Raw genomic sequence first — 55,626 nt, forward strand, 5'->3', positions numbered from 1 at the left:
AAATCGGGTTGAAGGGCTTCGAGGACATCGGCTGGTCGGGCATCGCCGCCAAGGCCGGCACGCCGGCGGAGCCGATCCGGCGCATGCATGCGGCCACGCAGAAATTCCTGTCGGATCCGGTGGTGGTGGACAAGCTGCGCGCGATGCAGGTCACGCCGATGCCGGGCCCGGTCGGCAAGCTGGCCGAGCTGACCGCGCGCGACACGGTCAAGTGGAAGGACGCCATCGGCGACCTGAACCTGCGCGCCAACTGAAGCCCATCCAACACACCAGATCCCGAGGTCACAATGAAAAAAGGCATGGTCGTCTGCCCGCAACCCGAAGCGGCGGAAGCAGGCATCGAAATCCTGCGGGCCGGCGGCAATGCGGCGGACGCCGCCGTCGCCTGCGCGTTTGCCCAGACCGTGGTCGATCCGCTGATGTGCGGCATCGCCGGGTTCGGCACCGCCGCGGTGTATATGCCGTCGCACCAGGCGCACGAGTACATCGACTTCCACGCCACCGCACCGGCGCGCGCCACGCCGCACATGTGGGCCGACCAGCTGGAAGGCGAGGCGCGCGACGGCTTCGGCTTCTTCGTCAAGGACCGGCTCAACGACATCGGCTACCAGTCGATCGCCACGCCGGGCACGCTGCGCGGGCTGGAGGCGATTCACCGCAGCTACGGCAGGCTGCCCTGGCAGGAAGTCATTGCGCCGGCGATCCGCTGGGCGCGCGACGGCTACTTTGTGCGGCCGGGCATGTATGCGTTCTGGATCGACGAAGGCACGCTGGGGCGCGCCAGCAACCGGGAACGCCTCGCGTTCAGCGCGGATGGCCGGCGCCTCTATTGCCGCGAAGACGGATCGCCCAAGACCATCGGCACGCCGCTGCGCAATCCCGACTTTGCCGACACGCTCGAGCAGATTGCGCGCGAAGGCGCGGATGCGTTCTATCTGCACGATATCGCCGGGCGCATCGTCGCGGATATGGAGCCCAACGGCGGACTGCTGTCGCGCGCGGACCTGGCGGACTACCAAGTCGAGCGCACCGCGCCGCTGACCGGCACCTATCGCGACCGCACCATCACCACCAACCAGCCGCCGGGCGGCGGCGTGATGCTGATCGAGATGCTGAACATCCTCGAGCGCTTCGACCTGGCGCGGATCGGCCACAACACGCCGGAATACCTGCGCATCGTCTGCGAGGCGATGAAGGCGGCCACCCGCGACAAGGACCTGCACGTCGGCGATCCGGCCTTTGTTGACGTGCCGCTGGCACACCTGCTCGACAAGGGCTATGCCGGCGAGCTGGCCGCACGCATCGTCGCCGGCGACAAGTTCGACATTGCCCGCGTCAATCCCGGCCATGTGGTGCCGCGCGATACCACGCACCTGTCGGTGGTCGATGGCGAGGGCAACTGCATTGCACTGACGCATTCGCTGGCGATGCCGTCGGGCGTGATGACGCCGGGGCTGGGCTTCCTGCACAACGGCTGCATGGGCGTGTTCGATCCGCGCCCGGGACGCGCCGGCAGCATCGCGCCGGGCAAGCGGCGCTTCACCTCATCTTGCCCTTCGATCGTGTTCCGCGACGCCAAGCCCGAGATCGTGCTCGGCGCGCCCGGCGGCACGCAGATCGCCATGGGCGTGCTGCAGGCGATCCTGAACGTGGTGGATTTCGGCATGGCGATGCAGCCGGCCGTGTCGGCGCCGCGCTTCTCGTCGACCAGCAACGCCATCGACGTGTGCAACCGGATTCCGCGCTATCTGACCGCGGAACTGGAAGCGCAAGGCTATGAGGTGATTCGCAATCCGTACAACTACACCATTGCCTGGGTGCATGCGATCCGGCTGGCGGACGGGAACCTCGATGGCGGCGCGGACCCAGGGCGAGACGGGGTGGCGCTGGAGACGGAGATCGTCTGAGAGGCATCACAGGCCAAAATCAGCCCCACCGAAAATTTTCCTTGAAATGAGATCGATTCCCATTTACCATTCGATCACTGCCTGACGCACGGTGTACCGAAACAAGCACCGGACGAAGCGGGCAGCCCGGCCCGTCTGGCACCGCGCGGCACGCGACGGCAGCCAGCGCTGGCAGGCATGACAGATTTCCGGATGCCGCCCCCGCGGCCTTCGATACCGACTTTTGTGGGGACCGCTCCGTCACGCGGAGCGTTTGGTAGTAGCCAGTCTCCGGAAGATCGGGAAAGCAACCAGACCCCGCTTTCCCGATCGCGTCTTCCGGCGGCAAGCCAGGCCACCTTTTTATTCCGCGCGCCGTGCAGGCACGTCGCGCCGCCAGGGACGGGAGCGCCAGCGCCCGGCCGGCCCTGGCGCTTCCCGCCTGAAATTCCGCCAAGCCACTGACGCCGTGCCCCGTGCGGCGCCAGGCCGGGCGCCGCCCTGACTGCGGGGCGCCAGCCGCAGCATGCCTATGCCATCCGCCATGTCATCCGAGAGCACCAACCCGATCCATCTCAAGCGCGCCGGCCTGAAGGCGACGTCGCCGCGGATGCGCATCCTCGAAGTGTTCCGCACCAGCGCCAGACGCCACCTGAGCGCGGAAGATGTCTATCGCATCCTGCTGACGCAGGACGAGGATGCCGGGCTGTCGACGGTCTACCGCGTGCTCAACCAGCTGGTGCAGGCCGATATCCTGCTGCGCCACAGCTTCGAGTCGGACCACGCCGTATTTGAACTGAACGAAGGCGGTCACCACGACCACCTGATCTGCGTGGCGTGCGGCCGCGTGGAGGAATTCCGCGACGAGAGCATCGAGCAGCGCCAGCGCCAGGTCGCCGCCGACAACGCCTTTGTGCTGCGCGAGCATATGCTGGTGCTGTATGGCGTGTGCCCGCAATGCCGTGCCGACGCCGCCGACGCAGAGCGCGTGCCGGAACTGCCGGCCAGCGCCTGATTCCGCCGCCCCTCGCCGCATGTTGCGCGCCTGACGGAGCCATTCATGGAGCGCCTGACCAAACCCTTGTCCGAACTGAAGCACCTGATCAACCTGTGCCTGCGCCAGGAACCCGGCTGCCAGGACTGCCAGCTGCGCGCGGTGTGCGTGCACCGCCCGGACCACACCGGCTGCAACTGGAGCGCCGAAGTCGATTTTCCCGAACGCAGCGAAGCCGACGCCGTGCGCCACTGGCGCCAGGCCCGTCGCGTGGTGATGATGGTGCGCGAGCAGTACAACGTAGGCACCGCCGCGCAGGCCTGAACCGGCCGCGCAGTCAGATATCGAGTTGTGCCACCGTGATGCCTAGCGCTGCGGCAATCCGTCCGCGCGATGTCTTGCGCAGGCGGGCACTGTTTTCCTGCTGTGCGTAGGCAGGCTGCGAGATGCCAAGCCGCGCGGCGACTTCCGCCTGCGTCAGGCCAAGATGTTCGCGCCAGGCACGCAGCGGGGGTACGTCATCGATTAGCACGCGCCGGACCACGGCATGCGGGATCAGGTCCGCGACTTGGGCAAATTGCGTGAGGTAATCGCCGTACGGGATCACGACAAAGGCCGGCTTGCCGTCCGCCCCGACGATCGTCTGGATGTTAGTAGGTGCGTTCATCCCGTCTCTTGACTTCCTGAATTTCCACGATTCGTATCGCACCGTCCCAGTTGAACAGTACGCGGGCATGACCGACCAGCGCTTTGACGTGCTGGCAGTTCGGCATGTATGCCAAGGCTTCCACCGCATCCACGATAGTGACGCGCACCGGCTTGTCGAGTCGTCGGACCTGTTTCGAGGCGCTTGCCGTCCAAAATATCGAGTTCATCACTCGAATATAAGGAAATTATAAGCTTTGTAGCGCGATCCGGCTGAATTATAAGTTTCTTCTCACACGGCCCAGCTCACCGGTGCGCGGCAGCGCCTGCAGCCTGTCGGGTTCCGGTCTGTACTGCCGTCCCGGGCCGCAACACCAGCCACACCGCCATGCCGATCAGCGCGCCGCCGGCGGCATGCGCCCATGACAGCGCCTCGCCCAGGAACAGCGCGCCCCAGACGATGCCGAACGGCGGGATCAGGAAGGTGACGGTGAGCGAGCGCACCGGACCCAGGTCGGCGATCAGCCGGTAATACAGGATGTAGGCCAGCGCCGTGCACAGCGTGCCCAGGCCCAGCATGGCCGCCCAGACGCCGGCGCCGGCGTCGGGCAGCGTGTTGTGGCGCCACAGCGCCGCGACGCAGAAAGGCAGCAGGAAGGCGCCAGCGCCGACCAGGCTGCCGGCGGCGACCAGCCGGCTGTCGAGCCCGCCGCGCTGCGTGATCCAGCGCCGCGCGAGAAAGCCCGAAAGCCCGTAGCAGGCGGTGGCGAACAGGCAGGCCAGCGCGCCGAGTAGCACTTCCGTGGAGAAGGCGACGGGCCCCGTGCGCGTCAGCACCGCGACCCCCGCCACCCCAAGCACCACTCCCATCGCCTTCGCGCGCGTCAGCGGTTCGGAGAAGGCGATGGCGCCGATCGCCACGCCCATCAGCGGGGTCATGGCGTTGAACACCGCCGAGTAACCGGCCGGCAGCCACAGCGCCGCCACGGCGTACATGGCGAACGGAATGCCGGAGTTGACCACGCCCAGCGCCAGCACAGCTGGCCATTTGCCTTGCATGTTCCAGCGCAGGCCCAGCAGCGGCAGGCACGCCGCCAGCGTCAGTGCGCCGATCAGCACGCGCACGAAGGCGGTCGGCACCGGCCCCAGCACCGGCGCGCCGATACGGATGAACAGGAAACTGCCGCCCCAGAGGGCGGCCAGAGCCAGCAGGCGGAGTAGGTCGAGCGGTTTCATCGGTCAGGCGAGGGGCACTCGCCGGCAAGATCAGCGATGCCGCATTGGACGCCGGGCCGGCGCTGACCGCAAGCCGGATTCGGACCTGTGGCCCGCTAGCCGCTCATCCGGGGCAGGAGCAACCTGCGGGATTGGCGACAGGTTGGCGGATCTACCTGAAGTTTGAGCGCCGTTTGCGGCACAATGTCATATAAAGGCGTCACATTCTTACTGCGAGCTTTCGTCGTCACCCCCCGCAGGAGGGGACGTGTTTCCGACGCGTGACAATCCGCATTCGATTAAATTAAAATCTGGTCTGCGCCAGAGTTAATTGACCCCTCCGACGCATTCCCGACAAGCCGCCAGGCCTCCTGGCGGCTTCTTTTTTTGTTCCGGTAAAATGCGCGCTGCCCGGCACACCGGCAGGCAACATCCCTGTTTGCGGGCTGCAGGCATCACATTGCCTGCATCCTGCGTCAACCGGCGCGGCGTCGGCCGCGTTGCCAGTCCACATGAAACGACAGTTCCTGGGCCTGCTGGCCCGCGTCTACGTCCTGCAATTCGCGCTGGAAGTCCCCGCCACCGTGGCCATGCTGGCCGACATGCTGCTGGAATACGGTTTCCAGGTTGATATCGGCTCGGTGCGTCCGCTGCTGCGCGCGCTGCAAATGGAAGGCTACCTGGAAAGCGTGCTGCGCGACGGCATCGGCCGGGTCTACCTGCTGACCGAACGCGGCCGCGAAGAACTGCAGGCCAGCCGCCAGCGCATCGACGAACTCTACCGCCGCCTGCACGCCGGCCTGCCCGCGACCGACCACGCGCAACGCTCCACCTGAACTGGGCCGGAATCGGCGCCGGCGGCGGCGCCGGCGTACCCGTTTCTGCGGGCAGCTGCTGGCGCCGCGGCGCCCGGCCCAACGGCCTTACTTCTTCTCCGCCTTCCCTTCGTAGCGCTTGCTCCATTCGGCCAGGATGCGGTCGCGGTGATCGCTGGCCCAGCGGAAGTCGTTCCTGATCAGGCGCTTCTCGTAGTCCGCCGGCAGCAGCGCGTCGGGCCTGGCGAGGCCCGGCACGGCCAGCACCGCGAAGTTCTTTTCATACAGCGCCATCGCCTCGCGCGACGCCGAGAAGTCGGCCAGCTTGCGCGCCGCGTCGAGATGCTTGGTGCCCTTGACGATGGCGGTCGCCTCGATGTCCCAGCCCAGGCCTTCGCTGGGCAGCACGATATCGATCGGCGCGCCTTCCTTCTTCGACTTCATGGCACGGTACTCGAACGCGATGCCGATCGGGAACTCACCCTGCGCGGCCATCTTGCACGGCTTGGAACCCGAGTGGGTGTACAGGCCGATGTTCTTGTGCAGGGCATCCATGTACTGCCAGCCCTTCTGCTCGCCCATCATCTGGAGCCATGCGCTGACGTCGAGGAAGCCCGTGCCCGACGAAGCCGGATGCGGCATCACCACCTTGCCGGCATAGACCGGCTTGGTCAGGTCGGCCCACGAGGCGGGCCTGGGCAGGCCCTGCTTCTGCGCCTCGACCGTGTTGAAGCAGATCGCCGCGCCCCACACGTCCATGCCGACCCATGCCGGCGGGTTGGCCGGGCTGCGGTACTTGGCATCGATCGCGGCCAGGTTCTTCGGCGCGTACGGTTCGAGCATGCCTTCCTTGTCGAGGATCGCCAGGCTGGAGCCGGCCAGGCCCCACACCGCGTCGGCGCGCGGCGCGGCCTTTTCCGCCAGCAGCTTGGCGGTGACGATGCCGGTGGAGTCGCGCACCCACTTGATCTCGATATCGGGATGCACTTTCTCGAACGCGGCCTTGTAGGCGGCGATCTGGTCGGCTTCGAGCGCGGTGTAGACGGTCAGCACGGTGGCGGCGGCGGCGTGACCGGCCAGCAGCGGCAGCGTGGCGGCGGCCACGGTTGCAATGGCCGCGGAAAGGCGGGTGATGCGGGACATTGGTTTCCTCCTTTGGAATCGGTCAGTGTGTCGGGCAGTGCAGCGGGATGACAAAACGGAAGGCTTAGCCGGCGCGCCAGCGCTGCGCGCGGCGCAGCCACCCGGCCGAGAGCGCGTGCAGCAACAGCGCGGCCAGCACGGCGGTCAGCAGGATCAGCGTCGACATCGCCGCAGCAGGCGCGGTATCGCCGGCATCGTCCATGTTCAGCACCGAGATCGCAGCCAGCACGGTGTCAGGGCTGTACAGGAAGATCACCGCCGAGACCGTGGTCATCGACGACACGAACAGGTAGCGGAAGATGTCGAGCAACGCCGGCAGGCACACCGGCACGGTCACGCGCCAGCACGTCAGCAGCGGGGCCACGCCCAGCGACAGTGCGGCGGCCTCGAACTCCTGGTCGAGCTGGCGCAGGGCGGCGGCCGCGGTCAGGTGGCCGGTGGTGTAGCAGTGCGCGACGTTGCACAGCACCAGCAGCGCCATGGTGCCGTACAGCGCGTGCAGCGGATTGCCGGGCGCGTTGAAGAAAAACACATAGCCCAGCCCCAGCACCAGGCCCGGCACCGCCATCGGCAGCAGAAAGCCCGCGCGCAGCACGCCATGCAGCCAGGCCGGCCCGCGCGTGCGCAGCGTCAGCCAGGCACCGAGGAAGATCGCCACGGTGCCGGCCAGCGCGGTCAGTACGGACAGCTTCAGGCTGTTGCGGTAGGCCAGCCAGCCGCCGCCGTCCATGTTGTCGAAGTCGTAGTGCGCCAGTGTCAGGCTCAGGTTGTACGGCCACAGCCTGACCAGCGAGGCGCCCACCGCGGTGACGACCACCGCCAGCAGCGCGGCGCTGACGGCCAGCACCAGCAGCAGGCAGGCGCTGTCGCGACCGCGCTCGGGCGCCGGCACGTATACCTGCGCGCGGCTGCCAAGCTGCGTGCGCTGGCGCCGCTGCAGCGCCATATCGACGGCAAAGGTCAGCAGCGCGGGGGCCAGCAGCAGCATGCCGATCAGCGCGCCACGGTCGAACTGCTGCTGCCCCACCACGGCCTTGTACGCCTCGAGCGCCAGCACCGGGTAGCCGCCGCCCACCACCTTGGGCACGCCGAAGTCCGTGATCACCAGCGTCAGCACCAGGCAGGCCGCGGCGAACAGGCCCTGGCGGGCGCCCGGCAGCGTCACTGTGTGGAAGGTGCGCCACGGGCCGGCGCCCATGGCGCGCGCCGCTTCATAGAGGCGCGCATCGGCCAGCGACAGCGTCGCCACCAGCACCATCAGCGCATGCGGGAAGGTGTAGAAGGCCTCGCCCAGCACGATGCCCCAGAAGCCGTAGATGCCGCCCGGGCCGAAGGCGCCGCGGAAGATGCCCTGGTTGCCGAACAGGTAGACCAGCGCGATCGCCGGCAGCAGCGACGGCGCGAACAGCGGCAGCAGCGCAATGCCGCGCCACAGCGGCCGCAGTGCGATGCAGGAACGCTGCAGCGCATAGGCAAAGCCGAACGCCAGCGGCACCACCAGCGCCACCACCGTCAGCGACACCGCCACGCTGCGCCCCAGCATCGGCAGGAAGTTGGGGCCGGATACCAGCGCGGCCATGCGCGCGCCCAGCACCCACTGGCCCGCGCCATCGAACCAGGCCTGGCGGAACAGCGCCAGCAACGGCAGCAGCAGGCCCACGGCAAGCCCGGCCAGCCACAGCCACTTCATCGCGGCAGGGGCGCCGTGCGCCAGCCGCGCGGCCAGGCCGGTGCCGCGCTGCCGGGACGCCGGTGCCTGCGCCGGCAGCAAGGCGGTGGCGGCGCGCATCATGCGAACACCCGCAGCGCCGGCGCCGGCAAGGCAATCCAGAACTTGTGGCCACCCGCCTCCGGCAGCCGGTGCCGCGCCTCGCGCGCCACGTCGGCAAACAGCGTCAGGCCAGGCATGCGGTCGGCTTCCAGCGCCAGACGATAGCGATTGCCGAGGTAGGTCTGGTCGACCACGCGCGCCAGCAGCCGGTTGGGCTCGGCGGGGTCCGGGTCCAGCCGCACGGCCTCCGGCCGGCAGCACAGCCGGCCGGCGCCAGCCGGCGGCTGCGGCGCGTCGACCTGCAACTCGACCGCCTGGCTGCCTTCGCCGATCGTGAAGCGCCCGGCCGGCGCGCTGTGTCCGGGCAGCCAGTTGGCCTGACCGACAAAGCCGGCGACAAAGGCCGACGCGGGCTGTTCGTAGATTTCGGCGGGCGTGCCCGCCTGCACGATGCGCCCGCCATCCATCACCGCGATGCGGTCGGCCATGGTCATGGCCTCTTCCTGGTCGTGCGTGACCATCACGGTGGTGATGTTCAGGCGGCGCTGCAGCTGGCGCAGTTCCACGCGCAGGTGCTCGCGCACGCGCGCGTCGAGCGCCGACATCGGCTCGTCCAGCAACAGCAGCGACGGCGCCGGCGCGAGTGCGCGGGCCATCGCCACGCGCTGCTGCTGGCCGCCGGAAAGCTGCCCCGGGAACTTGCGTTCGCTGCCGGCCAGGCCGACCAGGTCGAGCATTTCGGCCACGCGCGCGTCGCGGTGCGCGCGCCCCATGCCACGCCCGTGCAGGCCGTAGGCGACGTTCTGCGCCACGGTCAGGTTGGGAAACAGCGCGTAGGACTGGAACAGGATGCCGTAGTCGCGCGCCTGCGGCGGCAGGCCGGTCAGTTCGCGCGCCCCGGCGTGGATGCGGCCGGCGTCCTCGCACTCCAGCCCGGCGATGATGCGCAGCAGCGTGGTCTTGCCGCAGCCGGACGGGCCCAGCAGGCACAGCAGCTCGCCCTGCCCCACCGACAGCGACACGCCATCCAGAGCAAGGAAGCCCCCCGAGCCGCCAAAGCGCTTGCTGACCTGCTCCACGGCCAGGAACGCCCTGCCCTGCGTTGGCTTGCCTGCCTGCATCACCGAACCTCCCTGCATCTCGATCGAACCGGCCGCCAGCATAGGCAGCGCAGATGCCAGCCATATGGCAGATCGGCAAAGGTTTTCGATGGAGTTATCGGAGGATTTGGGATGCGGCGCGCAGGCGCTCTCAGGCCTGTTGCGTTGTGGGCGCCGGGGGGATGTCGGCCGTATCCGGCACTGTCAGCGGCTTGCGCAGCACATCGCGCAGCGCCTGCTGCGGCACGCCCTGGCTGAACAGGAAGCCCTGCAGCCCGTCGCATCCCTGCGCGCGCAGGAAGGCGAACTGCGCCGCGGTTTCCACCCCTTCGGCGATCACCTTGAGATGCAGCTGGTGGCCCAGCGCAATGATCGCCGCGGCCACGGCCTGGTCGTGGCCCGGCGTGGCCACGCCGTCGACGAAGGACTTGTCGATTTTGAGCCGGCTGATCGGCAAACGGGTCAGGTAATTGAGCCCGGAATAGCCGGTGCCGAAGTCGTCGATCGACAACCCCACGCCCAGTTCGCGCAGGCGGCGGAAGGTCTCGATGGTGGTCTCGCCGCCATCGACCAGGATGCCCTCGGTGACTTCGATCACCAGCCCCTGGGGCGGCAGGCCGGCCTGCTGCAGGCAGCGCGCCACGGTGTCGGGGAAGTCGGCCTGGCGCAGCTGCAGCGGCGAGATATTGACCGCCACCTCGAGCTCGCGGCCCAGTTCCTTGCGCAAGGCCTGGATCTCGCGGCAGGCGGTGGCCAGGGCCCATTCGCCGAGCGGCACCACCAGGCCGCTCTGCTCGGCAATGGGGATGAACTCGGCCGGCTGCATCATGCCGCGCTCGGCGGTCTCCCAGGTGATCAGCGCCTCGACCGCGGGGATGGTCAGCGTGGCGGTATCGACGATCGGCTGGTAGCGCAGCCGGAATTCGTTGCCGGCCAGGGCGCGCCGCAGCAGGCCTTCGATGGTGAAGCGCGTCAGCGAGGCCTCGGCCATGGCGCTGGCAAAGCGGCACAGGCGCGCGCGTCCGCCCTGCTTGGCGGCGTAGACCGCGGAGTCGGCCGACTTGAGCAGTTCGGTCAGCGTGTCGCCGTCGTCGGGGAACACCGCCATGCCGATCGACGGCGTCACGCGCAGGCGCAGGCCACCGGCCACCAGTTCTTCATTGACGCGCGCCTGGATCTTGGCGGCGATCAGCTCGGCTTCGCTGTCGTGGCGCAGGCCGGCCAGCACCACGCCGAACTCGTCGCCGCCCATGCGCGCCACCAGGTCGCCCTGGCGCACCGTGCCCTTGATGCGGTCGGCCATGGTGCGCAGCACGTCGTCGCCCACCGGGTGGCCGAGCGAATCGTTGATGCGCTTGAAGTGATCCAGGTCGAGCAGCAGCAGCGCGACGCGCTCGCCGCGGGTGCGCGCGTGCAGCAGCAAGGCCTGGGCGCGCTCGCTCAGTTCGGCGCGGTTGGGCAGGCCGGTCAGCGGATCGTGCAGCGCCAGGTGCCGGATGTACTCGTCCACGCGCAGGCGCTCGGTCAGGTCATGGCCGATCGCCTGGTAGCCGGTCGGCGCGGCGGTTGCAGTCATCTGCAGCGCCGACACCGCCAGCCGCACCGGCATGCGCGAGCCGCCCTTGCGCACCCAGGTCCATTCGCGTTCATCGGTCAGCCCCAGCCGGGGCTTGGCCAGCAGCGCGGGCAGTCCCGGCGGCACCGGCGCGCCCAGCTCGGCGCTGAGCGCGCGCGCGTGATCGGCCAGCTCAGTGGCGACATGCAGGCCGGTCATGGGCATGTGGCCGACCAGTTCGGCGCTGCTGTACCACAGCATGCGCTGGCCGGCCGCGTTGATGCCGGTGATCAGGCCGTGCTCGTCGAAGGTGATGACGCAGAAGGCGGCATGGTCGAGCAGTCCGGCATAGCGCGCCGCCTGCACCGCGGCGGCGTCCTGTGCGCGCCGCTCGGGCGCGAGGTCGGTGATCGCCCACAGCCAGTGCGGCGCGACGCCGTCGGCGGCGGGCAGACGCGCGACGCTGACGCGCAGCGCGAAGCTGTCGCCGTCGGCACGCACGCCGGCCAGTTCGCGGTGGATCGCGGAACCCGTGGCGGCGTCCGCGGGCACCACGCCGGTGGCGCCGGGAATCAGCGCGTCCAGGCTGCGTCCGGCCAGGCGCGTGGCCTCGGTGCCGAACAGTTGCCCGGCGCGCTCGCTGGCGCGCATCACCACGCCCTGCGCATCGGTCACGACAAAGCCGTCGGCGGACTGCGCCAGGCAGGCCTGCAGCATGGCGCTGTCGTCTTCCCAGGCGTGCACGGCCCGCGCCTCGCGCTGGCGCGCGGCGCGGCCCTGGCGCGCCAGCGCATGGGTCAGCCAGGCCAGCAGCAGCGTCGCCAGCGCACCCGCGGCCGGGACCAGCAACGCGGGCCGCGGACCATGCGCGGCTTCGAAGGCCGGACGGGTAGCGGCGCGCAGCGTCCAGCTGCGGCCACCGTAGTGGAACTGGCGCTCGCCCCGCAGCTGCGGGGCGCTGCCGTCCTCGCGCAGCTCGCCCTCGGTGGGGCCGCCCGACAGCAGCGCGCCGGCGGCGGCGGGGCCGCCCTCGAGCAGCGACAACTCGAGTTCGTTCGACGCCGAGGCCCCGACCGCGCGCATCAGGTCGCCCAAACGCAGCGACAGGTAGACGTAGCCGAGCACGGCCTCGCGCCGCTGCGCCACCGTGCCGACCGGAGCACCGCCGCCATAGACCGGCAGGAACACCAGCGCGCCGCGCTGGCGCGCCACGGCCCCGGCCTCGCCGATCGGATCCAGGCCGGCGCTCAGGCGCGGCTCGCCGCTGTCGCGCGCGGCTTCGAGCGCGGCCCGGCGGGTGGGCTCGGACAGCATGTCGAAACCGGCGACGCGCATGCTGCGCCCGTCCAGCGGATCGATGTAGAGGATGGGCGCGTACAGCTCGCGCGCGCCGGCAGGATGGACGCTGTAATCGGCAAGGCCGTCGGCGCGGGCGGCCTGCACCAGTTGCGGCACCTGCCGTGGCGTGGCGAGCGGCGCATAGCCGATGGCCTGGGTGCCGGCCGGCAGGTCGTCACGCTGCGCGGTATAGAGGTAGTTGCGCCATTGCGCGCGCGTGGTGCCGGGATTGGCCGTCATCACCGCGGCCACGCCGCGCAGCAGCCGTTCGTTCTCGAGCATGCGCTCGCGCAATGCGCTGCCGGCTTGCGCCAGCAGCGCATCGAAGTGCTGCTGGGCGGCGCGGCGCTCGAGCCGGTCGGCCTGCAACCATGCCCCCGCCGTCAGCAGCGCGCCGCCGGCCGCGACCAGCAATGACAACAGGGCGGGAGAAAGCGAAGTCAGTCTCATGGTCGGTGGGTTCCGGCATGCGGCAGGGGCACCGCCCCTGCGCAGGCATGCCGCCACGCGGCCGGCCTTCGCCTTAGCGGGGGACTATACCGTGGCGCAGGCAGCGCGCACAGCCCCGCCGCGGCATGGCAAGCGGTGCGGGTGAAATGCCCGATGCCCCACCAAGGCAGGGGTATGGTAGGGTTGCACCCGAGACTCGACCTGCAGTTTGCGACAAGCCTGCGCCGTTCCTCGCTGCCCTTGCGCCCCCACTGCATCCGACATGCCCGTTTACACGCCCACGCTGAAAGCGCGCATTGCAATCATCACCACCGTGCTGGCCGCGGTGTTCGGCACCGGCATCGTACTGATCGCCCTGTATGACGCGCACAGCGATCTGCACGATGCGCTCGAGGGCCAGCAGGATTCCGTGGTCAAGCTGACCGCCAACCAGCTCGACACGGCCATGAACGACCGCATCCAGCTGCTGTCGCACCAGGCCGACCAGCTCGGCGGCCTGCTGGCGCAGGCGCATGGCGCGCAGGCCGCCGCGGCGCGGCAGCGCGCGCTGCAGGCGCTGTCCGCCGCGATCCCGGTGCCGGCGGCGTTCAACGCGCTGCTGGTCGCCGACCAGCACGGCAATGTCCTCAGCGACCAGGGCGACGACGCCGCAGTCAGCGACCGCGCCTACTTCCGCGAGGCCGCGCGCACCCTGGCCCCGGTGGTATCGCCGCCGATCCGCTCGCGCACCAGCGGCCAGATGGGCGTGCTGGTGGCGGTGCCGGTACTGTCGCCGCAGCGCGGCTTCCTGGGACTGGTGGGCGGATGGCTGGACCTGTCCAGTGCCAACTTCCTGGTCGACATCCTGCACAACCGGCTCGGCACCACCGGCTACTACTGCCTGGTATCGGCCGGGCGCGAGCCGGTCTACGTGCGCCATCCCGATCCCGCCCAGGCACGCCAGCCGGCCCGGCCCGTGGCCGATACCTGCGGCGAGGACGACAGCCCCGCGCCGCTGGAATTCCTGACGCCGGCGCGGCCGGTGATCGCGCGCTACCTGATGTCGAGCACCGGCTGGGAACTGGTGGCATTGCTGCCGGCGCGCGAGGCCTACGCGCCGCTGCGACAGATGCAGCAGCGCTTTCTTGGCATGGCAGGGGTGGCGATGGCAGGGGTGGCGCTGCTGATCTGGCTGGCGGTGCGGCGCCAGCTGACGCCGCTGTCGCGCCTGCACCGGGTGGTGTTGGCCAGCGCCAACGACCTGTCCGCGTTCGAGCGGCTGCCCACGCGCCAGCAGCGCGACGAGATCGGCGACCTGACGCGCGCCTTCATCAAGCTGATGCGCGACGTGCGCGAGCGCCGCCAGGCGCTGGACCGCAGCGAGCGGCGGCTGCGCGCGGTGACCGACACGCTGCCGTCGCTGCTGGCCTTTGTCGATACCGAAGCGCGCTATGTGTTCAACAACCTGGCCTATGAGCGGGTGTTCGGCCTGAAGCCCGAACAACTGCGCGGCAAGCCCATGCGCGAGGTACTAGGCGAGGCCCGCTTCGCGCGCGTGCGGCCGTTCCTGGAACGTGCGCTGGCCGGCAGCGCGGTGACCTTCGAAACCGAGGACGAGGGTCCCGACTACCACTGCATGGAGACCAGCCTGCGTCCGGAATGGAGCGCCGACGGCAGCGAAGTGGTGGGCGTGCATGTCCACGTGCAGGACATCACCCAGCGCAAGCTCGAAACCCAGCGCCTGGCGCGCATGTCGCGCACCGACCATCTGACGCAGCTGCTCAACCGCAGTGCCTTCGAAGGCCTGCTGCACGCGGCCACGGCGCGCAGCCGCGAGCTGGGCACGCTGATGGCGCTGCTGTATCTGGACATGGACCGCTTCAAGGCCGTCAACGATATCCACGGCCACGCCGCCGGCGACCTGCTGCTGCAGGACTTCGCCCAGCGCGTGCGCCACTGCGTGCGCGACAGCGATACCGTGGCCCGGCTGGGCGGCGACGAGTTCGCCGTGGTGCTGGAAGACCTGCCCCAGCCCGCGGCGGCACGCCGCGTGGCGCAGGCAATCCTGCAGGCAATGGATGTCCCGTTCAGCTTCGAGGGCGTGCACGCCGACGTCGACGTCAGCATCGGCGTGGCGCTGTACCGCGGCGGCCCGGCGCAGGACCACGAGCTGATGCGGCTCGCGGACGTACTGCTATACCGCGCCAAGGGCGCGGGCCGCGGCCGCTACGAGATCGGCCCGCCCGAACTGGCGGACGAACCCAGCCCTCAGCACGCGGGCCCGTCCGCGGCTCAGTGAAGCGTGCCGGCGGGCTTGTCCGGCACCGCGCCGGCCGCGCCCTCGGGCTCGAACGGCACGTGGCGGCCGTCGCTGGACTGGTAGCCGAGCTGGGCATCGGCGCCCAGCATCTTTTCCCAGGCGATCATGGCCTGGGCGACGGCCTCGGGCGCGCCCTTGAACACCACCACGTCGTTGCCGCAGTTCGGGCATTCGCCGCCGAACACCGCGTCGATGCCGGGCAGGCCCGGCACGTCGAGCGCGTCGAACTGCGCGAAGCCGGTCTTGCAGTGCCCGCATACCAGTTGGGCGGGGCGCAAGGCCTCGATCTTTGCGCGTGCCTGTGCCGCACGCTCCTCGGGGGTTCCCCGCCGTTTTGCCTCGCCCATGATGTCCTTCCTTCCCCGTGCTGCCGGTGTGTGGTTTGCAGCGGCCGGCCGCTCTGGCCGGTGCCGTGCCTGTTAGATGCGCAATGCGGGCCGGTGGTGCCCCGGACCATGGCGCAGGTGACGGCCGCGCTGCCTGCGCGCCGGCGCCTGCCTGCCGCGCCTACCCGGCATTGTAACCAGCGCGGCGCTGCAAATACCGGGCCGACAGGAAGCGGCAGCGCCTGCTATTGTGGATAACGATGCCCCGTGCGGGCGCGGATGCGCCGCCTGCCGCACCGCGGGCATGCCGGTTCCATCCACCTACCCCCGAAGGAGGACGTTCCATGATCCGACCCACCGTGCAGGAAAACGCCGCCCGCTACGCCGACTGCATTGCCGCCTGCAATGCCGCGGCGGCGGCCGCCCTCAAGTGCGCGGCCGCCTGCCTGGAAGAACAGGACGTGCGCAAGATGGCGCGCTGCATTGCGCTGGACATGGATTGCGCCGGCATCGCCCAGCTGGCCGCGTCCTACATGCTGCGCAACAGCGAGTTCGCGCCGCTGGTGTGCGAGGACTGCGCCGAGGTCTGCAAGTGGTGCAAGGAGGAATGCGAGCGCCATGATGCCGAGCACTGCCAGGAATGCGCGCGCGCCTGCGCCGTCTGCATGGAGCAGTGCCTGAAAATGACCGCGTAGCGCGAGCGCGCTCGGGCGCCGCCTCGGTCAGTCGCCGCCGGGTCCCTGCCCCGGCGGCGAATCCGCCAGCGCGACGAAGGCATCGATCAGCCGCGCGCCGCGCCGCTCACGCAGGCAATACAGGTATTCGTGCAGGCACGGCGCGGCATCGGTGAAGCCCAGCACGCGCAGGTCAGGATGGCTCGGCACCTCATGCCGGGCGATCACCGAAACGCCCAGGTTGCGGATTACCGCTTCGCGGATCGATTCCCGGCTGCCGATTTCCATCTGCGCTGCGGGGCTGACGCGGGCCTGCGCCAGCATGTCCTCGGTGGCGATGCGCGTGGTCGATGCCAGTTCGCGCATCAGCAGCCGGCAGCCCGCCAGCGCGCTCACCGGCACTTCGGTATGCCCGGCCAGCGCATGGGTACGATGCACCACCAGCATCAGCGGATCCACGCCCAGCAGCATGCGCGACAGGCGCGCATCGTCGACGCGCTGCGACGAGGTGGCGAGGTCGACGCGATATTCCCGCAGCGCCTCCAGCACCTCCTGCGAATTGCCCGTGACCACGCTGACGTCGATCGCCGGGAAACGCTCGCTGAAGCGGCGGATCAGTTCCAGCACGTAGTAAGGCGCGGTGGCGCCCACGCGCAGGCTGCCGGTGCGCAGGTCGCCAGAATGGCGCAGGAAGAAATCGATCTCGGTTTCCTGCTGCACCAGCGCCTCGACCCGCGGCAGCAGTGCCAGACCGGCGTCGGACAGCGCCAGCCGGCGCCCGCCGCGATGGAACAGCTCGACCCCGTAGGCCTCTTCCAGCGCGCGGATCTGCGCGGTGATGGTGGGCTGCGACAGGCCCAGGCGCTTGGCCGCCTGCGTGACGCTGCCGATGCGGGCCACCATGAAGAAGGATTTGAGCTGGGCGATGAGCATGCGGCGGAAGTTGTCGCGATAGCCGGCAATACGGCAAGACAGCGGGGCGCGGGCACCCGCCTTGGCGAAGCGGTATTCTAATGGACCGCACCATGCCCTCCGGCCCAGCCGTCCGCCGCCTTGCCAAGGAGCCAGCCCATGCCAGACCCGTCCACCGCCGCCACCCGCATCGAAAAAGACAGCCTGGGCGACGTGCCCGTGCCCGCCGAACATCTGTGGGGGGCGCAGACCGAACGCTCGCGCCAGAACTTCCGCATCGGCACCGAGAAGATGCCGCCCGCGCTGATCGAGGCCTTTGCCATCCTGAAGCTGTGCGCGGCGCGCGCCAACGGCGAACTGGGCGTGCTGCGGCCCGAACTGGCGCATGCCATCGAGCAGGCCGCCGCCGAGGTCATCGAAGGCCGCTGGCCCGACGAGTTCCCGCTGTCGGTCTGGCAGACCGGCTCGGGCACGCAGACCAACATGAACCTGAACGAGGTCATCGCCAACCGCGCGATCCAGTTGCTGGGCGGCGAGGTCGGCAGCAAGACCCCGGTGCACCCGAACGATCACGTCAACGCCAGCCAGTCGTCCAACGACAGCTTCCCCACCGCGATGCACATCGCCGCCACGCGCGCGATCCAGCAAGAACTGCTGCCCGCGCTGGAACAGTTGCAGCAGACTTTCGCGCGCAAGGTCGACGCCTTTGCGGATATCGTCAAGGTGGGCCGCACCCACCTGCAGGACGCGGTGCCGCTGACGCTGGGGCAGGAGTTCTCCGGCTACATGGCGCAGGTGGCCGATGCCCAGTCGCGCCTGCAGCAGGCCATGCTGCGCGCGATGCCGGTGGCGCAGGGCGGCACCGCGGTCGGCACCGGCCTGAACGCGCCGCACGGCTTTGCCGCCGCCTTTGCGCGCGCGCTGGCCGACTACACCGGCCTGCCGTTCGAGCCCGCGCCCAACCGTTATGCGCTGCAGGCCGCGCACGACGCGCTGGCCGACCTGTCGGGCGCGCTCAACACCACCGCCTCGTCATTCCTGAAGATCGCGCGCGACTTCATGCTGCTGGGGTCCGGCCCGCGCGCCGGCTTTGCCGAGCTGGTGCTGCCGGCCAACGAGCCGGGCTCGTCGATCATGCCGGGCAAGGTCAACCCGACCCAGGCCGAGGCGCTGGCGATGGTGTGCTGCCGCGTGATCGGCAACCACACCACGGTGACGCTGGCCAACGGCCTGGGCACGCTGGAGCTGAACGCCTACAAGCCGGTGATCATCTACAGCCTGCTGCAATCGGTCAGCCTGCTGGCCGGCGCGGCCTCGAGCTTTGCCGAGCATATGGTCGAGGGGGTCGAGGCCGACCGCGCACGCATCGCCGAACTGCTGGAGCGCTCGCTGATGCCGGTGACCGCGCTCAATCCGCATATCGGCTACGACCGCGCCGCCGAAATCGCCAAGCTCGCGGTCAAGCGCAACCTGTCGCTGCGCGAGGCGGCGATCGCCTCGGGGCATGTCACCGAGGCGCAGTTTGCCGAGTGGATCGATTTGAAGGGGATGACGCGCGAGGTGTAGCGCGCGAGGAGACACAACCGGGACGCCCGGCGCGGTTCCGCGCCGGGGCGGGCCGGCCTCAGCCGACGAAGGCCTTTTCCAGCACAAAATGGCCGGGATGGCTCATATTGCCTTCGGCAAAGCCGCGTGCTTCGAGGATGCCGCGCACGTCCTTCAGCATATCGGGGCTGCCGCACAGCATGATGCGGTCGTTCTCGGTCGAGAACGGCGCCACGCCGAGGCGATCGAACAGCTCGCCCGAGGCGATCAGGTCGGTGATACGGCCGCGGTTATCGAACTCTTCGCGGGTCACGGTCGGGAAGTACACCAGCTTCTCGCGCACCAGGTCGCCCAGGTGCTCGTGCTGCGGCAGGTGTTCCTGGATCAGTTCGCGGTAGGCCAGCTCTTCGACGAAGCGGCAGGTGTGGGTCAGCACGACCTTGTCGTAGCGCTCGTAGACGTCCGGGTCGCGGATGATCGACAGGAACGGCGCCAGGCCGGTGCCGGTGGCCAGCAACCACAGGGTCTTGCCGGGCAGCAGGTTGTCCACCAGCAGCGTGCCGGTCGGCTTCTTGCCGACGTAGATCTGGTCGCCCTCGCGCAGGTGCTGCAGGCGCGAGGTCAGCGGGCCGTCGGGCACCTTGATGCTGAAGAATTCCAGTGTCTCTTCGTAGTTGGCGCTGGCGATGCTGTAGGCGCGCAGCAGCGGGCGGCCATTCACTTCCAGGCCGACCATCGCGAACTGGCCGTTTTCAAAGCGGAAACCGGGGTCGCGCGTGCAGGTAAAGCTGAAAAGGGTGTCGGTCCAGTGATGGACGGAAAGGATGGATTGCTGGTTCAGATTACTCATGGCAAGACGCGGAATGCAGCGCAACGGCGCGCCAAAAAAATGGCTGGGAAGGAAGCGATCTTAACGCAAGGCCCGGGTCGGCGCAGGCGGAGCCTGCAACGCCAGCAAGGGATTAGCGCCCGTCCGGCGCAGGTGAGGCGAAGCCATCACGTCCGGGATTGTTGATCAGCTTTGGCTAATCCTTTTTCCCGGCGGCCATTTATCCAGCGAGCGCCAACATCCATCATGCAGCCATTCCCAACCCACCAGGAAACTGCCATGACCGCCCTTCCCGCCACCTCCCGCCGTGCCGCGCTCGTCACCGGCGCCTCCCGCGGCATTGGCCGCGCCATTGCCTTGCGGCTGGCAGCCGACGGCTTTGACGTAGCCATCGGCTACGCCGGCAACGCCGCCCGCGCCGAAGAGACCGTCGCCGCGGCACGCGCGGCCGGCGCCAACGCCATCGCCGTCCAGGGCGACGTGGCGCGGGCGCCGGACGTGGCGCGCCTGTTCGATGCCGCGCAACAGGCCTTCGGCCGGCTCGACGTGGTGGTCAACAGCGCCGGCATCATGACGCTGAAGCCGGTGGCGCCGGCGGGCGTCGACGCCTTCGACCAGACCATCGCCACCAACCTGCGCGGCGCCTTCCTGGTGCTGGGCGAGGCCGCCGCGCGGCTGGGCCAGGGCGGACGGATCATCGCACTGTCGACCAGCGTGATTGCGCGCGCCTTCCCGGGCTACGGGCCGTATATCGCGGCCAAGGCGGGCGTCGAAGGGCTGGTGCAGGTGCTGGCCAACGAACTGCGCGGCCGCGGCATCACCGTCAACGCGGTGGCGCCGGGCCCGGTCGCGACCGACCTGTTCTTCGACGGCAAATCAGAGGAGCAGGTGGCGCAGCTGGCGAAACTGGCGCCGCTGGAGCGGCTCGGCACGCCCGACGACATTGCCGGAGCGGTGGCCTTCCTGGCGGGGCCGGACGGCGCGTGGGTCAATGCACAGGTACTGCGCGCCAATGGCGGCTATGCCTGAAGCCTCGAGGTCCCGGCTTCACCCGCCGGGCATGAGCGCGCCGGACAGTTCGCAGCGCTGGCGCGCCAGCGCTTCGCGCGAATAGCCGTGGCGCACACGCAGCTGGTGCTCGACGGCGTCGGCCTGGTCCAGGCACGCGAACACCAGGTCGTCCTTGACGCGTTGCGACACGCCCTTCAGGCGCGGCGCCTCGTATGCGACCTGGCGCGCGCGGCAGCGCAGGAACAGCAGGGTTTCCTGGGAAGCGATGATCAGCTGGTCATGCTCGATCCGCTTGCAGTCGACCAGGTCCTGGGCGGAGGCGCTGGCGCCGGCAAAGAACAAAGGCAGGCACAGCCATCGGCGCAACGAGCGGTGCATGGCAAACGGGGGCGCAGTAGGCCAGTTGAGGGTCCGGCTCGAATCATTGCCCAGACCCGCGCACAGTGCAAGCCGCAGTGCGTGCAACATCGCATTGCGGCGCGCGGCGGCGCCGGCGTGGCAGTATACGGGGGCCTGTCACCGCCGCCGTCTTTCTCTGATCATCCCCATGGACCTGAACGCCTTGCGCCTGTTCGTCGACATCGTCGACGCCGGCAACCTGAGCGCGGCCGCGCGCAAGCTCAAGATGACGCGCGCCAATGTCAGCTACCGGCTCAAGGCGCTGGAAGAAGAGCTGGGCGTGCAGCTGCTGCGCCGGACCACCCGCCACGTCGAGCCGACGCCGGTCGGCGCCGGGCTGTACGAGCACGGCCGCAATATCCTGGGCGAGGTCGCGGCGGCCAATGCGCTGATCAGCAACATGGGCAAGAGCCTGCAGGGCCATGTGCGGCTGTCGGTGCCCACCGGGTTGGGCCATTCGCTGCTGTCGCCGTTGCTGGTGCGGTTCAAGCAGCGCTACCCGGACATCACGCTGGATGTCGTGTTCGACAATCGCGTGCACAACCTGGTGTCCGAGGACGTGGAGGTGGCGCTGCGCATCATCTCGACGCCGCCCGATTCGGTGGTCGCCACCGAGATCGGCGCGGTCGACTGGATCGTCTGCGCCGCGCCCGCGTACCTTGCCGGCCACCCGGCGCCGCAGGCACTAGGCGGGCTGCAGTCGCATGCCATCGTGTGCGCGTCGCCGGTGGGGCAGAAGCTCAAGGCAGCGGGCTCGCGCGCAGGCGGCAACGATGGCGAGGTGCGCGAACAAGTGGTGCTCGAGCCCACGCTCAGCTCGGAGAACTTCGCCTTCCTGAAAGAGGCGGTGCTGGCCGGCCTGGGCGTCGGCATCTTCCCGATCTATGCGATCGGCGCGGAACTGGACAGCGGCGCGCTGGTGCCGCTGCTGTGCGACTACCGCATCAGCGTGTTCGGCAGCAAGCTCTACATGCTGACCATGCCCAACCGCTACCAGACCCTGGCCACGCGCTACCTGCTGAATTTCCTGAAGACCGAACTGCAGGCGGTGTGGCCGCGGCTGCACCGCTAGCAACAGGCCATCGCCATGGCGCCGGCGCACTATATTAGGAACACAAGGATAACCGTCGGCGCATCCGGAACCTAGGAGCAACCATGGCCCTGGCTAGTACGCTCGCTAACTGCCTGAGCAGCAAGAACACCCGTTACGACATCATCCGCCACCCCTACACCCTGAGCAGCATGGCCACGGCAGAGGCCGCGCACGTGCCCGGGGACCGGCTGGCCAAGACGCTGTTGCTGGAGGATGACCGCGGCTATGTCGCCGCTGTGATCCCTTCGAGCCATCACCTGCAGATGGCCGCCATCTGCGAACAGACCGGGCGCGACCTGGTGCTGGCGCACGAGGACGAGATCCGCGAGATATTCAAGGATTGCGACCTCGGCGCGATTCCGCCGGTGGCGATGGCATACGGCATGCAAACCTATGTGGACGACAGCCTGATGCAGCAGCCCGAAGTGTATTTCGAGGGCGGCGACCACCAGGACCTGGTGCATATGAGTGGCGACCAGTTCAAGCAACTGATGTCGGATGCGGGGCATGGGCAGTTCTCGCGCCGCATGATGTAAGCGGTGCGACGGCAACGGCCACCACGCGGGTCGCGGCCCGCGCGGTGGCCGTTTTGTGTTTTCAGCCGATCTGTGGCGATGGTCCGGCGCCACCTGCGGGCAACGCCGGCGCGCTGTCGTCCTTCAGGTCCACGCCGGAGCGCCCGAGCGCCGCCGCGCCGCAAAGCAGAAACACCAGCCGGTCGGCGGCCTGCGCATAGGGCAGCCCTTCCGGGCGCACGTTGGAGATGCAGTTGCGCTCGGCATCGGTGCGGCCGACGCGCGGTGCATAAGTCAGGTAGATGCCGAGGCTGTCGGGCGAACTCAGCCCGGGCCGCTCGCCGATCAGCATCACCACCTGGCGCGCGCCCAGGCGCTCGCCGATCTCGTCGCCCAGCGCCACGCGCGACTGCTCGGCCACCACCACCGGACCGATCTGCCAGTCCTGCGGCAGGCGCTGGCGCGCCGCCTGAAGCAGCGGCAGCGCATGGCGCTGCGTCGCCAGCGCGGACAGGCCATCGGCAATCACGAACACCACGTCCGGCGCCTGCCGCGGCCGCGCCGCGTCCAGCCGCGCGCGGCTGGCGTCGTCCAGGCGCCGGCCCAGGTCCGGGCGGCGCAGGTAATGCTCGCGGTCCGGCGCCGCGCTGTGCACCGCCGCGTGCGCCAGCCCGGCCGCATCCAGCGCCGCGGTGACCGCGCCCACCTCCAGCGTCAGGTGCACCGCATCGCGCGCCTGCGCATGGGCGAGGCCGAACGCCAGCACGGCGTCGGTGGGCTGGCTGTGGCCGGTGCGGCCCAGCGCGATGCGCGCGCGCGTGAAGCGGCGCAGCCGTTGCCACGGGTCGGCTTCGGCCGCGGCGGCGGGGTCGGGCATGGCGGGAGCCTGGCGTTTGGCGGTCATCGCGGCTCCTTACAGGCTGTGGGCCATCTGCAGCAGCGGCTGGCGCGCGGCGGGCTCGAGCAGCCGGCCGGCGCCGTCGGCAATGTCCATGCGCTGCAGCCAGGCCTCGAATTCCGGCGCCGGGCGCAGCCCCAGCACTTCGCGCAGGTACAGCGCGTCGTGGAATGAGGTGCTCTGGTAGTTCAGCATGATGTCGTCGGCGCCGGGCACGCCCATGATGAAGTTGATGCCGGCCACGCCGAACAGCGTCAGCAGCGTGTCCATGTCATCCTGGTCGGCCTCGGCATGGTTGGTGTAGCAGACGTCGCAGCCCATCGGCACGCCCATCAGCTTGCCGCAGAAGTGGTCTTCCAGCCCGGCGCGGATAATCTGCTTGCCGTCGTACAGGTACTCCGGCCCGATAAAACCGACCACGGTATTGACCAGCAGCGGCGAGAACGCGCGCGCCACCGCATAGGCGCGCGCCTCCATGGTCTGCTGGTCGACGCCGTGGTGCGCGTCGGCCGACAGCGCACTGCCCTGCCCGGTCTCGAAGTACATCAGGTTGTCGCCCACGGTGCCGCGCGCCAGCGCCTGCGCGGCGTCGTGCGCCTCGGCCAGCAGTGACAGGCTGATGCCGAAGGCCGCATTGGCGCGCTCGCTGCCGGCCACGGACTGGAACACCAGGTCCACCGGCGCGCCCTGGCCGATCGCGCGCAGCGTGTTGGTGACATGGGTCAGCACGCAGGATTGCGTGGGGATGTCGAAGCGGCTGCGCAACTCGTCGATCATGCGCAGCAGCGAGACGATCGCGCCGAGGTTGTCCGAGGCCGGATTGACGCCGATGGTGGCATCGCCGCAGCCATAGAGCAGCCCGTCGATGATCGAGGCGGCGATGCCCTTGGGATCGTCGGTCGGATGGTTGGGCTGCAGCCGCACCGCCAGCCGGCCCGGCAGCCCCACCGTGCTGCGAAAGCGCGTGACCACCTGGCACTTGCGCGCCACCGCGACCAGGTCCTGGTTGCGCATCAGCTTGCTGACCGCCGCCGCCATTTCCGGCGTGATGCCGGGCGCCACCCGCGCCAGCATGGCGCTGTCGGTTTCATGCCGCAGCAGCCAGTTGCGCAGGTCGCCCACGGTGGTGGCATCGATCGCGGCAAAGGCGGCGGCGTCGTGGCGGTCGTGGATCAGACGCGTGACCTCGTCGTCTTCATAGGGCACCAGCGCCTCGTTCAGGAAGCGCGTCAGCGGCACCTCGGACAGTGCCAGCCGTGCCGCCATCCGCTCCTGTTCGCTTTGCGCGGCGAGGCCCGCCAGCGCGTCGCCGGAGCGCGCCGGGCTGGCCCTGGCCAGCAGCATGCGCAGGTCGGCAAAGACGTGGCGGTGGTTGCCGATGGTCTGGGTGTAGGCCATGGGTTGCGTTCCTTGCGTTCCTGTACCTGGGGACAATCGAAGACAGCACGGCGAGCGGCTGGCCGTGCACGATTCCCCCTAATATAGACACCCTTTGCGTGTGCCGATATGCCAACATCGGCACCAGGTCGCGGCGCGAGGTCACGGCGGCCGGGCGACCGAAGCAGCGACTGACGCAGCCATTACATCTGGATCGGCGAGAATCCAGGAATTCCTTTCAGCAAATTGCATGCCGGAGACACCAATGAAAGAGCCCGAACCGACCGTCACCCCGCGCCTGCCGCCGGCTGCGTGGTACAGCGTCGGCACCGTCGCCTACCTGCTGACCGCGCTGGCGCTCTGGACCGCGCTGCATGCCAACCTGGTGGCGGCGCTGCTGTCCGGGCTGCTGCTGTATTCGCTGGTGGACGTGCTGGCGCCGCGCCTGAAGCGCCTGCACCAGCGCCACGACGCGCTCGCGGTGGCGATCCTGTCGGCGCTGATCCTGCTGGGGCTGACGCTGGCGGGCTGGCTGCTGGTGCGCTTTGTCAGCGGCGAGGGCAATACCCTGGACGGCCTGCTCAACCACGTCGCCGACATCATCGACCGCTCGCGCGGGCAGCTGCCGCCGTGGGTCAGCGACGCGCTGCCCAATGGCGTCGACGAACTCGCCAACACGCTGATCGATACCCTGCGCGAGCACGCCGCGATGGCGCAGAAGCTGGGCGCCGAGGTGCTGCGCACGCTGGTGCATATCCTGATCGGCCTGGTGATCGGCGCGATGGTGGCGCTGTACCGGGCGGTGGCGCGGCCCAACCGGCGCCCGCTGGCGGCCGCGCTGGTGGCGCGCGCGCGCACGCTGCAGCAGGCGTTCTCGCAGTTCATCTTTGCGCAGATCCAGATCTCCACCATCAACACCGTGCTGACCGCGGTCTACCTGCTGCTGGTGCTGCCGCTGTTCGACGTGCACCTGCCGCTGAGCAAGACCCTGGTGGTGATTACCTTCGTCGCGGGCCTGCTGCCGGTGCTGGGCAACCTGATCTCGAACACGGCCATCGTGGTGGCCTCGCTGTCGGTATCGCTGCCGATCGCGGTGGCATCGCTGGTGTTCCTGGTGGTGATCCACAAGCTCGAATACTTCCTGAACGCGCGCATCATCGGCGCGCGCATCCAGGCCGCGGCGTGGGAACTGCTGATGGTGATGCTGCTGATGGAAACGCTGTTCGGCATCCCGGGCGTGATCGCCGGGCCGATCTTCTATGCGTACCTGAAGCGCGAGCTGGCCGGCGCCGGGCTGATCTGAATGCCGCGGCCGGCACGCCGGGCCGGTGGTAGGACCAATAAGCGGGCCTCTGACCCCTGTATTCAGGCCCCGTCGTGCTCCACGCGGCTGCGCACGAAGTCGATGTGGGTCTGCATCGCCGTGCGCGCCTCTTCCGGACGGCGCGCACAGATCGCATCGCACAGCGTGCGGTGCTGCAGCAACAGCAGGTCCGAGGCGCCGTCGTCCTGTTCGCGCAGGCCGGTGCCGTTGATGGTGATGTGTTCGCGCAGCATGCCGATCACGCTGGTATGCAGGTGCAGGAACATGGTGTTGTGCGAGGCCTGGGCGATGGCGTCATGCAGCTGCGCATCGGCATCGGCCTCGGCCTGCTTGTCGTCGGCGGTGCGCGCGCGTTCCAGTTCGGCCATCAGCGCACGGATGCGCCTGACATCGGCCGCGTCCGCGCGCAACGCCGCGAAGTAGGCCGTGGCGCCTTCCAGCACGCGGCGAAATTCCAGGATGTCTTCGCGCAGCGCGGGATGGTCCGCCACCAGCTGGCCCCACGGCGAGGCAATGCCGGCGCGCAGCTGGTCGGTGGCATAGACGCCCGCGCCGCGCCGGCTCTGCAGCAGGCCGCGCGCGGCCAGGCGCTGAATCGCCTCGCGCACGGTGTTGCGCGCCACCGCGTACTGTTCGGCCAGCACGCGCTCGGCCGGCAGCCGCGTGCCCGGCGGCCAGGTGCCGTCGAGCAGCGCGGTCTCCATGCGCCGCATCACCGACTCCACGCGTCCGCGGGTATGCCCGTGCCTGGCTGCCGTCATGCCGTGGTTCCTCGCTCCTGAACGTGCGCGGCCCGCGTTCTGAATTGGTCCAACCAATTTGAAGCGCCGCGCGGAAGCGGGAATTATGCGCCCAAACGTGCGACCCAGCACGTGTGGAGCGAGACATGAAGGATCGTCAGTACCCCAGCGGCCCTGCCCCCACGCAGGCCTACCTGTTTGCCACCTGCCTGGTCGACATGTTCGTGCCGCAGGCCGGCCTCGATGCCGTGCGGCTGCTCGAGCGCGAAGGCCTGACCGTGCATTTCCCGCGCGGCCAGAGCTGCTGCGGCCAGCCCGCCTACAGCAGCGGCAATCCCGACGCGGCGCGTGCGGTGGCGCGCGCCCAGCTCGACCTGTTCGGCCAGCCATGGCCGGTGATCGTGCCGTCCGGCTCTTGCGCCGGCATGATGCGCCACCACTGGCCGCAGCTCTTTGCCGACGATCCGGTGGCCGGCCCGAAGGCCCGCGAACTGGCCGGGCGCGTCTATGAGCTGGGCGAGTTCCTGCTGCACGTGCTGAAGGTGGACTTCGGCGCTGCGGCACCATCGGCCGAGCCGCCGGAGCGCATCGTGCTGCATACCTCGTGCGGCGCGCGCCGCGAAATGGGCACGCGCCAGCACGGCGTGGCGCTGGTCGATGCGCTGCCGGGCGTGACCCGCGTCGAGCATGCGCGCGAGTCGGAATGCTGCGGCTTCGGCGGCACCTTCTCGCTCAAGCATCCCGATATCTCGGGCGCGATGGTGCGCGACAAGGTGGCCTCGGCCTGCGCCACCGGCTGCGACCGCCTGGTCTCGGCCGACTGCGGCTGCCTGCTCAATATCGGCCACACCGCCGCGCACGACCGCGCGCCGCTGCAGGTGGAACACCTCGCCAGCTTCCTGTGGCGCCGTACCGGAGGTGCCGCATGAGCACGCCCGGCGCCCGCGAACGCATGCTCGGCCGGCTGCGCGCCGCCGCGCCCGTGCCGTCCCCGCAAACCACCGAGCTGGACCGCCGCATCGACGGCCATTTCGAAGCACGCCGCCATGGCACGCCAACGACTGGCGCACGCGTTGCCGCGATGCGGGCGGCGCTGCAAGGCCTGCATGCCGAAGTCTGGTGCGCCGACGCCAGCGCCTGGCCGGCGATGCTCGCTGCCGAACTGGCCAGCGCGGGCGTGAAGCGCCTGCTGCTCGATCCGGCCACCGTGGCCGGCGCGGCGCTGGCTGCCGCGCTGCCGGCCGGTATCCAAGCCATCGGCTACGACCGCCCGATCGAGGCCTGGAAGGCCGAGCTGTTCGACACCGTCGACGCCGGCTTCACCGTGGCGCGCTCCGGCATCGCTGCCACCGGCACGCTGGTGCTGACGCCCGATGCGGGCTCGCCGCGCACGGTGTCGCTGGTGCCGCCGCTGCATGTCGCGCTGGTGCGCGCCCCGACCCTGCATGACGACCTGCACATGGCCGCGCGCGCCGAGCGCTGGGCCGACGGCATGCCGACCAACCTGGTGCTGGTCTCGGGCCCGTCCAAGACCTCGGACATCCAGCAAACCCTGGCATACGGCGCGCATGGTCCGCGCCGGCTGTGGGTCGTGATCGAAACCGACACCGCGGAGGCCGCATGATGAGCCAGCAGACCCTGCAATTCGTTGCGCCGCGAGAGTTCAAGGCCCGCGCCCGCGAAGCGCTGGACGATCCCAAGCTGCGCCAGAGCTTCCGCGGCGCGATGGACTTCCTGCAAGGCAAGCGCCTGGCGCAGTTCCCGGATGCCGACGAGCTCGAACGCCTGCGCGACCTGGGCGAGGCGGTGCGCCAGCACGCGCTGGCCAACCTGCCCGACCTGCTGGTGCAGCTGGAACAGCAGCTGAGCGCCGCCGGCGTGCAGGTGCACTGGGCCGAGACCGCCGACGAGGCCAACGCCATCATCCACGGCATTGCCAGCGCCCGGCAGGCCACGCGCGTGATCAAGGGCAAGTCGATGGCCAGCGAAGAGATCGAGCTGAACCATTACCTGGCCGAGCGCGGCGTCGATTGCATCGAGTCGGACATGGGCGAATACATCGTCCAGCTGGCCGGCGAGAAGCCCTCGCATATCGTGATGCCGGCGATCCACAAGACCAAGGGCGATATCGCGCAGCTGTTCACCGAGCATATCCCCGACACGCCCTATACCGAGGACGTCGACGCGCTGATCCAGACCGGCCGCCGCGCGCTGCGCCAGGCCTTTGTCGAGGCCGACATCGGCCTGTCCGGCGTGAACTTTGCCGCCGCCGACACCGGTACGCTGTGGCTGGTGGAGAACGAGGGCAACGGCCGGCTCTCCACCACCGTGCCCGACGTGCATATCGCCATCATGGGCATGGAGAAGGTGGTGGCCAGGCTCGAGCACATCGTGCCGCTGTCGACGCTGCTGACGCGCTCGGCCACGGGCCAGGCCATCACCACCTACTTCAACCTGATCTCGGGCCCGCGCCGCGCGGGCGAGCGCGACGGCCCGCGCGAAGTGCACCTGGTGCTGCTCGACAACGGCCGCACCCAGGCCTATGCCGACGCGCAATTGCGCGCCACGCTGCAATGCATCCGCTGCGGCGCGTGCATGAACCACTGCCCGGTGTACACCCGCATCGGCGGCCATGCCTACGGCACCACCTACCCCGGCCCGATCGGCAAGATCATCTCGCCACACCTGCTGGGGCTGGACGCCACCGCCGACCTGGCCACCGCCTCGAGCCTGTGCGGCGCCTGCGGCGAGGTCTGCCCGGTGCGCATCCCGATCCCGCAACTGCTGGTGCGCCTGCGCACCGAGGCCAACCGCGATCCCGCAGAACCGGTGGCCAACCCGCTGCGCGGCCAGGGCGCCAAGTACAGCCGGGGCGAGCACCTGGTGTGGCGCTTCTGGAGCGGCGCCTATTCGCACCCGGCGGCGTACCGGCTGTTCCGCTGGGCCGCGACGCGGCTGCGCGCGCTGACACCGGCGCGGCAGATGGGATGGACGCAGCACCGCACGCCGCTGAAACCGGCGGCGAAGAGCCTGGCGGACCTGCTGAAGGAAAAAGGGCAGCCGGAGTAGGCGGCGCCAGGCGCGGCGCAGTACAGCGCTGACGCTTCCCCACACCCGCTTGTTTGCTCCCCTCTCCCGCGTGCGGGAGAGGGAGCACACAAACGCGCGGGCTGACGCCACCGCGCTTTTCAGAACAACAAAGCTTTCCCGAACCACCACCAAATCAGGAGACTACCCTTGCAACCCTGGACCCAACTCTACACACCGCTAGGCAGCCTGTGGCTGTCCTCGCTGGCGGCAGCGATCCCCATCGTGTTCTTCTTCATCGCGCTCGCGGTCTGGCGCATGAAGGGCCATGTCGCCGCGGCGGTGACGCTGCTGCTGGCGCTGGCCGTGGCGATCTTCGCTTATGGCATGCCCGCGCAGCAGGCGCTGGCCTCGGCCGGCTTCGGCTTTGCCTACGGGCTGTGGCCGATTGCGTGGATCATCGTGACCGCGGTGTTCCTCTACAAGATCGTGGTCAAGACCGGCCAGTTCGACGTGATCCGCGCCTCGGTGCTGTCGATCACCGACGACCAGCGCCTGCAGATGCTGCTGATCGGCTTTGCCTTCGGCGCCTTCCTGGAAGGTGCGGCGGGCTTCGGCGCGCCGGTGGCGATCACCGCGGCGCTGCTGGTGGGGCTGGGTTTCAATCCGCTGTACGCGGCGGGGCTGTGTCTGATCGCCAATACCGCGCCGGTGGCGTTCGGCGCGATGGGCATTCCCATCATCGTGGCCGGGCAGGTGACGGGCCTGGACCCGTTCCATATCGGCGCCATGGCCGGTCGCCAGTTGCCGCTGCTGTCGCTGCTGGTGCCGTTCTGGCTGGTGTTCATGATGGACGGCGCCAAGGGCGTGCGCGAGACCTGGCCGGCGGCGCTGGTGTGCGGCGGCAGCTTTGCCGTGACGCAGTACTTCACCTCCAACCATATCGGGCCGGAACTGCCGGACATCACCTCGGCGCTGGTCAGCCTCGTATCCCTGGCGGCGTTCCTGAAGGTGTGGCAGCCGCGCAGCGCATCGCAGCGTGCTGGCGGCAGCGCCGGCAACGTCAGTGGCGGCACGGTCGCGCTGGCGGGCTTTGGCGGCGATATTGGCGGCGGTTTTGGCGGCGCGGTGCAGAGCCGCAAGGCGTCGCCCTACACGCTCGCGCAAACGCTGCGCGCGTGGGCGCCGTTCGGCATCCTGACCGCCATCGTCACGGTGTGGAGCCTGCAGCCGTTCAAGGCGCTGTTCGCCGCCAACGGCCCGCTGGCGGGCACGGTGCTGAAGTTCAAGGTCCCGGGCCTGGACCAGCTGGTGATCAAGGCCGCGCCGATCGTAACCACGCCCAAGGCCTATGACGCGGTGCTGAAGATCGACCTGCTCTCCGCCGTCGGCACCGCGATCCTGCTGACCGCGCTGATCTCCGCCGTGCTGCTGCGCATGAAGCCGCGCGACCTGCTGGCCACGTTCGGCGAAACGCTGGTGGAACTGGCGCGCCCGGTGCTGTCGATCGGGCTGGTGCTGGCGTTCGCCTTCGTCGCCAACTACTCGGGCATGTCTTCGACCCTGGCGCTGCTGCTGGCCGGCACGGGTGCGGCGTTCCCGTTCTTCTCGCCGTTCCTGGGCTGGCTGGGGGTGTTCCTGACCGGGTCCGACACCTCGTCGAATGCGCTGTTCTGCGCGCTGCAGAACACCACCGCGCACCAGATCGGCGTGTCCGACACGCTGATGGTCGCGGCCAACACCACCGGCGGCGTCACCGCCAAGATGATCTCGCCGCAATCGATCGCGGTGGCCTGCGCGGCGACCGGGCTGGTGGGCAAGGAGTCGGAACTGTTCCGCTTCACCGTGAAGCACAGCCTGCTGTTCGCGGTGATCATCGGAATGATGACGATGGTGCAGGCGTATTGGCTGCCGGGGATGATTCCGGGGTGACCCCGAATTCTTCCGCTTGCGTGCTCCCTCTCCCGCAAGCGGGAGAGGGAGCAAACCGGCGGTGAAAGTTGGCCACGTCGCCTCTACTCCAGGAACTCGTCCCCTTCAGTGAGCGGCGCATACCGGTACGTCGCCGGCGTCCGGCTCAGCTTCACCGGCGCCCCCAGCCCCTGGTACCCTCCTTCCATCTCCACCACCATCTCGCGGTGCCGCGTATGCGGATGCTGCAAGGCATCGGCCACCGACAGCACCGGCGCGCACGGCACGCCCGCGGCCACCAGCGTATCCGCCAGCGCCTTGCCGTCGAGCGTGCGCATGCGCGCTTCCAGTTCGGCCTTGAGCGCCACGCGATTGACCGAACGCGCGCCGGCGGTGGCGTAGCGCTGGTCGTCGGCCAGCGCCGGCACCTGCAGGTGCTCGCACAGGATGCGGAACTGCCGGTCGTTGCCCACCGCCAGGAAGACCGGGTCGGTGGCGGTGGCGACGGTGTCGTATGGATAGATGTTGGGATGCGCATTGCCGGTGCGCTGCGGCGTCTTGCCGCTCATGAACCAGTTGGCCGCGTGCGGATGCAGCAGCGACAGTCCCGAGTCATAGAGCGCGGCCTCGACGAACTGCCCGCGCCCGCTGCGGGCGCGCTCCTGCAGCGCCAGCAGCACGCCAATCACGGCGTTGAGCCCGGTCACCATGTCGACCACCGGCAAGCCCACGCGCAGCGGATCGCCATCGGCCTCGCCGTTGATGCTCAGGATGCCCGACATGGCCTGGATCGCGGCATCGTAGCCAGGCAGGCCGCCCAGCGGGCCGTCGGCGCCGAAGCCCGACACGCGGCAATGCACCAGCCGCGGGAAGCGCTCCGACAGCACGTCATAGCCCAGCCCCCACTTCTCCAGCGTGCCGGTCTTGAAGTTCTCGACCAGCACGTCGGCCTCGGCCAGCAGGGCCAGCAGCACCTCGCGGTCGGCTGCGGCGGTCAGGTCCAGCCGCATTACGCGCTTGTTGCGGTTCAGGCCGAAGTAGTAGGAGGCGACGCCGTCCCTGAACGGCGGACCCCAGGTACGGGTGTCGTCGCCCTGCGGCGGTTCGATCTTGAGCACGTCGGCGCCGTGGTCGCCCAGGATCTGTCCGCAGTACGGGCCGCCCAGGATGCGCGACAGGTCGACCACGCGGATGCCGGCAAGCGCGCCGGGATTGGCTTGGGTCATGGCTGCGATTCCCTTGGCGTCGTCAATCGAGCTGGGCGCCGGACTTCTGCACCACGGCGCGCCACTTGCCCACCTCGGCCTTGACGAAGCTGCCGAGCTGCTCCGGCGTGGTCGACGGTGCGAACTCCAGGCCTTGCGCCTGCAGGGTCTTGCGCACATCGGGCTGCTTCAGCGCCTCGGCAAAGGCGCGGTTGAGCTTGCCGATCACCTCCGCCGGCGTGCCGGCCGGCGCGACCACGCCGAAGAACACCGACACGTCGAACCCCGGCACGCCCTGCTCGGCCACCGTCGGCACCTCCGGCAGCGCCTGCGAGCGGGCCTTGGTGGTCACGCCTAGCGCGCGCACCTTGCCGCTCTTGATGAAGGGCATCGCCGTCAGCACGTCGGTGAAGGTCATGCTGACCTGACCGCCCAGCAGGTCGTTCAGCGCGGGGCCGGTGCCCTTGTACGGGATGTGCTGGAAATCGGTGCCGGTGACGTTGTTGAACAGCACGCCCGCCAGGTGCGACGAAGCGCCATTGCCGGACGAGGCATAGGTCAGCTTGCCCGGGTTGGCCTTGCCATAGGCAATCAGCTCGTTGACGTTCCTGGCCGGCACCGACGGATTGACCACCAGCACGTTGGGCAGCTGGCCGATCTGGATCACCGGGGTAAAGCTCTTGACCGGATCGTAGTTGATCTTGCGGTACAGGCTGACGTTGATCGCCAGCGGCGCCGAGGTGCCGAACATCAGCGTGTAGCCGTCGGGCTCGGCGCGCGCCACCGCCTCGGCGCCGATATTGCCGCCGGCGCCGGCACGGTTCTCGACCACCACCGGCTGGCCGAGGCTGGTCTTGAGCGCGGCGGCGAGCGTGCGCGCCATGGCATCGGTGGGGCCGCCCGGCGGATAGGTGACCACCATCATGATCGGCTTGGACGGAAAGTCCTTCTGCGCGAAGGCGGGGGCGATAAACAGCGAACACGCGGCGATGGCCGCGACGCGGTGCCAGAGTTTCATGGCGTTGTCTCCTGGTGTAGGACGTCTCCCGCGGGGTGTGCGGGATGGTTGGGGCGTCTTCGGGCGGGGTGCTCCCTCTCCCGCTTCGGGAGAGGGAGCGAACAATGGGTTCAGGTTGCGGCGTCAGAACACGTTGACCGCATCGACCGCGCCGGCCGCGCGCACCGCGCCATCGTCGGCGGGCGCCACCGTTTCGGCCAGCCATGCCGGCTCCTCGCTTGCGGCGAGCGGGTCCTGCGGCAGCACGCGGTGGCGCAGCACCAGCTGCGCCAGCCGCATGCGCCGCACCGAGCCGATGCGCCCGGCTTCCCAGGCCATCGCCACCGCGCTGGTCACGTGGTACAGCGCCGAGGCTGCCTGGCGCGCCAGCAGCTCGCCGTCGGCGCCGGCCGCGGCGGCCTGAGCGGCCAGCTTCGCGGCGGTGGCGATGGCGCCTTCGAATACGGCGCGGGCACCGGCCTGCATCGGGGTATCGGCCAGCAGCCCGGCCAGGTGCGCTTGCAGCACCGGCAACGCGCCCTCGCGCCGGACCGCGCGCAGCACGTCGAGCGCGACGATATTGCTGGTGCCTTCCCAGATCGAGCCCAGGTGGGCGTCGCGCACCAGGCGCGGGTCGCTCCATTCCTCGATATAGCCGCAGCCGCCGCGAATCTCCATGGCGTCGCCGGTGACCTTGCGCGCGTCGCGGCAGGCGCGGAACTTGATCAGCGGGGTCAGGATGCGCATCAGCGCGTAGGCATCGGGCTCGCCCGCGTCGGCGCGGCGCAGCGCCTCGGCGGTCTGGAACACCATGGTGCGCGCCTGCTCGGTGGGCAGCGTCAGCTTGAGCAGCTGGCGGCGCATCAGCGGCATGTCCTGCAGGCGCTTGCCGAAGGCCTGGCGCTCGCGCGCGATGAACAGGCCCTCGGTCAGCGCGCGGCGCATCAGCCCGGCGGCGCGCACGCCGTTGGACAGGCGCGAGTTGTTGATCATGTCGGCCATCTGCACGAAGCCGCGGCCGGGCTCGCCGACCAGGTAGGCGTGCGCGCCTTCCAGACGGATCTCGCCGCTGGCCATCGAGCGCGTGCCCAGCTTGTGCTTGAGCCGGATGATGCGGTAGTGGTTGGCGCTGCCGTCTTCCAGCTGGCGCGAAAGCAGAAACAGCGACACGCCCTTGTGGCCGGGCACGGCATTGCCGGCCTCGTCTTCCACGCGCGCCAGCACCATCGCCAGCGCGGCATCGGGGTTGGAGCAGAACCACTTGTCGCCATGCAGGCGCCAGCCGCCCTCGGCCGAGGCATCGCGCACCGCGCGGGTGGCGGTGGCGGCGACGTCGGAGCCGGCGCCCTGTTCGGTCATGAACATCGCGCCCTGGTACAGGTCGTCAAAGACCTGCGTGGTCAGGTTGGGCAGGAAGCGCCCGACCAGCGCCGGGTCGCCGAACTTGCGCAGCGTGCGCGTCAGCGAATCGGTCATCGACAGCGGGCAGCACAGGCCGAATTCAGCCTGCACAAACAAATATGTGAGCGCGTACTTGGCCGCCGGCGGCATGGGCTTGTCCCAGCCCAGCACGCCGCCGCGGTGCGACGCCGCGGCGAGCCCGAATTCGGCAAAGGCCACGCGCTCCATCTCGACATAGGCCGGGTGCTTGTCGATGCGCTGCGCATCCACGCCGGCGCGGGTGCGGTAAGTCAGTTCCGGCGGGTTGCGATCGGCCACGCCGGCCAGCTCGTCGAGCACGCCGCCGGCCAGCGCGCCCATGCGCTCGAGATGGGGCAACAGGTGGTTGAACAGGTCGGGCGGCAGGTACAGCGGCAGTAGCGCGCGCAGGTCCGGGTCGGCAGCGAGCAGGCTGCCGCCCTGGCGGTCGGGCACCGGATGGACGGCGGCTGCAGCGGGTGCAGCGGGTGCAGCGGGTGCAGCAGGTGCGGCGGGTGCGGCCTGGTGTTGCTGGGGGATGTCGCGCACAGCGCTGGATGGCATGGCAGGTCTCCTGGTATGGCGGTGCCGGCTTGCGGCCCCTTTGGCCTCCATTATTTAAACCCCAAGGATTTGCGTCTAATTCTAAAATTGGCTTGATCCATATAATTTCTGTATCGCCATGGAATTCCGCCACCTGCGTTACTTCCTCGTGCTGGCCGAGGAACTGCACTTTGGCCGCGCCGCGCGCCGGCTGGCCATCTCGCAGCCGCCGCTGTCGCTCAATATCCAGCAGCTCGAGGCTTCGGTCGGGGCACGGCTGTTCGACCGCGACAGCCGCGGCGTGCGGCTGACCGCGGCCGGGCGGGCCTTCCGCGAATCGGCCACGGCGCTGCTGGCGCAGGCCGAGGCCGCGCGGGTGCTGGCGCGCGAGATCGAAGCGGGCGCCATCGGCCGCCTGCGCGTGGGCTTTGTTGGCTCGATGCTGTACCGCGGGCTGCCGCAGACGTTGCGCGAGTTCGAGGCGGCCTATCCCGGCATCCACGTGGCGCTGACCGAGCTGAACTCGCAGGAACAGATCGACGCGCTGCTGCATGACGAGCTCGACGCCGCCTTCATCCACACCGGCCGGGTGCCGGACGCGCTGCAGGCCACGCTGGTGCACGCCGAGCCGTTCGTCTGCTGCCTGCCCGCCGACCACGCGCTGGCCGGGCTGGCGGAACTGCCGCTGACGTCCTTGCGCGGCGAACCGTTCGTGCTGTTCTCGCGCAAGGCCTCGCCCGACTATTACAGCCGTATCTTCGACATGTGCGCCGCGCAAGGCTTCTTCCCGCAGATCCGGCACGAGGTGCGGCACTGGCTGTCGGTGGTGTCGCTGGTGTCGCAGGGCATGGGCGTGGCGGTGGTGCCGGCGGCGCTGGCGCGCTCCGGCATGGCCGGCGCGGCGTTCCGGCCGCTGGCGGAGGCGGCGGTGCGCTCGGAGGTCTATTGCGCCTGGAAGACCGCGCCGGACCATCCGGCGCGCGACCACTTCGTCGCCATGGTGGCGGGCAAGGCGGGGGAGCCGAAGCGCAGCCATAAAGAAAAAGCCACCGGTCCAGGGACCGATGGCTTGTGAAGTACGCGTGGAACGGGGTGTTCAGCGTGCTGCGAGCTTAACGCCGCTGGCTTACGGAATCCAATAACGCAATTGTAGTAATTGATCGATGCAGCACGCCGCACTCGCGCTCGCTGCGCGCTCAGCTATCCGCCCCCTGAGCGGTTATCATTCGCCTCCTGCCGCGCCCCGGTGCGGCAATGGCAGGCTTGCCCATCCTTTGAGGGGGCAACGCAAAGCCTCATTTGCGATACAATGAAAACGATTTTCATTTACACACCCCGGCGCGGTCGCACCGACCGCTTGGCGGCAGGCCGCGCCACGGACTGGAAGCATGATGCGGTTGTCTGAACTTCCACGGCGCACGCCCGCCGTAGTGCAATCGGTGGACGACGCCACCCCTGGGGATCCGGTTGCGCGCCGCCTGCGCGAACTGGGCTTCGTTGCCGGCGAAGCCGTGCAGGTCATCGCCTACGGGCCGTTCGGCATGGACCCGCTGGTGGCGCAGGTAGGCTTCACGCGCTTTGCGCTGCGCCGCTCGGAGGCGGCGCGCATCGGCGTGGAAATCGCCAGCGCCTCGGTCACCCGCATCGCCCCCGCCACGCAGGGCGACGAGACTGCCCAACCGTCCGCCCAGCGGACCGCCTGAGCCTTCCCCGGATTATGTCTGCAGCTGCTTCCCCTTCTGCCCTGCGCATTGCGCTGGTCGGCAATCCCAATTGCGGCAAGACCGCACTGTTCAACCGCCTGACCGGCAGCCGCCAGAAGGTGGCCAACTACGCCGGCGTCACCGTCGAGCGCAAGGAAGGCTACTTCGTGTCGCCGGCCGGGCGCCAGGTGCGCATCCTGGACCTGCCCGGCGCCTACAGCCTGCATGCGGCCAGCCTGGATGAAGCCATCACGCGCGATGTCTGCCTGGGCCAGCGCGCCGGCGAAGCGCGCCCGGACCTGCTGGTGTCGGTGGTCGACGCCACCAACCTGCGCCTGCACCTGCGCTTCGTGCTGGAACTGCGCCAGCTGGGGCTGCCGATGGTGGTGGTGCTCAATATGAGCGACGCGGCCGCGCGCCGCGGCATCCAGATTGACCGCGACAAGTTGTCGGCCGCGCTCGGCGTGCCGGTGGTCAGCACCGTGGCGGTCCGGCGCGACGGCGCCGCGGCGCTGGTCAGCCTGCTCGATGCCACGCTGCCGCCGGCCCCGCCGGCTGGCACTGCCTCCGGCCCTGACTTCGACGTGCATGCCGAAGTCAACCGCCTGCTGTCGGCCGCGGTGAGCATGCCGGCGCGCACCGCCGCGCTGGACGACCGCATCGACCGCATCGTGCTGCATCCGGTATTCGGCCTGCTGCTGCTGGCGGTGCTGCTGTTCCTGATGTTCCAGGCGGTGTTCTCCTGGGCCGAGCCGCTGATGGACGGCATCGAGGGCGGCGTGCACTGGGCCGGCGAGATGCTGGGCGCCTGGCTGCCCGACGGCATGCTCAAGAGCCTGCTGGTCGATGGCCTGGTCGCCGGGCTGGGCAGCGTGGTGGTGTTCCTGCCGCAGATCCTGATCCTGTTTCTGTTCATCCTGACGCTGGAAGAATCCGGCTACCTGCCGCGCGCGGCGTTCCTGCTCGACCGCCTGATGATGGGCGCGGGGCTGTCGGGGCGCTCGTTCATCCCGCTGCTGTCGAGCTTTGCCTGCGCCATCCCCGGCATCATGGCCACGCGCACCATCCAGGACCCACGCGACCGGCTCACCACCATCCTGGTGGCGCCGCTGATGACCTGCTCGGCGCGGCTGCCGGTCTATGCGCTGCTGATCGGCGCGTTCATCCCCGAGCGCACCGTGATGGGCCTGTTCAACCTGCAGGGGCTGGTGCTGTTCGCGCTCTACGTGGCCGGCATCGTCAGCGCGCTGGTGGTGGCCTATGCGCTCAAGTTCCTGCGCCGCGACCGCACCGACCATCCGCTGCTGATGGAGCTGCCGTCGTACCGTATCCCCAATCCGCGCGACATCGCGATCGGCCTGTGGGAGCGTACCCGCATCTTCCTGTCGCGCGTCGGCAAGGTGATCCTGGCGCTGACGGTGCTGCTGTGGTTCCTGTCGACCTTCCCGTCCGCGCCCGAGGGCGCGACCGCGCCGGCGATCGACTACAGCTTTGCCGGCATGATCGGCCACGCGCTGCAGAAGGTGTTCGCGCCGGTGGGCTTCAACTGGCAGATCTGCATCGCGCTGGTGCCGGGCCTGGCCGCGCGCGAAGTCGCCGTGGGCGCGCTGGCCACGGTATACGCGCTGTCGGGCAGCGAAGAGACCGTGGCCACGCAACTGGCACCGATGATCGCCGCGCAATGGTCGCTGGCCACCGCGCTGTCGCTGCTGGCGTGGTACGTGTTCGCGCCGCAGTGCATCTCCACGCTGGCGGTGATCCGGCGCGAGACCGACTCCTGGAAGGTGATGGCGCTGTCGGCCGCCTACCTGACCGCGCTGGCCTACCTGGCCGCGTTCGTGACCTACCGCGTCGCGCTGATGTTCAGCTGAGGCCAGCCGCCGCCATGAGCCTCTACCACGCCATCGAAACCCTGCTGGTCCCGCTGATCGTGCTGGCGTGCGCGGTATCGGTGGTGTCGCGCTACGCGCCGCGCACGCGCGAGCGCGTCAAGGCGGCGCTGGCGGCGCGCCTGGGCGGCCCCGCCGCCGCGGGCTGGCGCGGCCGCCTGGCCCGCTGGCTGGCCCCGCAGGCCGCGGCCGGCTGCGCCAGCGGCTGCGACGACGGCGGCTGCAATACCTGCGGCGCCAATACCACCACGCCGGCCAGCCAGGACAAGCCTGCCGAGCAGGTGGTGCGCTTCGTGCGCAAGCGCTGAAGCGCGCTTTTCTCCTCCCTCATCCTCCACGCAGAAACGGGTACGCTTGCTGCTGCCGCATGGTCGCGGCAAGCGGCGGGGTGCGCGCGTCCGGACGTCTTTGCAGGCGGCGGCGTGGGCCCTTTTGCTGGTGAATCCAGCCCTTCGCAAGGCTTGCTCCCATGCACGCAGAATTGGGTACGCTTTGCACGCTCGCCTGCCGGGAAGTGTCGAAAACGGGCACGCAGAAACGGGTACGCTTTCGCCTTTGCCAAGCATTCCTGCCACACCGCCTGTGCCTTCGCAAAGCAAAACGCCCTCCATCCGGAGGGCGTTTCGCCAGTCGCGGGATACCGGCGCCTACTTGACCGTACCGTAGAAGACCAGCTTCAGCGGCGTGTTGTCGGCGACCGCGGTGCAGGTCGCGGTGATGGTGAAGTCGCCGGGCCCGGTGCCGCTGGCGCGCACCTGGTTGGGCAGCATCACCATGCTTGGGCTCAACGACACCGGCCCGGTGCTGGACCATGCCCAGTCCTTGCACGCGCTGAACTGCGCATCTTCGCCCAGGTGCTTCATGCGCGCGGTCACCTCGATCGGCATCGGTGCCAGCAGCAGCAGCGTGATCGGATCCTGGTTGTCGCCCACCAGTGCCCACAGCGGGTTTTCCGTCACCGTCAGGGTGGCGCTGCGGCGCTCGCCCAGCTTGCTGCTGACCGCGGTCACGGTCAGGCTGCCCTGTACCGGACCAGTGTCGCCGGCCAGGCTGGTGCGCACCGTGGCGTCATGCGTACCCGCGGCTTCCGTCGCGGACAGCGTCGCTGAGCTTGCCGTGTAGCTCCAGGTGCCGTCGAAATCCGCGGTCACGTCCTGGCCGTCGTGGCGCAGCACGCGTGCGGTGAAGGTGTCGGGACGATTGCTGAACACCTGCAGCGCGTTGACCTCGCGCCCGCCCTTGGTGGTCACCACGCGATAGGCCGCGGCGCCGTTCTTCTGCACCGTCACCGCGATGACGCCGGCGAGGGCGTGTCCGTCAGGCGCGGTCACCGACACCGAGACACTGGCCGCGGCCGCGGTCGTCGGCGAGCCGTTGCTGGCCTTCAGCGTGGCGCTGTTCTGGCTGGCCGTGACCTGGACCGCGGTGCCGCTGCTGGACCAGGCCCAGTTGGAGACGCTGGCCGACACATCGCTGCCGTTGCTGTCGAGCAGCGTCACCTTGACCGGCAGCTCCTGGCCGTCGCTCATCGCCAAACTGGTGGCGGGCAGCGACAGCGTGTAGCTCAGCGCAGATGCCGGCACCACGGTGATGGTCGCCGATTGCGCGGGCAGCTGCACGGTGGTGTTGTCGGTGCCCCGGACCGTGGCCACCACCTGTACGGTGGTGGTGCCCGGCGCAACGCCCCTGACCACGGCGCTGCCCGGCGTGCCGGCGCCCGGCGCTACGGTGGCGACGGCGCTGTCGGTGCTGGTCCAGTCGAAGGTGGTGTTGCCCGATACGTCGATGCCGTTGCTGTCCACGGCCAGCGCGCTGATGGTCAGCGTGCGGCCGACACCGACCTCGCCCGAGGTCACGCTCATCTTCGCGGTATAGGTCAGCGGCGTGGTGGTGCCGCCCGATGCCGGCGCGGCGGGCGCGCTGCTGCCACCGCCACCGCCGCATGCCGCCAGCAACAAGGCCGTGGCCGAACCAGCCAGCCAGGATGCCCACGTTCTCAGTCTCATGATTGTTCCCCCCAGTCGTGTTTTTCCCGCGCTATCAGCCTAGGCACAAAGTGGCCCGCGCAATACCAGCCAGAGGACTGAGGTGCAGCGCACAGAACCCCGCCGCGAGTCATCCATTCAGCGCAGGACATCGCCATTCGGCCGAGGGAAAACAGGGGCCGCCAGGCCCCGCCGCAGCCGGCCCCCCCCATCGTTTGGCGCAGCCCGTTTCCACGATCCCCTGATCGGGCCACGACGGTTTGCCGTGCACGACGACACGCGCACAAGGCTTGACCAGGTCGAGACTTGTCGACTAACCTTGCCCGTTCCTATGGACTTGCGCTGCATGCGCACCCACGCGGAGCGGCCGCGGCCCCTCCCACTCCAGCCACGATGAACCGTGACACCAGCACTCCCCGCCAGGCTGCCGATGCGTCCCGCATCGCTGCCCGCGCACGCGTGCTGGCTGCCCTGGCATCGGGCCGCGCCCTGCGCGCTTCCTCGCTACTGCTAAGCCTACCGATCGGTTGCCGGGCCTAGGGCCCCGTGGCAGTTCGGCAGCCTTGCGCCACCCTTTTCCCGTTTTTCGATTTTTCATCTTCCCTTGCGAGGAAGGAGACCCCGTATGCTCGTCAACCCCGCCACCAAGTACCGCCCCGCCGCCACTGTCGACCTTGCTGACCGCACCTGGCCCGGCCGCGCCATCATGCGCGCGCCGCGCTGGATGAGCACCGACCTGCGCGACGGCAACCAGGCCCTGATCGAGCCGATGAACCCGGCGCGCAAGCTGCGCTTGTTCGAACAGCTGGTGAAGATCGGCCTGAAGGAAATCGAAGTGGCGTTCCCCGCCGCCTCGCAGACCGACTTCGACTTCGTGCGCATGCTGATCGAGGAACGGCGCATCCCCGACGACGTCACCATCGTCGTGCTGACGCAGTCGCGCGAAGACCTGATCCGCCGCACCGTCGAATCCGTGCGCGGCGCGGCACGCGCCATCGTGCACCTGTACAACCCGATCGCACCGGCCTGGCGGCGCATCGTCTTCAATGCCTCGCGCGACGAGATCAGGGAAGTCGCGGTATCGGGCACGCGCCTGATCAAGGCGCTGACCGATGCCATGCCCGAGACCGCCTGGACCTACGAGTATTCGCCCGAGACCTTCAGCCTGGCCGAGCTCGATTTCTCGCTGGAAGTCAGCGACGCGGTGTCGGCCGCGTGGCAGGCCGGACCGGGCCGCCCGATGATCCTGAACCTGCCGACCACGGTGGAATGCAGCACGCCCAACGTGTTCGCCGACCAGATCGAATGGATGCACCGCCGCCTCGCGCGGCGCGAGCATATTGCGCTGTCCGTGCACCCGCACAACGACCGCGGCACCGCGGTGGCGGCGGCCGAGCTGGCGCTGATGGCGGGCGCCGACCGGGTCGAGGGCTGCCTGTTCGGCAATGGCGAGCGCACCGGCAACGTCGACCTGGTAACGCTGGCGCTGAACCTCTATACGCAAGGCGTGGCGCCGCAACTCGACTTCTCCGACATCGATGCGGTGCGCCAGTGCGTGGAGCACTGCAACCAGCTGCCGGTGCACCCGCGCCATCCGTATGTGGGCGACCTGGTGTTCACCGCGTTTTCCGGTTCGCACCAGGATGCGATCCGCAAGGGCTTTGCGCAGCAGCAGCCGGACGCGATCTGGGAAGTGCCCTATCTGCCGATCGATCCGGCCGACCTGGGCCGCAGCTACGACGCGGTGATCCGCGTCAACAGCCAGTCGGGCAAGGGCGGCATGGCCTACCTGCTGGAACAGGTGCACGGCCTCTACCTGCCGCGCCGGCTGCAGATCGAGTTCAGCCGCGCGGTGCAGGCCATGACCGACGATACCGGGCTGGAAGCGAGCGCGGACGACCTTCATGGCCTGTTCCAGCGCGAGTACCTGGCACGCGAGGCGCCGCTGCGCTATGTCTCGCACCAGCTGGCAAGCGACAGCACCGGCGCCACCGTGATCACGGTGCAGATGGAGCGCGACGGCCAGCCCTGCAGCGTGCGCGGCAGCGGCAACGGCCCGATCGACGCCTTTATCGATGCGTTGGAGCTGCCGGTGCGCGTGATGGATTACCACGAGCATGCGCTGACGGCCGGCGCCGACGCGCGCGCAGCGTGCTACGTCGAAGTCCGCGTGGGCGATTCGCCGACCGGGTTCGGCGCGGGCATCGACGCCAACCTCGTCACCGCGTCGCTGCGTGCGGTGCTGTCGGGCGTGAACCGGCGCCTGCAGGCGGGCGTTGCTGGCGGCGCTCACACCACGGCCAGCGCCGCCGTGGCCTGATGCCTGAGGTGTAGCGTTTCGCAAGAAAACCGGTGTGTCCCGCCCCCACGGGGCACACCCGGAAAGGCGCCCTTGCGGACGCCCACGACATGCCTGGTGCGATCCGGACACGCGTTGCGCGTGCTCGGATCTTTCGCACAGCGTAAGCGGCAGCATCGGGCCGCGCTACGAATCATTTCGCATGTGGTTAGAAGCGATGTCCGAGGGCGCGTTGGTGGTGCCGCGTTGTAGCGCGATCGCGACGCCGCGCGCGCCATTTGGTTCCGCTTGTTTTGTGTCAAGGCCCCCGCCGGCCTGCTCGGCCACACTGGGCGCGGCTTCGATAACAAACCAAGCAGACCTCATGAAAACACTGTCTCTTCGCACCGCCACCTGTTCGGCCATCGCCGCCTGCGCCATGCTCGGCGCCTTCGCCACGCCCGCGGCCGCCGCGGACGACGCCCAGGGCAACTGGATGGTGCGTCTGCGCGGCACCTACCTCGACATGACCCACAGCTCGGATCCCGTTGGCGGCGTCGGCCGTTCAGACCGCATCACGGTCAACAACAAGTGGATTCCCGAACTCGACGTCACCTACTTCTTCACGCCGAACTTTGCCGCCGAACTGGTGCTGACGGTGCCGCAGAAGCAGAACGTCTATCTTGACGGCAACAAGATCGGCACCTTCAAGCACCTGCCGCCGACGCTGCTGATGCAGTACCACCTCATTCCCAACGGCACCTTCCGTCCGTATATCGGCGCGGGCCTGAACTTCACCCGCATCTGGGACGAGAACCTCGCCAACAACTCGCTGCAACTGGATAGCTGGAGCGTGGGGCCGGCGCTGCAGATCGGCATGGACTACAAGCTGACCAGGAACTGGTTCCTGAACGCCGACATCAAGAAGATCTGGCTGAAGAGCGATGTGAAGGCGGGGGACGTCAAGGTCTCCAAGGTGAGCCTCGATCCGTGGCTGTTCAGCGTTGGGGTGGGGTATCGGTTCTGATCCTGCCGCGCGATAAAAAAGGCCGGCGCCCCTTGGGGCGCCGGCCTTTTGCATTCCACGAGAAGGCGCAGCGCACCGCTACCTGAACGCCGGCTCGTCAAAGCTGCGCAGCTTGCGCGAATGCAGCTGCTCGACGCCGTTCTCGCGCAGGATGCGGATCGCTTCCAGGCCGATGGTCATGTGCTGGCTGACGCGCTGTCGATAGAACGCGTTGGCCATGCCGCGCAGCTTGAGTTCGCCATGCAGCGGCTTGTCCGATACGCACAGCAGGGTGCCATACGGCACGCGCAGGCGGAAGCCGTTGGCGGCCACCGCCGCGCTTTCCATGTCGATGGCGATCGCGCGCGACTGGTTGAAGCGGGCATACAGCGACTTGGACTTCAGCTCCCAGTTGCGGTCGTCGGTCGATACCACCGTGCCGGTGCGCATGCGCGTCTTCATCTCGTTGCCGGACAGCCCGGTCACGCGCGCCACGGCTTCCTGCAGCGCCACCTGGATCTCGGCGATCGGCGGCACCGGCACCCATGGCGGCAGGTCGTGATCGAGCACGTGGTCGTCGCGCACGTAGGCGTGCGCCAGCACGTAGTCGCCGAGCTGCTGCGAGCGGCGCAGGCCGCCGCAGTGGCCCACCATCAGCCAGCAATGCGGGCGCAGCACGGCAAGGTGGTCGGTCATGGTCTTGGCGTTGGACGGCCCTACGCCGATATTGACCAGCGTCACACCCAGCTTGTCGCCGCGCACCAGGTGGTAGGCCGGCATCTGCGGCAGCACGCGCGGACGCGTGGCGTCGTCGGGTTCGGGCGCGCCCAGGTCCTGCACCACGTCGCCGGGCTCGACGAAGCGCGTGTAGCCGCCGCCATCGCCATTGCCGTTGCCATTACCCATCAGCGCGCGCCCCAGCGCGACGAACTCGTCGACATAGCGCTGGTAGTTGGTGAACAGCACGAAGCGCTGGAAGTGCTGCGGCGCCGTGCCGGTGTAGTGGTAGAGCCGCTGCAGCGCCAGGTCCACGCGCTCGGCGGGGAACAGCGACAGCGGCCAGGCTTCGCCCGGCACCGGCTCGTAGGTGCCGTTGGCAATGCCGTCGTCGATGCGGTTCAGTTCCGGCAGCACGAACGACGCTTCCAGCTCGCGCGCCTGGGTGTAGCTGATGTCGGTGGTGGAGGCTTCGATCACGAACGGCAGCGGGATCGGGCGCCGGCTCAGGCCCACCACCACCGGCACGCGGTGATAGCGCATCAGCCGCTCGATCTGGTCGCGGTAGTAGTCGGCCAGCAGGTCGGGGCGCGTCACCGTGGTGCCGTATACGCCGGGGTACGCCACCGTGCCCCAGGACGGGCGGCTGTCGGTGACCATGGTCTCGATGTTGACCGAGATGCCCAGGTACGGATAGCACGCATGCGCGGCCGAGGGCAACGGCTTGCCGTCGGCGAAGGCATCGAAGCGTGCGCGCACGGCGCCGACCGATGCATCGTAGATCTCGCGGATGCGGGCAACCGCCGCATCCGCGTCGGTGAACTCGGCGAGCTGGTCGGCCGGATGCGCGGAGGAGAAGACGGGGGCGTTCATGGAGGCCATGATACCGCGCCGGGGCGTCGCCGTGAGCGACGCCCCGGCGCGCCAGGCGCCAAATTGACGCGCCCGCGCCCGCTCGCTACACTCCGCCAATTGCGCAGCACGGCTTGCCGTGCCGTTCTCGACTCGCGGCGCCCCTGGTGGCAAGGGGCGGCGAGGGGCCGTACATGCTTTGCTGGGAGAGCCGCCAATGGAAATCCGTAACTTGTTGCCCGAAGACCTCGAGGCAGCCAGACAACTACTGATCGCCAATGGCTGGGCCCACCGCGTGGGCGGACCCGAAAAATTCGCGCGACTGGTGGCCAATTCGCAGCGCGTGGCCGTGGCGGTCGAGAAAGGCGAGGTGGTCGGCTTTGCCCGCGCGCTGTGCGACGACGTCTGCGACGGTTTCCTGTCGATGGTCGTGGTGGCGCCGGGCCACCGCCGGCACGGCATCGGCCGCGCCCTGGTGCGGCATATCGTCGGCAGCGATCCCGATATCAGCTGGATGCTGCGCGCGGCGCGCTCGTCCGAAGCCGCCTTCTTCGGCCAGCTCGGCTTTACGCCCTCGATGGTCGCGATGGAGCGGCGCCGGCCCTGAACCACTCCGGCCAGTACCACCCCGGCGCAGCGTCAGCGTCCCCCCATCTTCTGCCGGAACTCGTCGGCCGTCCCCACCTGCCGGAACAGCGGCCCGCCCGGCGCGAAGCGATCGGCGCTGGCCAGCGGCCCCACCACCACCGGTTCGAAGCCCGCATCGCGCACCAGCTGCGCCGCCACCTGCAGCGCGGCCGGGTCGTCGCCAGCGATCGGCACCGCCACCAGCCCGCCGGGCCGGTGATGCTCGCTGGCAAACTGCGCCGCCCCCATGAAGTTGAAGGCCCGCACCACGCGCGCGCCGCGCAGGTAGCGCGCCGTGGTGAGGCCGATGCCGTCGCGCCTGGCCTCGTCGGCGATGGGGCCGTCGCGGTGTTCGAAGGCGTTGGTGGCGTCGAGCACGATCTTGCCTTGCCAGGCGCCGGCATGGTCACGAGCGAGTTGCGGCAGCGCGCCATAGGGCGTGGCAAGGAACAGCACGTCCGAGAACGCAATGGCCTCGGCCACCGTGCCGGCGCGCGCGAGCGTACCCAATTCTTCGACCAGCGGCTTGAGCGCCTCCGGGTGCCGCGACGAGAACAGGACCGGATGCCCGGCCTTGACCCACAAGCCGCCCACGGTGCCGCCGATGCGGCCCGAGCCGATCACGCCGATGCGCTGCGCCGCTGCCTCGCGGGCCGGCGCCGGGCCGGGCTGGGCGCGCACGGCGCGCGGCAGTGGCGCGACCAGCAGCAGCGCGGCGCCGGCGCGCAGCCAGCGGCGGCGGGTCACATTGGCAGGCATGGCAAGTCCTCCGGCAGGCGGGGCCGCCGCCCGGTACGCGTGGTGGCCCCCTGGGATGACTCTAGGCGAAAAGCCGCCGCGCGTGGCTAGCGGTCGTTGCGGATCGGGCCATATTCGGCCGGCACCCACGTATAGCCGGCGGTATCGCGGCGCACATGGCCCAGGCCAGGAAACGGCATGTGCGCGCCGCCTACCCACAACCGGCCCCTGGCGGCCTGCTCCAGGATGCGCTTGCGCGTGATCACGGCCTGGTGGCTGTCGACGTCGAACTCGATCGCCACCTGCGGCCGGCGCAGTTGCAACGCGTGGTTGTGCACGATGTCGCCCCACAGCAGCAGGCTGTCGTTGCCCGAGGTGAACAGGTAGCCGCTGTGCCCCGGGGTATGCCCGTTGGCCGGCACCACGCGTACGCCGGGAACAGGCTCGGGAATGGACTCACCACTGGCGCCGCCATTGAAGGTGCGCAGGCGCTGCGCCGCCTGGTACGGCGCGATCGCGGCACGCGCCATGGCGAACAGGCCCTGCGCCTCCTTCGGCGCGGCGGCGGCGTTGGCATCGCTCAGCCAGTAATCGAGGTCGGCCTTGTCGACATAGACCGTGGCGTTCGGGAACGCGGCCTTGCCGTCGGTGGCCAGGCCGCAGGCATGGTCGCCGTGCAGGTGCGTCAGCAGCACGGTATCGACCTGCTCGGGTGCATAGCCCGCGGCGCGCAGGTTCTCGCCGATGCGTCCCAGCGTCGGTCCGAAGCAGCCGGCCGCGCCCGTGTCGACCAGCACCAGGCGGCTGCCGGTATGGATCAGGTAGGCGTTGACGGCGGTCTGCATGCCCGGCGTCGAGGCCACGAACATGCGCGCCAGCAGGCTCTGCACCTCGCGCGCGCTGGTGTACTTGAAGATCCTGGGGTCCAGGTCGATGTAGCCGTCATAGAGCGCGGTGACTTCCAGCTGGCCGACCATCATGCGGTAGTAGCCCGGCACCTGGGTCTTCTGCTGTGCCGGCGGCGTGGCGGTCTGCGCGCTGGCCTCGCCGGCGGCCAGCACAGCGCCGCCCATGGCGATGGCGATGACGGCGCTGGAGATGGCCCGGTGCAAGGTAGGACGCAACGTCGGGCGCGGGCCGGAAGTGGCAGGGCGCACCATGGACTGCAGCTTCATATCCTGATCCTGTTCTGATTGGTGTTGTCGAGGAACAGGCCGGCGCCGGCGGGCGCGCGGCCAGCGCATATCTTAGCCCCGCCTTGCCCGACAAGGCCGCAAGGGTCAAAGCGTACCTACTTCTGCGTAAAAAACGGGGCCGCTTGGCCCCCCATGGGCCCCGTTTTCCATGCATGGGAGCTCGCGCCGCCCCGTTTTTACTCTGGCTGTATATTCGCCGCCTTGATGATGCGGCCCCACTTGCCAGACTCCTGCGACTGGAACTTCGCCAGTTCCGCGGGCGTGCTGGTGAAGACCTCCGTGCCGCTCGACTTGTAGAAGCCGGCGGCGCTCTCGCTGCGTGCGGCCTTCACCATCATCGCGTTGAGTTTGGCCACCACCGGCTGCGGCGTCCCCGCGGGCGCGTAGGCGGCGAACCAGTAGCTCATCTCGTAACCCTTGACGCCGGCCTCATCGATGGTCGGCACTTCCGGCGCCAGCGGCGAGCGGGCCTTGCCCGACACGCCCAGCGCGCGCAGCTTGCCGCTCTTGACCTGCGGCAGGCCGGTGGCGGTGTCGGTGATCATCATCTGGATCTGGTTGCCGAGCAGGTCGGTGATGGCGAGCGGGTTGCTCTTGTACGGCACGTGCAGCAGCTGCACCTGCGCCATCTGCTGGAACAGCTCGCCGGCAATGCGCGACGACGAGCTGCCGCTGCCGAAGCTGAGCTTGCCCGGCTGCTGCCGTGCCAGCGCGATGAACTCGCCCACGGTCTTGGCCGGCACCTGCGGATTGACCACCATGATCTGGCCGCCGCGTCCCAGCGCGGTGATGGGCGCGTAGTCCTTGACCGGGTCGTAGGGCAGCTTCTTGAACAGGTGCTCGTTGGCCGCATGCGTGGTGTTGGTGCTGATCAGCACGGTATAGCCGTCCGGCGCCGCCTTGGCCACGTCGGACGCGGCGATAAAGCCGTTGGCGCCGGGCTTGTTGTCGACCACCACGGTGACCTTGCTGTCCACCGTGATGGCCTGGCCGATGGCGCGCGCGAGCTGGTCGGTGGCGCTGCCCGCGGCAAACGGCACCACGAAGCGGATCGGCTTGTCGGGAAACTCGGCCCAGGCCTGGCCCGCGGGCAGGATCAGCGCGAGCGCGGCAACGGCCAGTGGCTTGAAGAGCGGATGCATGTGAGGTCTCCTGTTGAAATCGTTATCGGTGAAGGCAAGGGTTCAAGGGTGGTCCGAAACCCCCGGCGCGGGCCGCGGCGGCAGCGGGATCTCGAGCTGCAGCAGGCGGAACGACAGCGCCTTGCCGTGGGTGTCGAGGTTGAGCGCATCGTTGACGCCGCCATCGAGCACGCCGTCGAGCACGAAATTCATCGCGTGCAGCGACGGCACCAGGTAGCGCGTGACCGCCGCGGGCCGGCGCTCGCGAAACAGATCGCGCACCGCGTCTTCGGTCACGTGCGCGACCAGGTGGTCGAAGTCGCGCGGGTCATAGGCGATCACGCTGATGTTGGAACGGTCGCCCTTGTCGCCGGTGCGGCCATGGGCGAACTGGTAGAGCGCGGCGGTGGCGGTCATGGCGGTCTCCTCAGTCGATGAAGGTAAAGGTGGGCGTGACCGCGGCGCGTGGCACCAGGCACGACACCGCGTTCAGCCGCGCGCGCTGCGCCGTGCGCACGCCGCCGCCGCCGGCGGGGCCGCAGGTATAGAGCGCGTTGACCTCGCGTTGCAGCGCCTGCGCCACCGCCAGGTCGTCATGCGCCAGCGCGGCACGCAGGCGCACGTCCTGCGCCTGCGCCTCGTGCGGCTGGGGCTGCGCCAGCATGGCGCCGGCATCGTCGGCGAGCACGCTGAGCACGCCGATCAGGTCGAAGCGGATCGGCGCGTCGTGGCCCAGCATGCGCATGCGCCGGCGCAGGATGTCGGCGGCCAGCCGCGCGCGCGCCGCGGCGTTGGGGCCGGCGTAGGAGATCTCGCCCTCGGCCAGCCAGCCGCCGTGGCTGAACACATTGGCCTTGAGCTGCGCCGGGCGCGGGTGGCCGCGCACGTTGCGCACGGACACGCGGTCCGGGCCCAGCTGCGCCACGGTGACGGCGCCGATGTCGGCCACCACGTCCGGCGTCAGGTAGGCGCACGGGTCATGCACCTCGTACAGCAGCTGCTCCTTGACCGTGCGCAGGTCGACGCAGCCGCCGGTGTCGGCGGCCTTGAAGATCTCGATGCCGCCGTCGGCATCGAGCTGCGCGATCGGGAAGCCCAGCGCGTGCACGTCCGGCACCTCCTTGCGGCCCGGATCGGCAAAGTAGCCGCCGGTGACCTGCGCCCCGCATTCGAGCAGGTGCCCGGCCATGGTGGCGGCGGCAAGCCGGTCCCAGTCGTCCCAGGCCCAGCCGAAGTGCGCCATCGCCGGCCCCAGCGCCAGCGCCGGGTCGGCCACGCGCCCGCACACCACCACGTCGGCGCCGGCGGCAAGTGCGTCGGCGATGCCCTGCGCGCCGATATAGGCGTTGGCGCAGACAAAGCGTTCGGCGTCGAAGGCGTCGCCGAGGATGCCGTGCAGGCGCGCGCGCCCGGCCGCGTCGGTCAGGTCATCGCCCTCGACCACTGCGACGCGTGGCGCGGCCAGGCCCAGTTCGCTGGCGAGTTGCAGCACGCGCCGCGCCGCGGCGCGCGGATTGGCGGCGCCAAAATTGCCGACGATGGCAATGCGGTGCTGCAGGCACAGGCCCAGCACTGGCGCCAGCAGCGCATCGAGCAGCGGCTCGTAGCCCTGCGCGGGATCGTTGCGCCGCGCCAGCTGCGCCAGCGCCAGCGTGCGCTCGGCCAGGGTCTCGAAAATCAGCGCGGCCGGCTGCGCCGCGGCGATCAGCGTGCGCACCACCGGCAGCGCGGCGTCGGTACGGTCGCCGGAGAAACCGGCGCCGGAGCCGATCAGCAAGGGAGCAGTCATGGTCGGGGAGGCAGGGTTGGGAGGTCGATCCCATTCTAGGGCGCGCGGGCCCAGCCAAAAAACGGATTATTTGGATTAATCTATCGACTTCCCGGATATATCCGCTGGCGCCATGAACCTGTCGGTGAAACATCTCCGCGCCTTCGTGGCGCTGGCCACCTATCGCAATTTCACGCGCGCGGCGCGCGCCTGCCACCTGTCGCAGTCGGCCTTCAGCGCGCTGGTGCAGACGCTGGAAGAGCAGGCCGGCAGCCGGCTGTTCGAACGCACCACGCGCCATGTGGAACTGAGCACCGACGGCGTGCGCTTCGAGCAGACCGCGCGCCGGCTGCTGGCCGACTTCGAGACCGCGTTCGAAGACCTGCGCGCGCACGCGGAGCGGCGCAAGGGGCGGGTGTCGATCGCGGCGCTGCCCTCGCTCGCCGGGGGCGACCTGCCGCCGCTGCTGGCGCAGTTCCGCGCGCGCTATCCGGGCATCGTGCTGGAACTGTTCGACCAGCTTGCCGATGGCTGCATCGAGCTGGTGCGGCAGGGCCGCGCCGACTTCGCGCTGGCACCGGCGCCGGCGCAGGACGACGACCTGCGCGTCGAGCCGCTGGTGCGCGACACCTTCCACCTGGTGTGCCCGGCGGACCATGCGCTGGCGCGCAAGCGCCGCATCACGCCGGAGATGCTGGCCGGGCAGCCGTTCATCCAGCTGTCGCGCACCACCAGCGTGCGCCAGCACCTGGACGCCGCGCTGCATCCGTTGCGGCTGGCCAGCGTGATGGAGGTGGAGCACCTCGCGACCGTGGCCGCGCTGGTGCAGGCAGGCCTGGGCATCAGCGCGGTGCCGTCGCTGGCGCTGTTCCAGTTCCGCCGCGAAGGGCTGGCGATCCGGCCGCTGCAGCTGCCGTCGCTGGTGCGCGATATCTGCCTGGTGCGGCTCAAGGACCGCGGCGATTCGGCGGCGGCCGCCGCGATGATCGAGGCCCTGCAGGCGTTCTACCGCGGCGGCAAGGCACCGGCGCGGCGCTGAATCGCACGCTGAACCGCACCCCGGACCGGCACGCAGAATTGGGTACGCTTTGGGAAGAAGACGCCGTGCGGCGCCTCAGAAGTGCCCGAGATAGCCGCCGTCGACCGCCAGCACCTGCCCGGTGACGTACGACGCCGCCGGCGATGCCAGGAACACCACCGCGCCCGCCACCTCCTGCGGCTGGCCCCAGCGGCCCAGCGAGGTGCGCTGGCGCAGCCACGCGGCCACGCTCTCGTCCTCGACCATGGGCTGGTTCGGCTCGGTGGCGAAGTAGCCGGGGGCGATCGCATTGACGGTGACGCCGTGGCGGCCCAGGTCAGCGGCCATGGCACGCGTGAGCGCGTCCAGGCCGCCCTTGGTGGCGGGATAGAGCACGTCGCCGGCGCGCGCCACCTGGCCCGCGATCGAGCTGACATTGACAATGCGCCCGTAGCCGCCCTGGCGCATGCGCTGCGCGGCCAGGCGGCACAGCGCGTAGGGCGCCACCAGGTTGGTCTCGAGCATGGCGCGCAGGTCGCCGGCATCGAGCTGCGCCATATTGCTGCGGTTGCGCGCGCCGGCGTTGTTCACCAGGATGTCGAGCCGGCCATGCTCGGCATCGATGCGGTCGAAGGCGGCCGCCACGGCGGCCTCGTCGGTGATGTCGAGCACCAGCGCCCCGGCGCTGCCGCCGCGCGCCGCCAGCGTGGCGACGGCCTCGTGCACGCGCGGCGCATTGCGGGCCACCACCAGCACATGGGCACCGGCATCGGCCAGCCCGGCGGCGATCGCCAGGCCCAGGCCCTGCGCGCCGCCGGTCACCAGTGCCACGCGCCCGTGCAGCGCGAATGGGGTACGGGAATCGGGGGATGGGATAGGAGTAGCCATGCGGGCGACTATACCGCAGCAGCGTGCTGCCACACCGTGGCCGCGCGCTAGCGGATCAGCTTGCCGGTGGACGACACGATCGACATCTCCACGAACGACGAGCCGGTGTGGCGCGCGGCGCTGTAGCTGATCAGGATCCCGCCGAGGTCGTAGTCGCGCATGCCCTCCAGCGCCGCGACCAACCGCTCGCGGGTCAGGTCGGGGCCGGCGCGGCGCAGGCCTTCGACCAGCACCTTGGCCGACATGAAGCCCTCCATGCCGGCGTTGGACAGCTCCACGCCCTGCTGCTTCGCCAGGCTGCGGTATTCGCTGGCCAGTGTCATCTGGCTGGAGTTGGTGCCCGGCACCACCTGCGTGATGATCAGGCCGCGCGCGTCGTCGCCGAGCTCGCGGATAAAGGCATCGGCGGCGTTGTTTGACAGCGTGACGAACTGCGCCTCGCTGCCGGCGCGGCGCAACTCGCGGATGACGCGCGCCGCCTCCGAGCCCGAGCCGATCACCAGCACCGCCTGCGGGTTGGCCTTGTGCATCGCCGCCACGCCCTGGCTGATGTCGCCCATGGGCCGGGCGAAGTTGACCGTCGCCGCGGGCTGCACGCCGCGCGCCTGCAGCGCGGTGCTGTAGCCTTCCAGCACGTCCCGGCCGAAGCCGTCGTTGGCGTAGAAGATGCCGATACGGCTCATCCCCGACGTCGCCAGGTGGTTGATCGCGCGCGCTACTTCGTCCTGGTACTTGGCGCGCACGTTGAACACGTAGCGGTTCACCGGCCGGTGCAGCGTGATGGCGCCGGTTAGCGGCGCGATCAGCGGCACCTTCTGCGCGGCGACGATGGGCAGGATGCTTTCGTTCTGCGGCGTGCCGCGCACCATGAACAGCGCGAACACCTTGTCTTCGTCGAGCAGCTTGCGCACGTTGTCGGGGGTGCGCTTGGCATCGAAGCCGTCATCGTAGGTGACCAGCTCGATGCGCCGGCCGGCGACGCCGCCGCTGGCGTTGACCGTGCGCAGGTACACCTGCGCACCGGCGATCTGCTCCTTGACCGAGCCCGCCACCGGCCCCGTGACGCCGGCCGACTGGCCGATGCGGATGGTGTTGCGGGTCACGCCCGGTTCCGCCTGGGCGGCCTGCGCGGCCCATCCCAGCGTGGCGGCCAGCAGGCCGCACGCGATCCATTTCGCCTTCATTGTCTCGACCCCTCCGCCTGGACGGCTGCTTTGGTTATTTTGTCGCGACGCGGCGGGCAGAGCCCGCGCGCCGTCACGCAAGGTACCGCATGCGTCCGGCGTGGGCAAACGGGGAAAACAGGGGGTGTTGCAGCGGCATCACACCGGAACCGGGAACGGTTCCGGTGCGGCCCGAAGCGCGCGGCAGGTAGCGCGCCGGAGCGCGCCGCGCGGGCGCGCGCAGAGAGACATGCGGCGCCACGTGGCGCCAGGGGGCGGCAGGCGCCCGATCAGGGGAACGCCGGAATGGCCGGATCGACGCCGGCGAAGCTGGCTTCCGGATGCGCGTTGCGCAGCAGGGTTTCGACTTCCTCGACGCGGCTGCGCGGTACGTCGACCATCAGCAGGATCTTGCCCGCCTCGATGTCTTTCTCGAACGCGCGCAGCCGGCTGTTGGGCGCCGAACTGCCAATCATGCTTGCTGCCCAGGCCCCGAACACCGCGCCCAGCACCGCCAGCACGCCGACCAGCCCCCACTGCGGGGTGTCGCTGACGATCGGGAACATCGCCACCACCACGCCGGCCACCACGCCCACGCCGCCGCCGACCATCAGGCCCATTTCGGCCGCGTGGACGATGTCGGACGTCTGGAACAGGTTGGCTTCATGCAGGCCGGTCATGTCGGCACCGTCGCGCGCCACGAAGTGGATGTGGCGGTTCT

51 protein-coding genes (2 of these 51 running past the window's edge) are annotated in these 55,626 nt (G+C 69.4%); 24 read left to right on the forward strand and 27 right to left on the reverse strand.

The window, feature by feature from the left end:
* The 4 genes from MKD38_RS22935 to MKD38_RS22950 form a co-directional block, all read left to right on the forward strand.
* Positions 1 to 254, forward strand: partial view of a Bug family tripartite tricarboxylate transporter substrate binding protein gene (locus MKD38_RS22935; protein ID WP_252680356.1) — the 3' end only. 730 nt of this gene lie to the left of the window's left edge; 254 of the gene's 984 nt are visible here — the last part of the coding sequence; the start codon falls outside the window, past its left edge; its stop codon occupies positions 252 to 254.
* A 45-nt stretch (positions 255 to 299) separates the two neighbouring features.
* Positions 300 to 1,907, forward strand: coding sequence for a gamma-glutamyltransferase (gene ggt / locus MKD38_RS22940; protein WP_252680492.1), 1,608 nt, complete (start codon positions 300 to 302; stop codon positions 1,905 to 1,907).
* Positions 1,908 to 2,412: 505 nt separating this feature from the next.
* On the forward strand, positions 2,413 to 2,901 hold the full coding sequence (gene fur / locus MKD38_RS22945; RefSeq protein WP_112776291.1) for a ferric iron uptake transcriptional regulator: 489 nt from the start codon (positions 2,413 to 2,415) through the stop codon (positions 2,899 to 2,901).
* 45 nt (positions 2,902 to 2,946) lie between these two features.
* Positions 2,947 to 3,204, forward strand: a complete 258-nt coding sequence (locus MKD38_RS22950; RefSeq protein WP_062804044.1) for a hypothetical protein — start codon at positions 2,947 to 2,949, stop codon at positions 3,202 to 3,204.
* Positions 3,205 to 3,217: 13 nt separating this feature from the next.
* Here the strand turns inward: MKD38_RS22950 and MKD38_RS22955 are convergent, their stop codons facing one another.
* The 3 genes from MKD38_RS22955 to MKD38_RS22965 all read right to left on the reverse strand — a co-directional run bounded on the left by MKD38_RS22955 (position 3,218) and on the right by MKD38_RS22965 (position 4,761).
* Entirely contained in the window at positions 3,218 to 3,547 is a 330-nt protein-coding gene (locus tag MKD38_RS22955; protein ID WP_252680358.1) for a helix-turn-helix domain-containing protein, read from the reverse strand.
* Complete coding sequence (locus MKD38_RS22960; RefSeq protein ID WP_252680360.1) at positions 3,531 to 3,755, reverse strand: type II toxin-antitoxin system RelE family toxin; 225 nt, start codon at positions 3,753 to 3,755, stop codon at positions 3,531 to 3,533. Before MKD38_RS22960 ends, MKD38_RS22955 begins: the two co-directional genes overlap by 17 nt.
* 76 nt (positions 3,756 to 3,831) lie before the next feature.
* Positions 3,832 to 4,761 (reverse strand): DMT family transporter, encoded by a 930-nt coding sequence (locus MKD38_RS22965; RefSeq protein WP_252680362.1) that lies wholly within the window; start codon positions 4,759 to 4,761, stop codon positions 3,832 to 3,834.
* A 491-nt stretch (positions 4,762 to 5,252) separates the two neighbouring features.
* On the opposite strand from MKD38_RS22965, the gene MKD38_RS22970 reads away from it, so the two are divergent.
* Complete coding sequence (locus MKD38_RS22970) at positions 5,253 to 5,576, forward strand: PadR family transcriptional regulator (protein ID WP_252680364.1); 324 nt, start codon at positions 5,253 to 5,255, stop codon at positions 5,574 to 5,576.
* Between the two features lie 87 nt (positions 5,577 to 5,663).
* On the opposite strand, the gene MKD38_RS22975 is transcribed toward MKD38_RS22970, so the two are convergent.
* From MKD38_RS22975 to MKD38_RS22990, 4 genes are all read right to left on the reverse strand, one after another.
* Entirely contained in the window at positions 5,664 to 6,698 is a 1,035-nt protein-coding gene (locus MKD38_RS22975; protein WP_252680366.1) for a putative 2-aminoethylphosphonate ABC transporter substrate-binding protein, read from the reverse strand.
* A 64-nt stretch (positions 6,699 to 6,762) separates the two neighbouring features.
* Positions 6,763 to 8,490, reverse strand: a complete 1,728-nt coding sequence (locus MKD38_RS22980; protein ID WP_252680368.1) for a putative 2-aminoethylphosphonate ABC transporter permease subunit — start codon at positions 8,488 to 8,490, stop codon at positions 6,763 to 6,765.
* Entirely contained in the window at positions 8,487 to 9,590 is a 1,104-nt protein-coding gene (locus MKD38_RS22985; RefSeq protein WP_252680493.1) for a putative 2-aminoethylphosphonate ABC transporter ATP-binding protein, read from the reverse strand. Before MKD38_RS22985 ends, MKD38_RS22980 begins: the two co-directional genes overlap by 4 nt.
* 130 nt (positions 9,591 to 9,720) lie before the next feature.
* A complete protein-coding gene (locus MKD38_RS22990) occupies positions 9,721 to 12,912 on the reverse strand; it encodes a bifunctional diguanylate cyclase/phosphodiesterase (protein ID WP_252680370.1) in 3,192 nt (1,063 codons plus the stop codon).
* A 262-nt stretch (positions 12,913 to 13,174) separates the two neighbouring features.
* Between MKD38_RS22990 and MKD38_RS22995 the strand changes: the two genes are divergently transcribed.
* Positions 13,175 to 15,190 (forward strand): sensor domain-containing diguanylate cyclase, encoded by a 2,016-nt coding sequence (locus MKD38_RS22995; protein WP_252680372.1) that lies wholly within the window; start codon positions 13,175 to 13,177, stop codon positions 15,188 to 15,190.
* On the opposite strand, the gene MKD38_RS23000 is transcribed toward MKD38_RS22995, so the two are convergent.
* The gene (locus tag MKD38_RS23000; RefSeq protein WP_252680374.1) at positions 15,184 to 15,558 is read right to left on the reverse strand and encodes a hypothetical protein; all 375 of its coding nucleotides are present in this window, start codon (positions 15,556 to 15,558) and stop codon (positions 15,184 to 15,186) included. The genes MKD38_RS22995 and MKD38_RS23000 overlap by 7 nt on opposite strands.
* A 323-nt stretch (positions 15,559 to 15,881) precedes the next feature.
* On the opposite strand from MKD38_RS23000, the gene MKD38_RS23005 reads away from it, so the two are divergent.
* Positions 15,882 to 16,232, forward strand: coding sequence for a four-helix bundle copper-binding protein (locus MKD38_RS23005; RefSeq protein WP_012354956.1), 351 nt, complete (start codon positions 15,882 to 15,884; stop codon positions 16,230 to 16,232).
* Between the two features lie 27 nt (positions 16,233 to 16,259).
* On the opposite strand, the gene MKD38_RS23010 is transcribed toward MKD38_RS23005, so the two are convergent.
* The gene (locus tag MKD38_RS23010; RefSeq protein WP_252680376.1) at positions 16,260 to 17,144 is read right to left on the reverse strand and encodes a LysR family transcriptional regulator; all 885 of its coding nucleotides are present in this window, start codon (positions 17,142 to 17,144) and stop codon (positions 16,260 to 16,262) included.
* Positions 17,145 to 17,282: 138 nt separating this feature from the next.
* Here MKD38_RS23010 and fumC point away from each other — a divergent pair, with 138 nt between their 5' ends.
* Complete coding sequence (gene fumC, locus MKD38_RS23015; RefSeq protein WP_252680377.1) at positions 17,283 to 18,689, forward strand: class II fumarate hydratase; 1,407 nt, start codon at positions 17,283 to 17,285, stop codon at positions 18,687 to 18,689.
* A 58-nt stretch (positions 18,690 to 18,747) separates the two neighbouring features.
* Here fumC and MKD38_RS23020 read toward each other — a convergent pair whose 3' ends face one another.
* On the reverse strand, positions 18,748 to 19,518 hold the full coding sequence (locus MKD38_RS23020) for a ferredoxin--NADP reductase (protein WP_252680379.1): 771 nt from the start codon (positions 19,516 to 19,518) through the stop codon (positions 18,748 to 18,750).
* A gap of 258 nt (positions 19,519 to 19,776) precedes the next feature.
* On the opposite strand from MKD38_RS23020, the gene MKD38_RS23025 reads away from it, so the two are divergent.
* Complete coding sequence (locus tag MKD38_RS23025) at positions 19,777 to 20,526, forward strand: SDR family oxidoreductase (protein ID WP_252680381.1); 750 nt, start codon at positions 19,777 to 19,779, stop codon at positions 20,524 to 20,526.
* Between the two features lie 18 nt (positions 20,527 to 20,544).
* Here MKD38_RS23025 and MKD38_RS23030 read toward each other — a convergent pair whose 3' ends face one another.
* Entirely contained in the window at positions 20,545 to 20,886 is a 342-nt protein-coding gene (locus MKD38_RS23030; RefSeq protein ID WP_252680383.1) for a hypothetical protein, read from the reverse strand.
* Between the two features lie 169 nt (positions 20,887 to 21,055).
* On the opposite strand from MKD38_RS23030, the gene MKD38_RS23035 reads away from it, so the two are divergent.
* Positions 21,056 to 21,979, forward strand: coding sequence for a LysR family transcriptional regulator (locus MKD38_RS23035; RefSeq protein WP_252680385.1), 924 nt, complete (start codon positions 21,056 to 21,058; stop codon positions 21,977 to 21,979).
* Between the two features lie 83 nt (positions 21,980 to 22,062).
* A complete protein-coding gene (locus tag MKD38_RS23040) occupies positions 22,063 to 22,536 on the forward strand; it encodes an aminoacyl-tRNA deacylase (protein ID WP_252680387.1) in 474 nt (157 codons plus the stop codon).
* Positions 22,537 to 22,597: 61 nt separating this feature from the next.
* On the opposite strand, the gene eutC is transcribed toward MKD38_RS23040, so the two are convergent.
* Positions 22,598 to 23,419 carry an ethanolamine ammonia-lyase subunit EutC gene (gene eutC / locus MKD38_RS23045; protein ID WP_252680389.1) on the reverse strand — a complete coding sequence of 274 codons (822 nt, stop codon included), beginning with the start codon at positions 23,417 to 23,419 and terminating at the stop codon, positions 22,598 to 22,600.
* Positions 23,420 to 23,428: 9 nt separating this feature from the next.
* Entirely contained in the window at positions 23,429 to 24,811 is a 1,383-nt protein-coding gene (locus MKD38_RS23050; protein ID WP_252680391.1) for an ethanolamine ammonia-lyase subunit EutB, read from the reverse strand.
* Between the two features lie 244 nt (positions 24,812 to 25,055).
* Between MKD38_RS23050 and MKD38_RS23055 the strand changes: the two genes are divergently transcribed.
* The gene (locus MKD38_RS23055; protein ID WP_252680393.1) at positions 25,056 to 26,093 is read left to right on the forward strand and encodes an AI-2E family transporter; all 1,038 of its coding nucleotides are present in this window, start codon (positions 25,056 to 25,058) and stop codon (positions 26,091 to 26,093) included.
* A gap of 62 nt (positions 26,094 to 26,155) precedes the next feature.
* On the opposite strand, the gene MKD38_RS23060 is transcribed toward MKD38_RS23055, so the two are convergent.
* Entirely contained in the window at positions 26,156 to 26,875 is a 720-nt protein-coding gene (locus tag MKD38_RS23060) for a FadR/GntR family transcriptional regulator (RefSeq protein ID WP_252680395.1), read from the reverse strand.
* 125 nt (positions 26,876 to 27,000) lie between these two features.
* Here MKD38_RS23060 and MKD38_RS23065 point away from each other — a divergent pair, with 125 nt between their 5' ends.
* The 4 genes from MKD38_RS23065 (at position 27,001) to MKD38_RS23080 (ending at position 31,813) form a co-directional block, all read left to right on the forward strand.
* Positions 27,001 to 27,783 carry a (Fe-S)-binding protein gene (locus tag MKD38_RS23065; RefSeq protein WP_252680397.1) on the forward strand — a complete coding sequence of 261 codons (783 nt, stop codon included), beginning with the start codon at positions 27,001 to 27,003 and terminating at the stop codon, positions 27,781 to 27,783.
* Positions 27,780 to 28,478, forward strand: a complete 699-nt coding sequence (locus MKD38_RS23070) for a LutC/YkgG family protein (protein WP_252680399.1) — start codon at positions 27,780 to 27,782, stop codon at positions 28,476 to 28,478. The genes MKD38_RS23065 and MKD38_RS23070 overlap by 4 nt, the downstream gene beginning before the upstream one ends.
* Complete coding sequence (locus MKD38_RS23075) at positions 28,478 to 29,923, forward strand: LutB/LldF family L-lactate oxidation iron-sulfur protein (protein WP_252680495.1); 1,446 nt, start codon at positions 28,478 to 28,480, stop codon at positions 29,921 to 29,923. The genes MKD38_RS23070 and MKD38_RS23075 overlap by 1 nt, the downstream gene beginning before the upstream one ends.
* Before the next feature lie 168 nt (positions 29,924 to 30,091).
* Positions 30,092 to 31,813, forward strand: a complete 1,722-nt coding sequence (locus MKD38_RS23080) for a lactate permease LctP family transporter (protein ID WP_252680401.1) — start codon at positions 30,092 to 30,094, stop codon at positions 31,811 to 31,813.
* An 83-nt stretch (positions 31,814 to 31,896) separates the two neighbouring features.
* Here MKD38_RS23080 and MKD38_RS23085 read toward each other — a convergent pair whose 3' ends face one another.
* The 3 genes from MKD38_RS23085 to MKD38_RS23095 all read right to left on the reverse strand — a co-directional run bounded on the left by MKD38_RS23085 (position 31,897) and on the right by MKD38_RS23095 (position 35,977).
* Complete coding sequence (locus MKD38_RS23085) at positions 31,897 to 33,018, reverse strand: CaiB/BaiF CoA transferase family protein (protein ID WP_252680403.1); 1,122 nt, start codon at positions 33,016 to 33,018, stop codon at positions 31,897 to 31,899.
* A 22-nt stretch (positions 33,019 to 33,040) separates the two neighbouring features.
* Positions 33,041 to 34,015 (reverse strand): Bug family tripartite tricarboxylate transporter substrate binding protein, encoded by a 975-nt coding sequence (locus MKD38_RS23090; RefSeq protein ID WP_252680405.1) that lies wholly within the window; start codon positions 34,013 to 34,015, stop codon positions 33,041 to 33,043.
* Positions 34,016 to 34,138: 123 nt separating this feature from the next.
* A complete protein-coding gene (locus MKD38_RS23095; protein WP_252680407.1) occupies positions 34,139 to 35,977 on the reverse strand; it encodes an acyl-CoA dehydrogenase family protein in 1,839 nt (612 codons plus the stop codon).
* 118 nt (positions 35,978 to 36,095) lie between these two features.
* On the opposite strand from MKD38_RS23095, the gene MKD38_RS23100 reads away from it, so the two are divergent.
* From MKD38_RS23100 to MKD38_RS23115, 4 genes are all read left to right on the forward strand, one after another.
* Entirely contained in the window at positions 36,096 to 37,031 is a 936-nt protein-coding gene (locus MKD38_RS23100) for a LysR family transcriptional regulator (protein ID WP_252680410.1), read from the forward strand.
* A gap of 316 nt (positions 37,032 to 37,347) precedes the next feature.
* Positions 37,348 to 37,659, forward strand: a complete 312-nt coding sequence (locus tag MKD38_RS23105) for a FeoA family protein (protein ID WP_252680497.1) — start codon at positions 37,348 to 37,350, stop codon at positions 37,657 to 37,659.
* A 14-nt stretch (positions 37,660 to 37,673) separates the two neighbouring features.
* The gene (gene feoB, locus MKD38_RS23110) at positions 37,674 to 39,530 is read left to right on the forward strand and encodes a ferrous iron transport protein B (RefSeq protein WP_252680412.1); all 1,857 of its coding nucleotides are present in this window, start codon (positions 37,674 to 37,676) and stop codon (positions 39,528 to 39,530) included.
* A gap of 14 nt (positions 39,531 to 39,544) precedes the next feature.
* Positions 39,545 to 39,856, forward strand: coding sequence for a DUF6587 family protein (locus tag MKD38_RS23115; protein ID WP_252680414.1), 312 nt, complete (start codon positions 39,545 to 39,547; stop codon positions 39,854 to 39,856).
* Between the two features lie 339 nt (positions 39,857 to 40,195).
* On the opposite strand, the gene MKD38_RS23120 is transcribed toward MKD38_RS23115, so the two are convergent.
* On the reverse strand, positions 40,196 to 41,554 hold the full coding sequence (locus MKD38_RS23120) for a hypothetical protein (protein ID WP_252680416.1): 1,359 nt from the start codon (positions 41,552 to 41,554) through the stop codon (positions 40,196 to 40,198).
* 604 nt (positions 41,555 to 42,158) lie between these two features.
* Here MKD38_RS23120 and leuA point away from each other — a divergent pair.
* Both leuA and MKD38_RS23130 read left to right on the forward strand, forming a co-directional pair.
* Positions 42,159 to 43,853, forward strand: a complete 1,695-nt coding sequence (leuA, locus tag MKD38_RS23125) for a 2-isopropylmalate synthase (protein WP_252680418.1) — start codon at positions 42,159 to 42,161, stop codon at positions 43,851 to 43,853.
* Between the two features lie 343 nt (positions 43,854 to 44,196).
* The gene (locus MKD38_RS23130) at positions 44,197 to 44,838 is read left to right on the forward strand and encodes an OmpW/AlkL family protein (protein ID WP_252680420.1); all 642 of its coding nucleotides are present in this window, start codon (positions 44,197 to 44,199) and stop codon (positions 44,836 to 44,838) included.
* A 78-nt stretch (positions 44,839 to 44,916) separates the two neighbouring features.
* Here MKD38_RS23130 and MKD38_RS23135 read toward each other — a convergent pair whose 3' ends face one another.
* Positions 44,917 to 46,416 (reverse strand): AMP nucleosidase, encoded by a 1,500-nt coding sequence (locus MKD38_RS23135; protein WP_252680422.1) that lies wholly within the window; start codon positions 46,414 to 46,416, stop codon positions 44,917 to 44,919.
* 187 nt (positions 46,417 to 46,603) lie between these two features.
* Here MKD38_RS23135 and MKD38_RS23140 point away from each other — a divergent pair, with 187 nt between their 5' ends.
* Positions 46,604 to 46,993: a GNAT family N-acetyltransferase gene (locus MKD38_RS23140; RefSeq protein WP_115682118.1), complete on the forward strand. Its 390-nt coding sequence runs from the start codon at positions 46,604 to 46,606 to the stop codon at positions 46,991 to 46,993.
* A gap of 32 nt (positions 46,994 to 47,025) precedes the next feature.
* Here the strand turns inward: MKD38_RS23140 and MKD38_RS23145 are convergent, their stop codons facing one another.
* From MKD38_RS23145 to MKD38_RS23165, 5 genes are all read right to left on the reverse strand, one after another.
* Positions 47,026 to 47,772 carry an NADPH-dependent F420 reductase gene (locus MKD38_RS23145; RefSeq protein ID WP_252680424.1) on the reverse strand — a complete coding sequence of 249 codons (747 nt, stop codon included), beginning with the start codon at positions 47,770 to 47,772 and terminating at the stop codon, positions 47,026 to 47,028.
* Positions 47,773 to 47,858: 86 nt separating this feature from the next.
* Entirely contained in the window at positions 47,859 to 48,926 is a 1,068-nt protein-coding gene (locus MKD38_RS23150; RefSeq protein WP_252680426.1) for an MBL fold metallo-hydrolase, read from the reverse strand.
* Between the two features lie 197 nt (positions 48,927 to 49,123).
* Entirely contained in the window at positions 49,124 to 50,089 is a 966-nt protein-coding gene (locus MKD38_RS23155) for a Bug family tripartite tricarboxylate transporter substrate binding protein (protein ID WP_252680428.1), read from the reverse strand.
* A 42-nt stretch (positions 50,090 to 50,131) separates the two neighbouring features.
* Positions 50,132 to 50,485: an AtuA-related protein gene (locus MKD38_RS23160; RefSeq protein WP_252680430.1), complete on the reverse strand. Its 354-nt coding sequence runs from the start codon at positions 50,483 to 50,485 to the stop codon at positions 50,132 to 50,134.
* Between the two features lie 10 nt (positions 50,486 to 50,495).
* Positions 50,496 to 51,857: an acyclic terpene utilization AtuA family protein gene (locus MKD38_RS23165; protein ID WP_252680432.1), complete on the reverse strand. Its 1,362-nt coding sequence runs from the start codon at positions 51,855 to 51,857 to the stop codon at positions 50,496 to 50,498.
* Between the two features lie 112 nt (positions 51,858 to 51,969).
* Between MKD38_RS23165 and MKD38_RS23170 the strand changes: the two genes are divergently transcribed.
* The gene (locus MKD38_RS23170) at positions 51,970 to 52,875 is read left to right on the forward strand and encodes a LysR family transcriptional regulator (protein ID WP_252680434.1); all 906 of its coding nucleotides are present in this window, start codon (positions 51,970 to 51,972) and stop codon (positions 52,873 to 52,875) included.
* Positions 52,876 to 52,950: 75 nt separating this feature from the next.
* Here MKD38_RS23170 and MKD38_RS23175 read toward each other — a convergent pair whose 3' ends face one another.
* The 3 genes from MKD38_RS23175 to MKD38_RS23185 all read right to left on the reverse strand — a co-directional run.
* Positions 52,951 to 53,742 (reverse strand): SDR family oxidoreductase, encoded by a 792-nt coding sequence (locus MKD38_RS23175; protein WP_252680436.1) that lies wholly within the window; start codon positions 53,740 to 53,742, stop codon positions 52,951 to 52,953.
* Positions 53,743 to 53,789: 47 nt separating this feature from the next.
* Complete coding sequence (locus MKD38_RS23180; protein ID WP_252680437.1) at positions 53,790 to 54,926, reverse strand: ABC transporter substrate-binding protein; 1,137 nt, start codon at positions 54,924 to 54,926, stop codon at positions 53,790 to 53,792.
* Positions 54,927 to 55,195: 269 nt separating this feature from the next.
* A protein-coding gene (locus MKD38_RS23185; protein WP_018006049.1) for a hypothetical protein crosses the window boundary here: on the reverse strand, positions 55,196 to 55,626 show its 3' portion. Its footprint extends 82 nt past the window's final position; only the last 431 of its 513 coding nucleotides appear in the window; its start codon lies beyond the right edge, outside the window; it ends in the stop codon at positions 55,196 to 55,198.

The organism is Cupriavidus sp. WGlv3, from assembly GCF_023952475.1.
GTDB lineage: Bacteria > Pseudomonadota > Gammaproteobacteria > Burkholderiales > Burkholderiaceae > Cupriavidus > Cupriavidus phytorum.

Bases quoted from the DNA above. Each gene is read 5' to 3' on its own strand.
- MKD38_RS23030 (WP_252680383.1), bottom strand. From the start codon at position 20,886: ATGCACCGCTCGTTGCGCCGATGGCTGTGCCTGCCTTTGTTCTTTGCC.
- MKD38_RS23050 (WP_252680391.1), bottom strand. From the start codon at position 24,811: ATGGCCTACACCCAGACCATCGGCAACCACCGCCACGTCTTTGCCGAC.
- MKD38_RS22950 (WP_062804044.1), top strand. From the start codon at position 2,947: ATGGAGCGCCTGACCAAACCCTTGTCCGAACTGAAGCACCTGATCAAC.
- MKD38_RS22995 (WP_252680372.1), top strand. From the start codon at position 13,175: ATGCCCGTTTACACGCCCACGCTGAAAGCGCGCATTGCAATCATCACC.
- MKD38_RS23075 (WP_252680495.1), top strand. From the start codon at position 28,478: ATGAGCCAGCAGACCCTGCAATTCGTTGCGCCGCGAGAGTTCAAGGCC.
- MKD38_RS23095 (WP_252680407.1), bottom strand. From the start codon at position 35,977: ATGCCATCCAGCGCTGTGCGCGACATCCCCCAGCAACACCAGGCCGCA.
- MKD38_RS23005 (WP_012354956.1), top strand. From the start codon at position 15,882: ATGATCCGACCCACCGTGCAGGAAAACGCCGCCCGCTACGCCGACTGC.
- MKD38_RS23085 (WP_252680403.1), bottom strand. From the start codon at position 33,018: ATGACCCAAGCCAATCCCGGCGCGCTTGCCGGCATCCGCGTGGTCGAC.
- MKD38_RS23145 (WP_252680424.1), bottom strand. From the start codon at position 47,772: ATGCCTGCCAATGTGACCCGCCGCCGCTGGCTGCGCGCCGGCGCCGCG.
- leuA (WP_252680418.1), top strand. From the start codon at position 42,159: ATGCTCGTCAACCCCGCCACCAAGTACCGCCCCGCCGCCACTGTCGAC.
- MKD38_RS23055 (WP_252680393.1), top strand. From the start codon at position 25,056: ATGAAAGAGCCCGAACCGACCGTCACCCCGCGCCTGCCGCCGGCTGCG.
- MKD38_RS23020 (WP_252680379.1), bottom strand. From the start codon at position 19,518: ATGAGTAATCTGAACCAGCAATCCATCCTTTCCGTCCATCACTGGACC.
- eutC (WP_252680389.1), bottom strand. From the start codon at position 23,419: ATGACCGCCAAACGCCAGGCTCCCGCCATGCCCGACCCCGCCGCCGCG.
- MKD38_RS23065 (WP_252680397.1), top strand. From the start codon at position 27,001: ATGAAGGATCGTCAGTACCCCAGCGGCCCTGCCCCCACGCAGGCCTAC.
- MKD38_RS23150 (WP_252680426.1), bottom strand. From the start codon at position 48,926: ATGAAGCTGCAGTCCATGGTGCGCCCTGCCACTTCCGGCCCGCGCCCG.
- MKD38_RS22960 (WP_252680360.1), bottom strand. From the start codon at position 3,755: ATGAACTCGATATTTTGGACGGCAAGCGCCTCGAAACAGGTCCGACGA.
- MKD38_RS22970 (WP_252680364.1), top strand. From the start codon at position 5,253: ATGAAACGACAGTTCCTGGGCCTGCTGGCCCGCGTCTACGTCCTGCAA.
- MKD38_RS22965 (WP_252680362.1), bottom strand. From the start codon at position 4,761: ATGAAACCGCTCGACCTACTCCGCCTGCTGGCTCTGGCCGCCCTCTGG.
- MKD38_RS23175 (WP_252680436.1), bottom strand. From the start codon at position 53,742: ATGGCTACTCCTATCCCATCCCCCGATTCCCGTACCCCATTCGCGCTG.
- MKD38_RS22985 (WP_252680493.1), bottom strand. From the start codon at position 9,590: ATGCAGGCAGGCAAGCCAACGCAGGGCAGGGCGTTCCTGGCCGTGGAG.
- MKD38_RS23100 (WP_252680410.1), top strand. From the start codon at position 36,096: ATGGAATTCCGCCACCTGCGTTACTTCCTCGTGCTGGCCGAGGAACTG.
- MKD38_RS22975 (WP_252680366.1), bottom strand. From the start codon at position 6,698: ATGTCCCGCATCACCCGCCTTTCCGCGGCCATTGCAACCGTGGCCGCC.
- MKD38_RS23035 (WP_252680385.1), top strand. From the start codon at position 21,056: ATGGACCTGAACGCCTTGCGCCTGTTCGTCGACATCGTCGACGCCGGC.
- fumC (WP_252680377.1), top strand. From the start codon at position 17,283: ATGCCAGACCCGTCCACCGCCGCCACCCGCATCGAAAAAGACAGCCTG.
- MKD38_RS23165 (WP_252680432.1), bottom strand. From the start codon at position 51,857: ATGACTGCTCCCTTGCTGATCGGCTCCGGCGCCGGTTTCTCCGGCGAC.
- MKD38_RS22980 (WP_252680368.1), bottom strand. From the start codon at position 8,490: ATGATGCGCGCCGCCACCGCCTTGCTGCCGGCGCAGGCACCGGCGTCC.
- MKD38_RS23170 (WP_252680434.1), top strand. From the start codon at position 51,970: ATGAACCTGTCGGTGAAACATCTCCGCGCCTTCGTGGCGCTGGCCACC.
- MKD38_RS23060 (WP_252680395.1), bottom strand. From the start codon at position 26,875: ATGACGGCAGCCAGGCACGGGCATACCCGCGGACGCGTGGAGTCGGTG.
- MKD38_RS23010 (WP_252680376.1), bottom strand. From the start codon at position 17,144: ATGCTCATCGCCCAGCTCAAATCCTTCTTCATGGTGGCCCGCATCGGC.
- MKD38_RS23105 (WP_252680497.1), top strand. From the start codon at position 37,348: ATGCGGTTGTCTGAACTTCCACGGCGCACGCCCGCCGTAGTGCAATCG.
- MKD38_RS23140 (WP_115682118.1), top strand. From the start codon at position 46,604: ATGGAAATCCGTAACTTGTTGCCCGAAGACCTCGAGGCAGCCAGACAA.
- ggt (WP_252680492.1), top strand. From the start codon at position 300: ATGGTCGTCTGCCCGCAACCCGAAGCGGCGGAAGCAGGCATCGAAATC.
- MKD38_RS23130 (WP_252680420.1), top strand. From the start codon at position 44,197: ATGAAAACACTGTCTCTTCGCACCGCCACCTGTTCGGCCATCGCCGCC.
- fur (WP_112776291.1), top strand. From the start codon at position 2,413: ATGCCTATGCCATCCGCCATGTCATCCGAGAGCACCAACCCGATCCAT.
- MKD38_RS23025 (WP_252680381.1), top strand. From the start codon at position 19,777: ATGACCGCCCTTCCCGCCACCTCCCGCCGTGCCGCGCTCGTCACCGGC.
- MKD38_RS23180 (WP_252680437.1), bottom strand. From the start codon at position 54,926: ATGAAGGCGAAATGGATCGCGTGCGGCCTGCTGGCCGCCACGCTGGGA.
- MKD38_RS23135 (WP_252680422.1), bottom strand. From the start codon at position 46,416: ATGGCCTCCATGAACGCCCCCGTCTTCTCCTCCGCGCATCCGGCCGAC.
- MKD38_RS22990 (WP_252680370.1), bottom strand. From the start codon at position 12,912: ATGAGACTGACTTCGCTTTCTCCCGCCCTGTTGTCATTGCTGGTCGCG.
- MKD38_RS23000 (WP_252680374.1), bottom strand. From the start codon at position 15,558: ATGGGCGAGGCAAAACGGCGGGGAACCCCCGAGGAGCGTGCGGCACAG.
- feoB (WP_252680412.1), top strand. From the start codon at position 37,674: ATGTCTGCAGCTGCTTCCCCTTCTGCCCTGCGCATTGCGCTGGTCGGC.
- MKD38_RS22955 (WP_252680358.1), bottom strand. From the start codon at position 3,547: ATGAACGCACCTACTAACATCCAGACGATCGTCGGGGCGGACGGCAAG.
- MKD38_RS23070 (WP_252680399.1), top strand. From the start codon at position 27,780: ATGAGCACGCCCGGCGCCCGCGAACGCATGCTCGGCCGGCTGCGCGCC.
- MKD38_RS23040 (WP_252680387.1), top strand. From the start codon at position 22,063: ATGGCCCTGGCTAGTACGCTCGCTAACTGCCTGAGCAGCAAGAACACC.
- MKD38_RS23115 (WP_252680414.1), top strand. From the start codon at position 39,545: ATGAGCCTCTACCACGCCATCGAAACCCTGCTGGTCCCGCTGATCGTG.
- MKD38_RS23155 (WP_252680428.1), bottom strand. From the start codon at position 50,089: ATGCATCCGCTCTTCAAGCCACTGGCCGTTGCCGCGCTCGCGCTGATC.
- MKD38_RS23090 (WP_252680405.1), bottom strand. From the start codon at position 34,015: ATGAAACTCTGGCACCGCGTCGCGGCCATCGCCGCGTGTTCGCTGTTT.
- MKD38_RS23120 (WP_252680416.1), bottom strand. From the start codon at position 41,554: ATGAGACTGAGAACGTGGGCATCCTGGCTGGCTGGTTCGGCCACGGCC.
- MKD38_RS23160 (WP_252680430.1), bottom strand. From the start codon at position 50,485: ATGACCGCCACCGCCGCGCTCTACCAGTTCGCCCATGGCCGCACCGGC.